Origin of the sequence: Streptomyces sp. NPDC048415, from assembly GCF_040651675.1 — a bacterium.
Taxonomy (GTDB): Bacteria; Actinomycetota; Actinomycetes; order Streptomycetales; family Streptomycetaceae; genus Streptomyces.
In genome coordinates, this window is record NZ_JBEZKJ010000053.1 from 1 (window position 1) to 56,809 (window position 56,809).

The following is a 56,809-nucleotide window of genomic DNA, read 5'->3' on the forward strand; positions in this document are numbered from 1 at the left end:
CCCGGTGCGACGGCCGTCACAGCGGTTCTCGCCCCCTCCGCCCCTGCCCGTCCCGTACCTGAGGGGCTCCGCCCCCCAGACCCCCCGTATCGCGCGTCGCGCTCGTCCTCAAACGCCGGACGGGCTGGAGATTTCCAGTTTGGGGGCGGAGCCCCGCTCACGGGGACGTCGGCTTGCCCGCTGTGTCGAGCCAGGTGTGGAAGAGGGCCGTGAGGTCCTGGCCGGACTCGCGTTCGGCGAGGTGGATGAACTGGGCCGTGGTGCCGTGTCCGTCACGATGGTCGGCGGCCCAGGTCCGCAGGATGCGGAAGAACAGGGGATCACCGACCGCGGTACGCAACTTGTGCAGGGCCATGGCACCGCGCGCGTACACGGGCGTGTCGAAGATATGCGCACCGCTCCCGGGATCGGCGGGCGGAAACGCCCACAGATCACTGCTCGCGGGACTCGCGTACAGCGAGTCGAAGGTCTTCTGCGCGCTCTTGCCCCCGTGCTGCTCGGCATAGAGCCACTCGGCGTACGTCGCGAAGCCTTCGTTGAGCCAGATGTCCTTCCATCCGGTGAGGGAGACGGAGTCTCCGAACCACTGGTGAGCGCTTTCGTGAACGAGGGTGCTCAGATCGGGCGCGGAATCGTAGACGGGCCGTGTCTGGGTCTCCAGCGCGTATCCGACCTGCGGCGCCCGGTCGACGATGGCCCCGGCGGCCCGGAAGGGGTAGGGACCGAAGACCTTGCTCTCCCAGGCCAGCACGGAAGGCAGCTTCTTGAGGACGGGCGCGGCGGCGGCCGCCTCGCGGGGGTCGACGGCGTTGTACACCTTGACCCCGTCCGGGGTGGTGTACCGCTCGACCTTGAACTTTCCGACGGTGGCCGTGGCCAGGTAGGCCGCCATCGGTTCGGACTGCCGCCAGCGGAACGTGGTGCGGCCGTGGGCGGTCCTCTGCCCGCGGAAGACACCGTTCGCGACGGCGGTGCGCCCCTTGGGGACGGTGAGCGTGAAGTCGTACGACGCTTTGTCCTTGGGGTGGCTGTTGGCGGGGAACCACGTCATGGCGCCCTGGGGCTCACCGGCCACGAACGCCCCGTCGTCGGTGGGAATCCAGCCGTCCAGGGAGCCGTCGGGGTCGGTGACCGGTTTGGGCGTGCCGGAGTAGGTGACGGTGACGCGGAACTCCTGGTCGGCGCACAGCGGGTGCCGTGGGGTGACGACGAGTTCCTGGCCGTCGCGGCTGAAGGCCGCCTTCGCGTGGTCAACAGTGATGCCCGTGACCTTCAACCCTTTGAAGTCGAGGTCGAAGCGGGTCAGCCGTTGCGTGGCCCGGGCGGTGATGACGGCCTTGCCGTCGAGGTGGCGGCGCTGCGGGTCGTAGCCGAGGGTCAGGTCGTAGTGGTGGACGTTGTAACCGCCGTTGCCCGCGAGGGGGAAGTACGGGTCTCCGGCGCCGGAGGAGCCGACGGTCCCGGCGGCCGCCGGTCCGGCCGCGACGAGCAGGGCCGCGACGGCTACGGGGACTGTCGCGACCACGGCTTGTCGACGAAGCCCAGTTGTGCGTCTTGCGGCCTGCATTGGGCGTGGCGTCACTCTCACTCCTCCGGGTCGACGATGATCACTCGCGCTCAGCCTATGAGTCTCCTGGGCGGCGAACCCCCTCAGTCAGGTCAAGTTACGCCGGGGCGTCGCGCATGCGTACCGGCGAGACCTCGCCGGCGAGTTCCGGGAAGTTTCAGCGGTTTCCGGCGTCCCGTTCCGCGTCCCGGGCGGCCGGGCCCACCGCACGGTGGTCCGCCTGGCTCGCGATGCCGCCGACCATGCGCACGCTGAACGCGCCGGTGACCACCACCTCCGGACGGTGGCGGCGCATCGCGCGCACGATGTCCCGGCGGAGCGAGAGCCCGTACTCGATGACGCCGTCGCGGTGTCCGAGGAACTCGACGGTGTCGACGCCGACTTGGAGGGCTCCGGCTCGCTCCTCCGCCTCACGCAGCGCCGGGCCCGGTCCGGGTGCAGGCCGTCGATGTCGGCTTCTCCCCGGGTCGCCGGCAGATAGCTGACCTGCTTGCCCTGTGCCGTCCACCGGGCTACGGCGTCCCGTACTCGCCGCATGATGGCGTGCGGCACATCGCCGCGGACAGAGGCGCGCCCCCACGTTCGTGCGCCGGCCCATGGGCTCCCCAAGGGCTCTGCACCCAAAGCTCTTGGTCGCGAAAGCGATCCCTCTGGTCGAAACCCCGGACATCATGGGGAAGTTCCCCGCATCGGCAGAGGAGATCCACGTGACCGCCATCTCGCACGCCTGGCCTCATCCACCGGTCAACATAGGGCTCGTCGGCGCGGGGCCCTGGGCGCGGGCCGTGCACGCGCGCGTGCTCGCCGCCGGGCCCGAGACCCGGTTGACGTCGGTGTGGGCGCGCCGCCCGGAGGCCGCACGCGAAACGGCCGCGCCGTACGGTGCCGGCGTCGCCGGGACCTTCGAGGAACTGCTCGACGGCTGTGACGCGGTCGCCTTCGCGGTTCCGCCCGCCGTACAGGCCGACTTCGCGCGGCGGGCCGCGAAGGCGGGCAAGGCCCTGCTTCTGGAGAAGCCGATCGCACTCGATCTGCCGTCGGCACAGCGCCTCGTGGACGCCGTCGACACCGCCGGCGTCGTCTCCCAGCTCGTCCTGACGAACCGATACCACCCCGTCACCCGGCAGTTCCTGAAGACCGCCCAGGGCCTCGACGTCGTAGGTGCGCGGTCCTGCTGTCTGAGCGATGCCTTTCTCGGCGGCGAGTTCGCGACCACCTGGCGCCTCGAACACGGCGCTCTTCTGGACATCGGGCCGCACATCCTCGATCTGCTGGACGCGGCCCTGGGCCCCATCGTCCGGGTGCGCGGCGCCGGGAATCCCCGCCGGTGGTTCGAGCTGACCTGCGAGCACGCGAGCGGGGCCGTGAGCCAGGCGTCGCTGTCGGGGTCGGTCGACGTCGAGCGCGGCATGACGCGGATCGAGTTGTTCGGCCGGCATCCACAGCTCGTCTTCGACAGCGCCGCACTCGACCACGAGGAGTCCTGGCCGGTGCTGCGCCGGGAGTTCGCCATGGCCGTACGAACGGGGAAGTCCGGTGAGCTCGACGCCCACCGCGGGCTGCGGCTCCAGAGCCTGATGGCCCAGGCCTTGGAGAGCTAGGCACGGCCCGCGACGGGCCGCCGAGCGACGCCGTTCAGGCGAAAGGGCCGACAACCGAGCGTGCGCACGGGGCGGTGTGTCGACAACACTGCTGTGAGACTGCCGCTGATCCCTCCCATGCTCGCCACGTCCGGCACCCTGCCGCCCGCCGGGCAGGACATGCGCTGGGCGTACGAGACGAAGCACGACGGTCAACGTGTTGTGGTCTATCTGCCCGGGGACGGAAGCGTGCTGCTGCGAGCCCGGTCCGGGGAGGACATCACCGCCGCGTATCCGGAACTGCGTGCACTGGGCGGCGCCCTCGGCACGACCCCCGCGGTCCTGGACGGTGAGGTACTGGTCCTGGACGAACAAGGTCGGGGCGACTTCCAGCTGCTGCAGTCACGGATGGGCCTCGCCCAGTCTCCGGGCAAGGCCGCTCGCCGTGCGGTGGAGGCTCCCGCGCACATCGTCCTGTTCGACGTCATGTATCTGGAGGGCGATCTGACGGGCCTGCGCTACGCCCGGCGGCGGCGCGAGTTGGAGGGGCTCGCCCTCGGCGGCCCGTTCTGGTCGACGCCGACCGCGCTCGTCGGCCACGGTGAGCTGGCCCTGCGGGCGACGCGGGAGAGCGGCCTTGAGGGGCTGGTCTGCAAGCGGCTGGACTCCGTGTACGAGGCCGGGGTGCGCTCACGCGCCTGGATCAAGATCCGCAACATGAGAACGGTGGACGTCATTGTCGGCGGCTGGCTGTCCGGCAAGGGGCGCCTGTCGGGGCTGCCCGGCGCCGTTCTCGTGGGCCAGCGGGAGGCGGGACGGCTGCGCTACGTGGGGAGCGTGGGGGCCGGCTGGAGCGAGGCAGAGCGGGCGGAACTGGCCCGGCTGCTGCATGCCGCCGAGACCGACAGCTGTCCCTTCGACAGCGTTCCGCGGGTGCCCGGAGCGCACTGGGTGGTGCCTCGGCTGGTCGGCGAGGTCCGCTACAGCACCCGTACCCGGGCGGGACTGCTGCGACAGCCGTCGTGGCTGCGCCTGCGCACCGACCTCGCTCCCGAGGACTCCGCGGCCGATCTTCCCTAGGGGCATGGCTCAGGGCATGGCTGCCCGTGGACGGCCATGCCCTGCGCGTCCTGGTCAGGTCCTGCCGGGACCGCCGCTTCCGAAGGACCCGCTGGATCCGGGGACCCAGCGCTTTCGATGCTGGTCGTCGGCGTGCTTGCTCCCCGCGGAGTGGATGTTGTACGGCATCAGCCGCTCGCTCTCGTCCACGGCGTGCGGAACCTCGTCGGGTTCCCTCATCTCCCGGATTTCGTGCACGGCGCCCGTGTCGGGCAGCTTCGGATGGTCCTCGGGAGCGGGCGGGCCCGACTCCTGATCGCGCACCTTGATGCCCAGCCGGACGGCCCAGACGAGCGCGCCGGCGATGAAGATGCCACCGACGAAGGCAGCGACCGCGTTCAGCGTCGAACTCGCTGCGATCATTTCATAGCTCGCGGTGTTCATTTTGCTCGCGTACCCCCAATACCAGGGGAGACTTGCGTGGTGCTCCGTCAGCGACGGCCCTTTAAGTGTATTCCGGTTCCGCGTTTCCGCTTCTTACCGGACGGTGGGCCACCGCTGCGAACATCGTCACGGACATGTGCAGGGCACCTCGCTCGGCGGCCTCCGTGAGCTCCGCGTACAGGCGGTCGCGCCGATCCTCCGTGGTCAGTCCGCGGCGCACGGCCGACCCGCCCAGCATGCGGATCAGGGGCCAGGCGACCGACGCGTGGTCCTGAAGCAGGGCCTGCGATCCCCGGTCGTCGATCACCAGACCAGCGGCCGACAGGCGGCCCACCAGCTTGCGTCCGGAGTAGGGGTCGGCTGCCGCGGACAGCGCTCCGGACATGAGGGCCGCGACGGTCTCCGGGTCGCCGGGGTGCAGGATCGTGGTCGCCCAGTCGGTGTCCAGCAGGGCGACCCGCCCGCCGGGGCGCAGCACGCGCGCGATCTCGGCGACTGCCTTGTCGGGTTCGACGAGGTGCTGGAGCACCCGTTCGCACCACACCACGTCGACCGAGGCGTCGGGCACGGGCAAGGTGAGCGCGTCGCCGTCCACGAAGCGGGCCCGGCTGCCGGTGTCGGCCGCCCGCTGTTCGGCCACGCTACGCAGCCCGGGGTTCGGCTCGATGCCGAGTGCCTCACCTCCGGGAGCCACGGCGGCCGCCAGGTGCCGGGTCTGCGATCCGGTGCCGGCGCCGATGTCGACCGCCCGCTCGCCGGGCCGCACGGCCAGCGCCGCATGCGCCCAGGCGCGCAGCCGTCGTACGCCGTCATTGGTGTCCTGCGCGTCCAGGGCGCCCACCAGCCTCTCGACGTTCGAGGCGGCGATGTTCCGCGCGTGGAATTGTGAAGTAGGTCGCGTGTCCCCCATGCCGGTCACTCTAGGACCACCGGGCTCGGCTCCGTCGTCAGATGGTGTAACGCCTCAGGGCCGGTGTCGCGGCGGCCAGGCCGAGGACGGCGGCGATCACCAGCAGGCCGCCGCCCGCGACGGCGGCGCGTGCCCCGAGGACCGAGCCGATCGTGCCGTGCAGGACGTCGGCGAGGCGCGGGCCGCCCACGACGACGACGGTGAACACGCCCTGCATCCTGCCGCGCATCTCGTCGGTGGCGGCGGACAGCAGGATCGCGCCGCGGAAGACCATGGAGACCATGTCGGCGACTCCGGCCGCGGCGAGGAAGGCGACCGCCACCCACAGGCTGGTGCTGAGCCCGAAGCCCGTGATGGCCGCTCCCCATGCCGCGACCGCGGCGATGACCATCAGGCCGTGTCTGCGGGCCCGGGAGAAGGTTCCCGACAACAGCCCGCCGATCACCGCGCCGATGGGGATCGCCGCGAACAGCAGACCGAGGGCGAGCCCTTCGCCATAGGGCGCGTAGGTCTGCGCGGCGAGTTGCGGGAACAGGGCGCGCGGCATGCCGAAGACCATGGCGATGATGTCGGCGAGGAAGGACAGCAGCAGCACCTTGTGCACCGAGATGTAGCGGAAACCGGCGGCGACCTCACGCCAGCCCGCCCGCTTGGCGGCCGACTCCGTCAGGGGTGGCAGCGCGGGAAGCCGGAACACTGCCCATACGGTGACGCACAGGGCGAGCGCGTCGATGAGGTAGAGGTCGGGCAGGCCGATGACGGGAATGAGGGCGCCGGCGAGCAGGGGTCCGGCGACCAGTCCGGTCTGCATGACGGTCGAGCCGAGGGCGTTGGCCGCGGGGAGTTCGTCCGCGGGCACCAGCCGGGCGATGGAGGCGTTGCGGGCGGGGGAGTTCAGCCCGAAGAACGCCTGCTGGAGGGCTAGCAGCGCCATCAGGGCGAGCACCGAGTCGAGTCCGGTGACGGCCTGTATCCAGAACAGCAGCGAGGTGACGGCTATGCCGCTGTTGGTGATGAGGAGCAGCTTGCGCCGGTCCATGCTGTCGGCGATCGCACCGCCCCACAGCGCGAAGACGACGAGGGGCAGCAGGCCGGCGAGGCTGGCGTAGCCGACCCAGGCCGAGGAGCCGGTGATGTCGTAGATCTGCTTGGGTACGGCGACGGCGGTGAGCTGGCTGCCCACCGCCGTGACGATGGTCGAGGACCACAGCCGGCGGTAGGCGGGGCGGCGCAGCGGCCGGGTGTCCATCGTCCAGCGGCGCCATCCACGCCGGTCCGGGGGCGGCGTCGCGGAATTCCCGTCCGCCACAGGGCCGCTGTCCGTACCGCTCTCACTCGTATCCACGCTCGTCCTGGTTGCTCGATACATCTTTCGGTTCAGGGATCACTATGGCCGAGCCGTGGCGACGCGCCTCCCCCGGGGACCCGGCTTGTGCGTGCGCCGTACGACGACTCAGGCGCCGGAGATCAGCGTGGCGCCCATGGTGATCATGGTCGCGGCCACCAGGCCGTCCAGCACGCGCCAGGACGAGGGCCTGGCCAGGAAGCGGCTGAGCAGCCGGGCACCGAAGCCGAGGGCGGCGAACCAGAAGAGGCTTGCCAGGGCCGCGCCGAGTCCGAAGGTCCAGCGCAGTGGGCCGCGGTCGGCCGCGATCGAGCCGAGCAGGAACACGGTGTCGAGATAGACATGCGGGTTGAGCCAGGTCAGGGCCAGGCAGGTGAGCACGGCGCGCCGCACCGAGCCCGCCGGCTCGGTCGCCGCTCGCAGGGCCGAGGGCCTCAGCACTCGGCGGCCGGCGAGGAAGCCGTACACGAGGAGGAATCCGCCGCCGAGCAGCCCGACCGCGGTGAGCGCCGCCGGCCAGGCCCCGACCGCCGCGCCCACACCGCCGACCCCGAGGGCGATGAGCGCCGCGTCGGACAGGGCGCAGATGCCCACCACAGCCAGGACCGCGTCCCGGCGGATGCCCTGGCGCAGCACGAACGCGTTCTGGGCGCCGATGGCGACGATGAGGGAGAGGCCGGTGCCGAATCCGGCGGCCATAGCGGTCAGGGCGTCTGTCATGCCTCGACGCTAGGAGGGTGATCGTCAGGAGTACAGCTAAAGATTCTTACGTATCATTAGTACTTGTGATGACGGAACTCCCGCTCGACCAGGTGCGCACCCTGCTCGCGGTGGTCGACGAGGGCACCTTCGACGCGGCTGCAGCCGCGCTGCATGTGACGCCGTCGGCGGTCAGCCAGCGCGTCAAGTCACTCGAACAGCGCACCGGCCGGGTTCTGCTGATGCGCACGAAGCCGGTGCGGCCGACGGAGTCCGGTGAGGTCGTGGTGCGTTTCGCGCGCCAGCTGGCGCGGCTGGAGCGCGACGCGCACGCCGAGCTGGGCATGACCGGCTCCGGGGAGCCGACGCGCCTGTCGATTGCGGTGAACTCCGACTCGCTGGCCACCTGGTTCCTCCTCGCGCTCACCCGCGTACCGGAGGAGTTGCGGCTCTGCTTCGAGCTGCGCCGCGAGGACCAGGACCACACGGCGGCGCTGCTGCGCGAAGGGCTGGTCATGGCGGCCGTGACCTCGTCACCGGACGCGGTCACGGGCTGCTCCGTGCGCGCCCTCGGCCGGATGCGCTACCTGGCGGTCGCGAGCCCCGGTTTCACCGAGCGGTGGCTCGGCGGCGCGCCGCTGCGTGACCTCATCGGCGGCGTGCCTCTGGTCGTCTTCGACCGCAATGACGCTCTCCAGGACGACTTCGTCCGCGTCCTCGGCGGTGCAGGCGGCGCGAGCCCCCGGCGGCACTTCATGCCCACGTCGGAGGGGTTCGTGGACGCCGTCGTGGCCGGTATGGGCTGGGGCATGGTGCCCCAGGTGCAGGCCGAACCCCTGCTGCGCGCCGGGCGGTTGGTCCATCTCGCGGCGGACCGGATCGTCGACGTGCCGCTGTTCTGGCAGCAGTGGAAACTCGACTCCCCCGCGCTCGCGGCGGTGGCCGACGCCGTGGCCGCCGTCGCCGCGGAGACTCTCGCCACCGGGTCGCGTTCCTGAATCACCGGCTCCCGGGCGGCTCCTGAACGCCGTAGGACCGGGTATCTTCGCGCTGGGCATGGCGGAGCGCTGTCGCGGGTACGCGGCGCGCGTGACGCCGTGCTCCGAGGGCGTCGAGGTGCGGCCAGGGGCCTGAAAGGCGCATTCTTGCTGTGTTACCCCCCTGGCGGCGGGCGGACGAGGGCAGACGAATGACTGGGAGCGCCGAGCGTGAGGACCAGGCGCTGGAAAGCCTGGCCGCCCTGCTCAATGGGGCCGTGGCGGACGCGATCCGCGCTGCGCGCGGCTTCGCGGGCGGCGTCTATCTGCGCTCGGGCACGCCCGGAGTGCTGAGGCTGGCCGTTCTCGCGGGATTGCCGGGAGGGCTGTTCCGCGCCTGGTGGCGCATGCATGTGGACCGGCGGTTCCCCGCCGCCGACGCCCATCGGCTCGGCGTGGAGGTGCTGCTCGCCGACGCCACGGAGACGATGCGCCGCTACCCGCAGCTCGCGGCCGGTCTGCCGTTCCAGTTCGGTTCGCTGTACGTGCCCGTCGTGGGCGGCACCACGTCCTATGGCGTCCTGACAGTGCTGCGACCCGCGGCCTCGGACGAGACCGCGGTACTACCGGACCGAGAACGGATGACGGCGGTGGCCGACGACCTCGGTGCCGCACTGGCGGAACTGGACAAGGACGGCGGACGCGTCCGCTGGGACGGCGAACCGATGTGTGTACGGCCACCGGTCGACGGTCCTTCCGCGCGAAGCGGCGGGGGGTTCACCTGGGATCCGGCCGACGGCACGGTCACGGTGGACGACGCCCTGTGGGCGCTGCTCGGCATCCGTCGCGAGGGCTTCGCCGGGACTCCGGAGGCGCTCGCCCACGCGGTGGCCCACGACCATCCGGACCTGCTGCTGTCCGCGCTGCGCGAGTCGGCGGCCGGGCATCCGCCGACCCATCCGCTGCCGGTGCGGACCGCGGACGGAGCGCTGCGTCTGCTGCAGGTGTGGACCTCGGCCGCGGCGCCCGTCCCGCCGTACCGCGTCAGCGGCGTGGTCGTCGATCCCGGCCCGGAGTCGGCGCTGGACGGAGCGGCCGATCTGCTCCCGGAGGGGGTGTTCGCGATCGACCGGCTCGGGCTGATCACCTACGCCAACCCGCGCGCCGCCGAGCTGCTCGGCAGGCCTCGGACGGAGCTGCTCGGGCGGCCACTGTGGCAGGCGGTCCCGTGGCTCGACCGGCCCGCCTACGAGGATCATCTGCGCGGGGCGCTGCTGGCGCCGGATCCAGTGCACTTCCAGGTCAGACGTCCGGGCGGGAACGGCAGCGAGACGACGCCGGGGCGCACGGGAGGCGCCTGGCTGACGCTCTCCGTCTATCCCGGTCCCGGCAGCCTCACCTGCAAGCTGGTGCCGATGGGAGGGGTCTCGGACTCCGCGCAGGCCGCCGCGTTCGACGTGAGGTCGGCGACGGCCGGAATGGGGGATGCGGAGGAGCCCGGGACCGGTGTCCCGATGACGGCGCCGCTGTACCGGCCGCTCGTCCTCGCGATCGCGCTGACCGAGGCGGTGACGGCCCGCCAGGTGTCCGAGATGGTGATGCGAGAGCTGCTGCCCGCGTTCGGCGGCCGGCGCCTCGCCATCTATCTGCTCCAGGACCGGCGCCTGTATCTGGCCTGGGAGACCGGCTTCCCGCAGGGGTTCCTCGCCCCGTTCGACGGGGTCGGTCTGGACGCCAAGCTGCCCGGGGTCGAGGCGCTCACCAGTGGCCGTCCGCTCTTCTTCGAGTCGATGCAGCAGCTGGCGGCCGCCTATCCCGGCATCGCGCTGGACGCGAAGGAAGGAAGCCGGGCGTTCCTGCCGCTGATCGCCTCGGGACGCCCGGTCGGTTCCTGCATCCTCGGCTTCGACCGTCCCCGCAGCTTCAGCACCGAGGAACGTACGGTGCTGACGGCGCTCGCCGGACTGATCGCACAGGCCCTGGAGCGTGCCCGGCGCTACGACAACGAGGCGGCCCTCGCCCGCGGGCTCCAGGAGGCCCTGCTGCCGCACCGCCTGTCGGCGCATCCCCTGGTGAAGACCGCCGGACGGTATCTGCCGGGCACGTTGGGCATGGACGTGGGCGGTGACTGGTACGACGTCGTCGAGGCCGGTGACGGACTCGCTCTGGTCATCGGCGATGTGCAGGGGCACGGCGTCCAGGCGGCGGCCACCATGGGCCAGCTGCGCAGCGCGGTACGGGCGTTCGCGCTCAGCGACCGTTCCCCGGACGAGGTGATGAGCGGCACCAACCGGCTGCTCATCGACCTCGATCCAGGGCAGTTCGCCAGCTGCTGCTACGTCCGCCTCGATCCGGTCACCGGCGTCGCCCGAGCCGCACGGGCCGGGCACCCGCAGCCCCTGCTGCGCCATCCCGACGGCCGCACCGAGGTCCTGGACCTGCCCGGCGGAGTGGTGCTCGGCGTCGATCCGCAGGCCCGCTACCCGGTCACGGAGCTGGTGCTGGAACCCGACGCCGTGCTGGCCCTGTACACGGACGGCCTGGTCGAGCGGCCCGGCACCGACATCGACGAGGGCGTCGAAGTCCTCCGCGCGACCCTGTCCCGCGCCGGCACCCCGCACGGCAAGCCCGGCAGCCCCTCCCTGTCCCGTGCGGCCGACCTGCTCACCGCGGAGGCCCGGCAGGCCGCCGAGCGCCCCGACGACATCGCGCTCCTGCTCACCACTCGCCGGTCCCCGGGCGACGGCGGCCAGGATGATTCCGCCCTCGGACCGCCTCAGTGGGCCGTGTCCAGGCGGCCTCGCTGATCCGGTGTCAGTTCCAGCTCGACCGCGGCCAGATTCTCCTCCAGTTGCGCCACCGAGGACGCCCCGGCCAGCGGAATCACCGGAAGCTCCCCGCCGATCTGCCAGGCCAGCACCACCTGGTTGAGGCTCGCCCCCGTCTCCTTCGCCACCTCCCGCAGCACGGCGAGCCGGGCCGGCGTTCCCGGGTGGTCGTAGTCGGACGCCAGCGGCTTGTCCTGCCGTACGTACGCTCCGGTCAGCAGCGGCGAGTAGGCGACCAGGGTCAGGGCGGGCTCGGCCCGCAGATAGCTGAGCAGTTCCCCCGTCGCCGCCCCGAGGCCGCCTTCCGGGAAGAGCCCGCTGGGCACGTCGGCTCGGGGCCGCAGCAGGCTGTGGTGGTACTGGAGGACCTCGTACCCTGGCAGTCCGGCCGCCGTGGCGAGAGCGCGGGCCCGTTCCACCCGCCAGATGGCGTGGTTGCTCACTCCGAGCAGGCCGACGCTGCCCTCCGCGACGAGCTCGCCGAACGCCTCCACGGTCTCCTGCGGTGCCACCGTGCGGTCCTCGATGTGCGCGTAGAGCAGATCGATCTTCTCCACACCGAGGCGGTCCCGGCTGCGCTCGGACGCCTCACGGATCACCTTGGCGGACAGCCCTTCCGGGTTGTCGATGTAGTCGGTGCCGGGGGCCAGCGGCCGGGCGCCCAGCTTGGTGGCGATGACGATCTCGTCGCCGATGCCGCGGCTGCGCCGCCAGCGTCCGAGCAGGGCCTCGCTCTGTCCGCCCTGGCCGCCGTCGGTCCAGAAGGCGTAGTTGTCGGACGTGTCGATGAAGTTCCCGCCTGCCTCGACATAGCGGTCGAGCACGGCGAAGGAGGTCTTCTCGTCGGTTCGCGAGCCGAACAGCATCGCGCCGAGCGCGAGGACGCTCACCTCACGGCGGGTTTTGGAGTCGGTGCCTATCGTGCGGTACTTCATGGGGTCCTCCCGGTCGGACCCGGGATCCCCGGGCCTGAACAGGAGTCTGGAACTTGAAGAGCACTTCAAGTCAAGCCCTCTTGAACGGGCCTTCCAGAGCGGCCCATTGCAGCAGCATGATGGTCTTCGCGTCGGCGATCTCCCCGCTGCGGATCATGTCCAGGGCGCTGCGGAAGGGCAGTTCGACGATCTCGATGTCCTCGCCCTCCTCGTCGAGTCCTCCGCCCTCGTGGGTCCGCGTGGCGGGACCGTACGAGGCGGCGTAGAAGCTCACCCGCTCGGTGACCGAGCCCGGGCTCATATAGACGTCGAAGACATGATGGACCGCGCCGACGGTGTGCCCGGTCTCCTCGATGACCTCGCGGCGCACGGCGACCTCGGGATGCTCGTCCTCGTCGTCGAGGAGTCCGCCCGGTGTCTCGGTGAGCACGCCGTCGGGATGGCCGTTGACGTAGGCGGGGTAACGGAACTGCCTGGTCAGCAGGACGGTCTCGCGCTCGGCGTCGTAGAGCAGGAGGGTGGCGCCGTTGCCGCGGTCGTGCGTCTCGCGTTCCTGTGTGCTCCAGGTGCCGTCGGCGTGCTGGAAGTCGAAGGTGGTCGTGCGCTCCACGTACCAGTGGCAGGACAGGAGTCTCACATCGCGGACCTTGACCCGGGGGTTGCCGGTCAGGTCGCGCCCCACGCGGTCGAGCCCGGTGCGGCCCCGGCGGTCCGGGGTGTCGATGCCCGCGGTCATCGTGCGCGGGCCGGCAGGCAGCGGGAGAAGTCGTTCATGTCCCCTGTCTACCATCCCGCACGAACATCGAGGCCACAGCGGGGCTTCGGCCGTCTAGGCTCACCGCATGGAACAGACGGAGATCATCCTGCGCGCCATCGGCGTGCTCACCGAGACCAACGCGATGGTGCGCAGGATCGCCCAGGATGAGGACGCCGAGGTCGAGTCGACCGAGAACCAGCTGGGCGCGCTCGTCACAGAGGTGTTCCCCAGGGTCGAGGTGCCCGGTGACGCCGGACCCGCGGAGGCCGGGCAGGCCGTCGCGGACGCCTACCTGCCCGCCACCATCTCTCTGGTGGGCGCCTTCGCGTTCCTCTTCTCCGAGCTCGCCGATCTCCACGATTCCGGACGGACCGACGTCACGACCGCCGATCTGCTGCAGGATCTCGCCCTACGGATGTCCAGGGCCGACAACTCATAGCCGACCACTCCTGGAGGTCCCTTCACTTCTTCTGCTCGACGCGCACCCAGTCGATCTCGGCCCGCACTCCCCCGGCGGCGACCTGGTCGACGCTCGACTGGGGAAGCCCCCAGTACGGCGTGGTGACCTTGTTCCAGCCCGCCGGATAGGCGCCGCCCAGGGCGAGATTGAGGATGACGTACTGGTCGTGGTCGAAGACCCATTGGCCGCGGGTGGATTCCAGTTTGTTGCGTGTCGTCTCCTGGACCAGAGCGTCATCCATGAAGAAGCGCACGGCCGTCGGTGTCCACTCCACGGCGTAGGTGTGCCACTGATCGGCACGGCCTCCCGCCGGGTAGGTCTGGCGGGCACCGATATTGCCGTCAGCCGAGTAGCCGGGGCCGTGCAGAGCCGTGCTGGTCCAGTCCGCGTAGCCGATGTTCTCCATGATGTCGGTCTCGCCGGAGGCGGGCCAGGAGACCGAGGGGTCGTCGACGTTGCTGCCGAGCAGCCAGAACGCGGGCCAGAATCCGTCCCCGACCGGCAGCTTCATCCGGGCGCTGACCCGTCCGTAGCTGAAGTCGAACTTGGTGTGGGTGTCGACGCGCCCTGAGGTGAAGTCGTAGGTCCCGCCGCCCGCCTGGGTGCAGCCCTTGCAGTACTTGGCCTTCAGGACGAGGCTGCCGTTCTGCGTGCTGACGTTGTCGGTGGAGTCGACGTAAGCCTGGGACTCCCCATTGACCGGGCCCATCTCCTGGCCAGTTCTGACGACACGCCACTTCGAGCGGTCGAGGCTCGCGGCGGTGAAGTCGTCGAAGAACGTCGTCTGATACGTCCCCGACTGATCGGCGGGCAGCGCCGGGTACGCCGCGGCTGCGCTGCCTCCCGTACCCCAGACCTGGAACTCATAGAGGGAGTAGCCGAATTGGGCCGTCGCGGGTGCGGGGTTGTAGAAGGACCGGCGTTCCTTGCCGAGCATCCGCACATAGCGCCCGGTCGTGGGCTGCGCGAGGGTGACGGTGTCGTGGCGGCCCACCGCGTCCGCGGGGGATTTCACGTCGGCGCGGCGGGCGGCGACCTCGGCGGCGGACGGCTGATAGACGGTGCGCCAGGTCGTGTTGTCGTCGGAGACCTGGAGTTGGTAGTCGACGGCGTACGCCGCCTCCCAGTACAGGTCTACGGTGTCGATGGTCGATCTCGCGCCCAGGTCGACGGAGATCCAACGGTCGGCGTTCCAGTCGCTCGACCAGCGGGTCGTGTCGCTTTTGAGGTCGGTGGGCCACCCGCCGTCGGTGGCGAACGCGGGTGAATTGCCCGCGTGCTGGTACAGGTTGGAGTAGGCCGGGTGGTTCAGGGCGAGGTTCGAGCGGGTCGTCGAGGCGGGGGCGGGTTCGCCGCCGTAGACCTTGAAGGCGTACAGCGAGTAGCCGTACGGCGTGGCTCGTTCGATGCCGCGCAGCCGCACATAGCGGCCGGTGACTTCCTGCGGGTAGGTGTGGGCGGTGACCGATCCTCCGGATCCGGCGGTCTCGGTGAAGAAGGGCGTCCAGTCGGTGCCGTTCTTGGACACCTCCAGGACGTATCGCTTGCCGTAGGCGGCCTCCCAGTCCAGGACGACCCGGTCGATGCGTAGCGAGGTGCCGAGGTCGACGCGTATCCAGGCGTCGTCGGCGAACTGGCTCGACCAGCGTGTCGAGGCATTGCCGTCGAAGGCGAGGCCCGGCGTGGTGCCGGCGTTCTCGCTTCCAGAGGCGGTGACGGCGCCGGGGTTCGCCGTATAGGCGGTCGCGGCCCGGTCGGTGTCCCAGGTCGCGTCGGCGGCGGCCGCGACGTGGTCCGGCACGGGGGCCGCGAAGGTGGGTCCGGCCGGCAGCAGCGCAAAGGCGGACAGGGTGGCGAGGGCGATCATCAACGTGCGGGGCGTACGGGATGGCATGCGGCTCTCCTAGGGGAGGTTGGGGGTGCCGGGGCCGTGCTGACGTACGGGGTGCAGAGGCGCTGATGTACGGGGTGCGGAGGTACGGGGTGCGGGGTGCGGACGTGCGGGTTCGGTGGCGCGGGTTCGGTGGCGCGGTGACGTGAGGTGCTCCGGCGTCGGCGTGCCCGGTTCCGGCGGTGTGCTGCCCGGCGGGTGGGCCGAGTACGTACGGTGCTCGCAGCGCGGCTAGCGGGCCGGGGTCGACCGGCGCGCGATCACGCGGGTGGGAAGGACGACGGGGGCGAGCGGCGACTCCTCGCCCGCCAGGCGGGCCAGAAGCATGCGGGCGGCCGTCTCCCCCATCTCCCGCATGGGCTGGCGGACGGTGCTCAGGGACGGCTCGGTGTGCCGGGCTACCGGGATGTCGTCGAAGCCGATGACCGCGACGTCGTCCGGCACCCGGATCCCGGCCTCCCGCAGGGCAGCCAGGACGCCCACCGCGGCGAGGTCGTTGTGCGCGAAGACCGCGTCGAACTCCCGCCCGTCGGCGAGCAGTCGACGCACCACCTCCCGCCCGTCGGTCTCGGTGAAATCGCCCTCGACGACCAGCTCGAGCGCCACGCCGTGCTCGGCGCAGACGGCGCGGAATCCCGCGAGCCGGTCGCGTACACAGCCGAACCGCGAGGGCCCGGTGAGCACCAGCGGCCTGCGCCGGCCGGCGGCCAGGAGGTGGCGGGCCGCGGCCGCGCCGCCCTCGGTGTTGGCGGCCGTGACGGACGGGAACTCCGGGTGGTGTCCCCGGTCGTCGACCAGGACGACGGGCAGGCCTTCGCGGTGCAGCGCGGTCAACATGTCGAGGGTGTTCTCGGGCTCCACGACGAGCAGCCCGTCGAACGCGCGCGCCGACACCTGGCCGGTGAAGCGTGCGACGGACTCGGCGCCCCGGTTGCAGGTGAACAGCAGCAGACCGAAGTCGGCGGCTTCCACCGTGTCGACGACGCCCTGCAGTACCTCGCCCATCCATGGCCAGGTCAGCGAGGGCACCAGCATGCCCACCGTCCGGCTGCTGCCACGGGCCAGCCCGACGGCACCCGAACTGGGTACAAAGCCCATACGGTCGATGACCTCGCGGACCCGGGCGGCCGTCGACGCGTCGACCTCTCCACGGGTGTTCAGCACCCGCGACACGGTCGTCTTGCTCACGCCGGCCGCCTGGGCCACATCGGCGATGGTCACGGCCACAACTGCCTCCCGGCACACGGGGATCGCGGCTTCGCGCCGCAACCGGTACCGGTACCGGAACCGGTTCCGGCGCTGGGCGGGGAGTCAACCGGACTGCTTTGGTGCCGTCAATACTTCACACCGAGATTACCGGGATCCGCCGCCAACACCGGCCCAGCCTTCGGGACTTGAACGCGAGGGCAGCCTCGCTCAGGAGTGCGGAACCACCGCCACCGGACAGGGCGCGTGGTGCATCACCGCATGGGCCACCGAACCGATGCGCGGGCCCACCACCGACCGCTGGGCCCGGCGGCCGACGACCATCAGCTGGGCACGGTCGGCCAACGACAGCAGTACCTGCCCGGCGCTGCCCATCTCGACGTGCTGGGTGACGGGCACACCGGGGTACCGCTCGAGCCATGGCCGGAGCGCCTCGGCGAGCGCCTTCTTCTCGTACGGCTCCAGGCCTCCGGCCTCGTCCAGCAGCTTCAGCGAGCCCGGGCTGTAGGCGAACACCGGCGGCAGACTCCACGCCCGTACGACGCGCACCGCGGCGCCGCGTGCCGTCGCGGTCTCGAACGCGAACCGGAGGTCGGCCGCGCTGTCGTCCGGACCGCCCTGCTGGCCCACGACGATCTCCCGGCCCCCCGCTTCGGCCTCTGCGCGGTCATCGGCGCGTACCAGCACGACCGGGCAGGGCGCCTCGGCGATCACCTGCTGTCCGACGGAACCGAGCAGGAAGCCGACGATCGTGCCGTGTCCCCGCGATCCGAGAACCAACGTCCCGCTCTCCGCCACCGCGGCGAGCAGCGAGTCGACGGCGGCGCCGTCCAAGATCTCGGCGGTGACCGGCAGACCGGTGTGCCGGTCCGCGACCGTGCGGGCCGCGTCCTGCACCAAGCCACGTGCCCAGCCTGCCTGTTCGTCCCGGTCACCGCCGCCGATCAGTTCGTGGGGCGCCCACTGCCAGGCGTACACCACACGCAGGGGCAGCCCGCGGCGGACGGCCTCCCGGGCCGCCCAGGCCAGTGCGGCCCGGCTCTCGGGGGATCCGTCCACGCCCACGGTGATCGAGTCGGTCATGCGCCTGCCTCTCCGTCCCCGGCTCGCCTGTCCCGCCGGTCCCTCGCCCCTGTCGACCGGACCAGTGTCCGGCACCGTCGCCCTCGACCCGCGCAGCGCCCGGCGCGGTTACGCCGACTCGCGCACCACGAGTTCCGGATCGAAGATGACCGAGGTGGGCTCGGTGCGTGCGCCCCGGATGTGCTCGTCGAGGAGCCGGGCCATCACCGACGCCATCTCCTCGACGGGCTGCCGCACCGTGGTCAGCGTGGGACGGCCGGCTGTCGCCGCGCTGGAGTCGTCGAAGCCGACGATCGCGACGTCGTCCGGCACCCGCCTGCCCCGCTCCCGCAGCACTTGGCATGCCCCCCGGGCCATCAGGTCGTTCGCCGCGAACACCCCGTCCACGTCCGGGTGGTCGGCGAGCAGCCCGGACATCGCGGCCATACCGCTGTCGAGCGTGAAACCGCCCTCGGCGACCGGCACGTACGGGTGCCCCCGGCGCGCCATCGTGTCGCGGAACCCGGCGAGGCGGTCCTGGCTCGCGGACACACCCAGCGGCCCGGTGACGGTGACGATCCGCCGGCATCCCCGGTCCAACAGATGCTCGGCAGCCATGCGTGCGCCGTCCCGGTGTGCCAGGTCGACATAGCTGAGCGACACCGGCCGTGACGGGCGGGCGAACAGCACGGCGGGCACACCGGCGTCGGCGAGCAGGGCGGGCAGCGGATCATCGGCGTGGGTGGAGACGACGAGCGCGCCGTCCGCGCTGCCCTGCCGCAGATCGTTCAGCGCCTGCTGCCGGGTCTGCACGGAATCGGCGAACATCAGCAGCGGATGCATCGAGCGGGGACGCAGGTATCCCACCACACCGGTGACGACCCGGCCGAAGAACGGGTCCGCCAACACCCTTGCCGTGAAGGCGTTCTGCTCCTCCTCGTCCACATCGCCCGCGCCGGAGACGATCAGCGCGACCGTCTCCGTCCGCCGGGTCACCAGTGATCTGGCAGCCCGGTTGGGCGCGTATCCGGTCCGCTCGATGGCCCGGCGCACTATCTCCCGCAGGGCGGGATCGACGCTGCGGACGCCGTTGATGACCCGGGACACGGTGGCACGCGAGACGCCGGCCTCCCGCGCGACGTCCTCCAGCGTGGGGGCCTGTCTGCTCATGCCCCGCACCCTAACGGGCCAGCGCTCCAAGGGCATAGAGCGCTCTCCCGCCACGGACCTTCGACGCCTGCCGAAAGAGCCGAAAGTGGCGGGCACAGGGACCGTCGCTCGCTTGTGAGCACCTTTTGAACGCAATCCGGGGCGGTCGCTCGGGCTGGGCTGCCCCCAGACATCCACGAACTACCCCAAAACAGCCGCCAGTTGGCAGTTCAGTGGGCAACAAAATACGGGACTCCTGTGACAACTCTTGACGCTGTGTTCACGCGGATGAAGCATGCATCGGCAAGAGAGCGCTCCCCGCACCTCCCACCGTTCACTTCCTGAACCAGGAGAGTCGCCCCCATGCCTCGTATCCCCACAGATGGCCCGGACTTGGGCCGGTCCCCACTGGCCAGACGGTCCGTTCTCGGAGCGGTGGCCGCCACCGCCGCAGCGCCCGCACTGCTCGGCCTGTCCTCACCGGCATCCGCCGCACCCGTCAAGAAGCCGCAAGCCCTGCCCGGTGGCGGCGATCTCGGCCCGAACGTCATCGTCTTCGACCCCTCGACCCCAGGCATCCAGGCCAAACTGGACGAGGTCTTCCGACAGCAGGAGTCGGCCCAGTTCGGCACGGGCCGCTACGCGCTGCTGTTCAAACCGGGCACCTACAACGGGCTCAACGCCCAACTCGGCTTCTACACCTCGATCGCGGGTCTCGGTCTGTCTCCGGACGACACGACGATCAACGGTGATGTGACCGTGGACGCCGGCTGGTTCAACGGCAACGCGACCCAGAACTTCTGGCGTTCGGCGGAGAACCTAGCCCTCAACCCCGTCAACGGCACCAACCGGTGGGCGGTCGCCCAGGCCGCCCCCTTCCGCCGGATGCACGTCAAGGGCGGCCTCAACCTCTCCCCCACCGGCTACGGCTGGGCCAGCGGCGGCTACATCGCCGACAGCCGTATCGAGGGCTCGGTCGGACCGTACTCGCAGCAGCAGTGGTACACCCGCGACAGCTCGGTGGGCGGCTGGCTCAACGCCGTCTGGAACATGGTGTTCTCCGGCGTCCAGGGCGCACCCGCGCAGTCCTTCCCCAACCCGCCCTACACCACCCTCGACACCACTCCGGTGTCCCGAGAGAAGCCGTTCCTGTACCTGAGCGGCAGCGAGTACCGGGTCTTCCTGCCCGAGAAGCGCACCAACGCGCGCGGCACCACCTGGGGCAGCGGGACGCCGCGCGGCTCGTCCCTGCCGCTCAGCCAGTTCTACGTGGCCAAGCCCGGTGTCACCGCCGCCACCCTGAACGCCGCGCTCACCCAGGGCCTCCACCTGCTGCTCACACCTGGGATCTACCACCTCGACCAGCCGATCCAGGTCAACCGGGCGGGCACCGTGGTCCTTGGCCTCGGCTACGCCACCCTGATCCCGGACAACGGCGTCACCGCGCTCAGGACGGCCGACGTCGACGGCGTCCGGCTGGCCGGATTCCTGATCGACGCCGGCTCGGTCAACTCCTCCACCCTGCTGGAGGTCGGACCCACCGGGGCCTCGGCGAATCACTCCGCCAACCCGACCACCGTGCAGGACGTCTTCATCCGCATCGGCGGCGCGGGCGCCGGCAAGGCCACCACCAGCATGGTGATCAACAGCCGCAACACCATCATCGACCACACCTGGGTCTGGCGCGCCGACCACGGCACCGGCGTCGGCTGGGAGACCAACCGGGCCGACTACGGCATCCGCGTCAACGGCGACGACGTCCTGGCCACCGGTCTGTTCGTCGAGCACTTCAACAAGTACGACGTCCAGTGGTACGGCCAGCGCGGCCGCACCATCTTCTTCCAGAACGAGAAGGCGTACGACGCGCCGAACCAGGCCGCCATCCAGAACGGCACCGTCAAGGGGTACGCGGCCTACAAGGTCGCCGACTCCGTGACCACGCACGAGGGATGGGGCCTGGGCAGCTACTGCTACTACAACGTCGATCCGACGATCGTCCAGCACAACGGATTCGCCGCGCCGAACACCCCGGGCGTGAAGTTCCACGACCTGCTGGTCGTCTCGCTGGGCGGCCAAGGTCAGTACGAACACGTCATCAACGAGACGGGAGCACCGACTTCGGGAACCTCGACGGTACCGTCCACCGTGGTCTCGTACCCCTGACCGCCCCGCGCGGAGCCTGCCGTCAGCAGGACGTCAGGCTCCCGAGGTCCACCGCGTCGGCCATCGCCTGCATCCCCTTGTCGTTGGGGTGCAGGTGATCGCCGCCGTCGAAGAACGGAAGGATCAGCTGTGGGTCGTACGGATTCCTCGTGATCTTGTCGAAATCGGTCACGGCGTCGAGCGCGCCGCTGTTCCTGATCCAGTCGTTGACGCCCTGGCGCACGGCCTCGGAGGCGGCGTCGTACTCGTACCACCCCTTGAACGGCATGACGGTCGCGCCGACGACACACTTGCCCGCCGCGTGCGCCCGGTCGATGATCCGCTGATAGCCGGCGATCATGTCGTCCACCGTGACGCCCGTGTGGGCCTTGATGTCGTTGATGCCTTCGAAGAGGAACACCGTGCTGACCCCGGGCTGCGAGAGCACATCGCGCTGCAGTCTGTTCAGCGCTGCCTCGCCGGCGCCGTCCGCGAGCACCTTGTTGCCGGAGATCCCCTCGTTCGCCACACCCTTCACGGTGAGGCCGGACGCGGCCTGGAGTCGCCGGGAGAGATAGTCGGGCCAGCGGCGGTTCTCGTCCGTGGTCGAGGCCCATCCGTCGGTGATGGAGTCGCCGAGGGTCACCACTGAGCCGACCGCCGCGGATGTCTCCACGTCGACGGCGTCCAGCCAGTACCAGGAGCCCATGGGATCAGTCCAGTTGGCCGCGCCCTCCTCGGCGGCGTGGTTGCCCGCGGTCGCGTAGTTGGTCTGCATGGCCATGCCGTGACCGGTCGTCGGCCCCTGGGCGCCCGTCACGTACAGGCTGATGACCAGATTGCTCTGGGCGGCCAGCTTCCCGGGCAGCGGATCGCTGAGCACGGTCTCGCCGGCCGGGACGGTGACGGAGGCGGTCCCGCCGAAGGACAGCTGACGGTTGGAGCCGTGGACCAGTTCCGCGCCCTGTTTCTGCAGCCCGGCGTACGCGCTCGCGAAGGTCACCGGGTGGTCGCCGAAGGCGTTGGACAGCCGGATCCGCATGTTCGTACCGCCGACGCTGGTGCGGACGATGAGCCGGTAGCTGCGGTCGGCGGGTCCGGCACCCTGCCGGTCGGCGCTGGCACCCCAGGTGACCACGGAGTGCTTGGACTGCGCCTGCGACGTCCCTTGTGTCTGCGCGTGCGCCGCCGAGGTGGCGGTCAGCGGTGCGCAGACGGCCATGATCAGCGCGGAGACGACCCCCACCGCGCGGCGCACGTACCGGGCGGCGCTCATCCGAGGTCCCGCAGCGTGACGGACTCACCGGGCTTGAGGCTGATCTTGCGTGCGGCGCCGCCCGCGACGACGGTCGTGTCGCGGCCGCCGACGCTCGTCAGGGTCGCCCGAGTGACCTTGCCGTTCTTCCAGCCGATATCGGCGACGAAGCCGCCTCGGACGCCCACGCCGGACACCGAGCCGGATGCCGCCCAGGCGGCGGGCAGCGCGGGCAGCAGCTCGACGTGTCCGGGGCGGGAGTAGACCAGCATCTCGATGATCGCGGCTGGGGTGCCGAAGTTCGCGTCGATCTGGAAGATGCCGCGGCCCGTCTCCACCTCGTAGATGTCGAAGAGGTTCATCGCGCTGCCGTTGCTGCCGTTGGACGACGGCTTCAGGTTGTTGACGATCAGCTGGTAGGCCTTCTCCGCGTTCTTCAGCCTCGCCCAGCACAGGCTGCGCCAGGCGTTGGCCCAGCCGAAGCTGTTCATGCCGCGCGCGGTGAGCAGGGCCGTCGCACCCTCGACAATGTCCTTCGGGGTGGAGTCGTCCGGACGGATCCGGTCGCCGGGGAAGAGGCCGATGAGCGGGGAGAGGTGGCGGTGCGTGGTCTCGCCGAGGTTGTCCGGCGACATCCACTCCTCCAGCCAGCCGGTCTTGGGGCTGACCACGGGCAGGTACAGGCGCCCCCGCAGACCGTCGACGGTCCTGCTGTAGGCGGCGTCCCTCGCGAGCACCTCGGTCGCGGTATGGAAGTTGCCGAAGAGGTTCCAGACCAGTTCCTGGGCGTAGGTGATGCCCTTGGCGTCGAGCGGGCCCTGCTCGGGCGACCAGTCGCTGTCGGCGATCAGGACCTCGCGCGAGGCCCCGGACGCGTCGGTGACGGTCGTGGTGATGAGGCGCGCCTCCCAGAACTCCACGGCGCCCTTGATGAGGGGGTAGATCTTCTTGAGGTACGCGCGGTCCTGGGTGTACTCGTAGTGCTCGAAGAGGCTCTGGCAGAGCCAGGCGTTGCCCGCCGGGTGCCACCACCAGCCGCCCCCGCCGTAGGGGTTGGTGGAGATGGCCACGGTCCAGCCGGCGATCCTGCCGCTGGAATTGCGGTACCTGTTGGACGAGTCGTTGAACAGCCGGTGGGTTACGTCGGTCCAGGACGGCAGCTGCGCGAGGCAGTAGTCCGTGAGGGCGTCGAAGCAGTCGGACAGCCCCGCCCGGTCGGCCATCCAGTAGTTCATCTGGATGTTGATGTCGGTGTGGTAGTCGGCCATCCAGTCCGGGTCGTTCCCGTCCAGCCACGGCCCCTGCAGGCCCATCGGCAGGCTGCCCCGCGATCCGGAGATCATGAGATAGCGGCCGAACTGGAGGTAGGCGGCCTCGAGTTCCGGGTCGGGGACGTCGTCACGGTGGCGCGCCCGCACCCGCTCCCAGGTGTCCAGTTCGCGCTGCGCGGCCGACGACGGGCCGAGATTGACGTCCAGTTGCCCGAACACGGCCCGGAAGTCGGCGACATGCGTGTGCAGCAGGGTGCTCGCCGAGTGGCCGGCCGCGTCCAGGACCTTGGTCCTGGCGAGGCGCTCCGGGTTCACGGCAGGGTCGCGGAACTCGGCGGCCGCGTCGGGCGCGTAGTTGGTGCCGCCACTGACGACGACGGTGAGGTCCTTGCAGCCGCTGAAGGAGATCGACGTACCGTCGACCCGGACCCTGCCGGTGCTGCTGTACGCGGTGACGGCGGCGCCGTACTTCAGGCCATTGGCGAAGGAGGCGCCGAACGACGCGTAGCGCCCGGAGCTGTTGGCGGTGGTGGACTCGCCGTGGGTGCCGGCGAGGGAGACGGTGCCGGTGTAGGAGCCGCCGCCCTGCTGGGAGAAGTACAGGACGATGGCGTCGTCGGGGCGGCTGGCGAAGATCTGCCGCCGGTAGGTGACGCCGGAGATGTCGTAGGAGGTGCTGACCAGGCCCTGCGCCAGGTCGAGGGTGCGGCGGTAGTTGTTGACGTTGCCCAGGTCGTGGTCGGGGAGGGCGACGGTGAGCTTGGCCAGCAGGGTGAGGGAGCCGAAGTCGTCGCGGCCGTAGGGGAACTGGCCGTCGCTCTGCAGCTTGTCGTTGAGACCGCCGGTCCACAGGGTGGCGTCGGTGATCATCAGAAGCTCGCTGGAGGGGTCGTTGCTCGCGAGCGCCCCGAGGCGCCCGTTCCCGATCGGCAGTCCCTGCTCGATCATCGAGTGGGAGGAGCCGGGAGCCTGCCACCACAGCTGGTTCTTCGCGGCGTCGGCCGCGGACAGCATGGGCGACTCGGTGGGGCGCAGGGGGGCCGCCGAGGCGGTGAAGGCGGGCAGAGCGCCGAGTGCGGTGGCCGCACCGGCAGCGGCGGCGAGAGCGAGGAAGCCTCTGCGGCTGGGCGTGTTGTCGCGTGATGCGTTGTGCTGGTTGTCCACGGTCGTGCACTCCATATCCGGGGAACGGCGCGTGCGGGAACGACGGTCCCCCGCGGGGCCCGGGTGTGTCAGGTCACCGGGCCCCGCGGGAAGCGGGTCAGACGGACTGCGGGACGACGATGCTGTCGATGTCGGGTGCGTATCCGCTGCCGCTGTCGAAGGTGATGGTGTTGGAGCCCGCCTTCAGTGCCAGCTGGACGCTGACGGTCTCGGCCGTGCTCCAGTCGCCCGTGGAGGGGAACTTCAGGCTGCTGCCGTTACCGCTGTTGGAAGAGACGGTCACCGAGCGGGGGTCGCCGCTGACGTAGGCGACCTTGACGGTGTAGATCCCGTCCTTCTTCACCGTGACGTCGTTGATCCGCAGCTTGCCGCCGGAGTAGAGGTTGCCGACCTTCTTGCCGCCGGAGCAGGCGTCGCATCCGGCGACGGAGGCGTTGCCCGACAGGGTGTTGGCCGCGGCCTCGGCCTCGTAGCTCGTGGTCGTCAGCGTGCTGCCCCCGGGATTGACGGTGAACAGCCGCGAGCCGTGCGCGGGCAGTGCCTCGGTGATCTTGTTCTTGTAGGTCCCGAGGTTCGCCTTGTTCCACAGGTCGCGCACGGTGGCGTTGCCGGTGAATCCGAAGGACGCCCAGTCGGCGCTGACGGAGGCCGGGGCGTCGCCGAGGTTGAACAGGGCGACGGTGTAGCTGCCGTCGGCGTTCTTGGTACCCCAGACCTGCTGGTCGCCCACGGGGGTGATCGGACGCGCGACGGGCGAGTCGTTCTGGTCGACGGCGATGACTTCCTTGTTGGTCAGCAGAGAGACGCCGTAGCTGTCCAGCTTGGTGAGGTCGTCACCAGTGAACAGCGGCGACTTGTTGATGGCCCACAGGGTCATGTAACTCTGCCGCTCGGCCTTGGTGAGGCCGTCCATCTCGCCGTTGCCGACGTCGATGGCGTCGAGGTCGTTCCAGCCGCCGGGGCCTGCCTTGTTGCTCCACGCCGGGGCGTCGTCCCACCGGTCGTTGACCGAGTTCTCCCAGGTGACAAGGGTGTTGCAGTAGCACTCGACGTCGGTGTCGATGCGCCAGCCGTTGGAGTACTTCTTCCAGTCGGCGGCGTGGCCGATGTCGAGGGACCAGGAGAGTTCGAGGTGGATCGGGCGGCCGGCGGTGGCGATGGCCTTGTTCCAGGCGGCGACGTCGGCGACGTTGTTGTAGTTGTCACCGGACTTGAACGAGCCCGGGCCCACCCCGTCCAGCTTGAGGAAGTCGTAGCCCCAGTCGGCGAACTGCTGTGCCTGCGAGTCGATGTACTTCTGCGCACAGGGCTTGTCGAAGTCCAGCTTGTAGGCGTTGTCCCAGCCGTTGGTGGTGCGCAGGTCCGAGTAGACGATGTCGGCGGTGGTGCAGTCGGGGGCGTTCCAGATCGGCGTCTTGCCGTCGCCGTACGCCCCCTTCTCCAGACCGACGGGCAGGTATATGCCGGCCTTCAGGCCCTTGGAGTGGATGTGGTCGGCGACCGACTTCATGCCGTGGGGGAAGCGGACCGGGTCGGGCGTCTGCCGGCCGTACTGGTCGAAGCCGGTCTTCCAGCTCTTGTCCATCCACCAGCCGGCATCGATGTTCACATGGTCGTAGCCGTACTTCTTGAGCTTGGACGCGAGGGCGTCCGTCTGCTTCAGGACGTTCGCCTCGGTGAGGTAGCTGTAGTCGCCGTCCGGGTTGAGGCCGGGGTACTTGGACGACTGCATGCTCCAACTCGACCAGCCCATGTACGGCTTGGCGGCGGTCGGAGCGGCGGCGGGGGTGGTCGTGCTGTCGGCCTGGGCGGCCGGGACGGCCGTCGCGACGCCCGCGGTGAGGGCGAGGACCACCATGGCTCTCAGGGCGCGGGTGGGCATGACGGAGTACGAGGATGACCGCATGGGTCGGACCTCCTGGGACGGTGTCAGCGGGGGCGGTTGGTGCAGGGCGGCTCAAGCCCCTGCGTTCGGCTCAGCCCTTGCCAGAGCCGATGGTGAGTCCGCTGATGAACTGGCGCTGGAGCGCGAAGTACACCAGCAGCGTGGGGATCGCGGTCATCAAGGCACCGGCCGCGATGAGGTTGGGATTGGTGAAGTACGCACCCTGGAGGTTGGCCAGGGCCGAGGTGATGGGGCGCTTGTCGCCGCTCTCGATCAGCGCGAGCGGCCAGAAGAAGTCGTTGTAGATCCAGATCGATTCGAGCGTCGCGAGGGCAGCGAACGCGGGGCGGCACAGCGGCAGGATGATCTGGAAGAACTGCCGCCAGACGGGGGCGCCGTCGACGAGCGCCGCCTCGGAGATCTCCTTCGGGATCGTCTTCATGTAGTTGCTGAGGACGAAGGTGCAAAAGCCCGACTGGTAGGCGATGTGGATCGCGATGATGCCCCAGGCGGAGTTGTAGAGGAGGAGCGAGTCGCTCATCCACTGCGGCAGCGGGATGAGGAGGTAGAGCCGGTACAGAGGGGTGATGAGGACCTGCGCCGGGAGCAGGTTGCCCGCGGTGAACAGCATCAGCAGGACGATGTTCCAGCGGAAGTCGAACCGGGATACGAAGAAGGCGACGGCCGCCGAGAACAGCAGCGTGCCGAGCACCGACGGGACGGTGATGAGGACGGAGTTCCAGAAGAAGTGCGGCATCCCGGACTGGTTCCAGGCGTCCGTGAAGTTGCCGAGGCTCAGGCTGTGCGGCCAGGAGAGATAGCCGTGCTGTGCCGTGTCCGAGTAGGGGCGCAGCGAGGTGTACATGGCCCACAGGAGCGGGACGAGCCAGAGCAGGGCTATGCCGCCGAGCATCAGATGGCGGCCGGTCTGGCGGCGGGGTGCCGTGGGGGGCTGCCCCTTCTCGGGCTGGCGGAGCCGGGAGGCCGGTCGCGTGACGGTCGTGGTCACTGGTCCTCCTTGCGGAACGTCTGGACGAGGAAGGTCCCGATGGCGGCAAGGGAGACCAGCAGCAGGACGACCGCTAGGGCGGAGCCGTAACCGATGTGACTGGACTCGCCGATGATGTTGTCGGTGATGAGGAGCGACAGCAGCTCCATGCCGGGCTTGCTGCCGACGCCGCCCCCGAGGACGTACACGATGTCGAAGGCCCGCAAGGACTCCATGACCGTGACGACGAGGATGATGATGTTGACCGGTTTCAGCGCCGGGAAGACCACCCGCAGGAAGGTCTGGCGGCCGTTCGCTCCGTCCAGCGCGGCGGCTTCCTTCAGCGCTGGGTCGAAACCTTTCAGACCGGCCAGGTAGAGGATCATGATGTAGCCGGTGTGGCGCCACCCCGAAGCGACGAGTACGGCCCACAGGTTGAGGTCGGGGTTGCCGAGCCAGTCGATGTGGTGTCCCGAACCGACCGCGCTCAGAAGGCCGTTGAGGAGGCCGGTGTCGGGGTTGTAGATGATCTCCCAGATGAAGCCGACGACGGCCAGGGAGAGCACCATCGGCAGGAAGATCGCGGTCTGGTAGATCCTCGTGAAGCGGATCTTCCGGTCGAGCTGGTAGGCGAGGAAGATGCCGAACGGGGTGGGCAGCAGGGCCGTGAACAACAGCCAGATCACGTTGTGCCGCACCGCGGGCCAGAACGGCGGGTAGTTGGTGAAGATCTGCTGGTAGTTGTCGAGGCCGATCCAGTGGATGTCGGCCAGGTCGATGCCGTCCCAGGTGGTGAAGGACAGGCCCAGGGAGGCCAGTGCGGGCAGCCACACGAAGAAGAGCAGGGCGGCGAGCGGGATGCCGATGAGGACGGTGAGGAAGATCCGGTCGCCGGGGCCGAGACGGCGGGGGCGGGTGCGCGAGGGGGCGGAGGCCATGTCCGGTGCCGGTCAGGCCGTGAAGAAACGTGAACGCTGGGACTCGATCTTCTTCAGCGTGCCGGAGCCGTCGTCGGGGTGGCCGAGCCACTGGGTCAGGCCGGGCAGGACGACGGTGGAGATGAAACCGGGGTCGCTGTCGCGGTCGGCGAACTGGCTGATGTGCTTCGCGGAGGCGATGAGTTGGGCCGACTTCTTCTGCAGGGCGTTGTACGAGCCGGTGCCGGCCTGTTCGTTGACGGCGAGGTTGCTCGGGTCCACGCCCATGTACAGCTCTTCGGCGTGGGCGCCGCCGAGGAATTTCAGGAGCTTCTTGGCGCCGTCCTCGTTCTTGGGCCGTCGGCTGAGCATGAAGCCGTCGGTGGGGGCCTCGACGGCGTCCTGGCCGTGGGTGGCGTCGATCTCGGGGAAGGAGAAGAAGTCGATGTCGGCGCGGATCTTCTCGTCGGTGATCTGCTGGCCGAGGAAGAGGCCGATGACGGCCATGCCGGACTTCTTGTCGAGCAGGGACTGTGCGGCGTCCTGCCAGGAGCGGCCGCCCGCGCTCGGCTGGTAGTACGGGGTCAGCTCACGCCACAGGTCGAGGATCGCGACGGTGCGCTTGTCGGTCCAGGAGACCTTGCCGCGCATCAGGGACATGTGGAAGTCGTAGCCGTTGGCCCGCAGGTTGAGGTAGTCGAAGGCGCCGAGGATGCTCCAGCTGTCGCCGCCGCCGTAGCCGGAGGCGATGGGAGCGAGCCCGTCCTTCTTCATCTGCTTGGCGAGAGCGATGAACTCGCTCCACTTCTGCGGGACTTGGTAGCCGCGCTCCTTGAAGAGGCTCTTGCGGTAGAAGACGGCCCACGGGTAGTTGTACAGCGGCACGAAGTAGTACTTGCCGTCCTCGCCGCGGGCGAGCTGCTTGGTCGCGTCGCTGAAGCCGGCGCCTATCGCGTCCCACACGTCGTCGAGGGGGCTGCACAGCTTCTTCTTGGCGAAGTACTGCATGCGGTAGCCGGCGAACCAGGTGAACACGTCGTCCGGGGTGCCCTGCAGATAGGTGGAGATGCCCTTCTGGAAGGTGTCGTGGTCGACGGTGTTCGTCTTGACCTTCAGCCCGCTGTCCTTGGCGAATGCCTCAGTAACGGAGGCGTAGGCCTTCTTGGGGGTGGCGTCGGCGCCGTTGGACCCGAAGGTGACGGTCTTCGGGTCGGCACCCGCTCCCCCGCCGCAGGCGCTCAGGACGGGCACGCCCAAGGCGGCCGCCCCGAGTCCGAACAGCCCACCGACCACTCCGCGCCGACCGGGACCCTGCGCAGCCAGGTGATGGCGGCTCTGCTGCGTCATCGTTACTCCTCGTGCGTGCTAGTACGTGTCTGATCTGATGAAAGACTGAATTGCGGTGGCCGCGGCTCCCCGCGCCCACTCCTCGAAGGGCAGCGGGCGGGTCTGCACATCGCACCGCGCGGCCGATCCGAAGGCGGCCGCCGTGAACGCGTCGCGGATCTGCTCGGCGAACAGGTCGTAGGCGGCCAGGCCCTCGCCGGAGATGATCACCCGCTCGGGACCGAACAGGTTGGCGACGGTCGCGATGCCCCGGCCGATCGCCTCCCCCGCCCGCGCGTACACCTCCCGCGCTCCGGGGTCGCCCTCGTGGGCCAGGTCCAACGCCTCGGCGGCATCGACCACTTGGACGCCGGTCACCTCCCGGACCCGGCCGACGATCGCCGAGTCCGCGGCGATCGCCTCGACACAGCCTCGGTTGCCGCAGTGGCACAGGGGGCCGGCCGGGTCGATGGCGACGTGCCCGATCTCGCCGGCCACGCCGTGCGCCCCCGACACGACCTGCCCGTGCACCACGAGACCGCAGCCGATGCCCGCGCCGACGGTCACCACGGCGAAGTCGGTCAGACCCACACCCGCGCCGAACCACTGCTCGGCCACGGTCAGTGCCCGGACGTCGTTGTCGACGGTGACCGGCAACCCGGTGGTCATCCCGGCCAGCTCGGCGAGCGGAACGTCGCGCCACTCCAGGAACGGCGAGTAGCGCACCACTCCGGCCGCGCGGTCCACGTCGCCGGACACCGCGATCCCCACGCCCTGGACCTGGACACCGAAACCGTCGGCCTCGGCCAGCAACTCCTGTACGAGCGCCGCGGTCGAGGCCAGCACCGACTTGGGGTCCCGGGTGGTGAGGGGCACGTGCCGGGCGACCCTGATGCGGCAGCACAAGTCGGCGAGCACGGCGATCAGTTCGTCGCCCGTCATCTTGACGCCGATGAACAGCGCCCGCCCGCCGTCGACCCGCACCGGGTTGGCGGGCCGGCCGAGCGACGGCTGCCGCGCGTCCTCGTCGACGTCCTCCACGAGGTATCCGGACTCGATCAGAGGCCGCACCGCCTTGGTGACCGCCGCCGCCGACAGCCGCGTCCGTCCGGCAATCTCCGAGCGGGTGAGCGGGCCGTGCGACAGCACGGTGGTGAAGATCTGGGAAGCGGCCGGCGTATGGGCCGGGAACGCCTCGGTACGAGAGGTCGAGCGCATGGCCGGAACCTAAGTCTCTTATTTTCCGCTGTCAATGAAAGAAGCAGGATTATCTTGAGGACCGCCTTTGATGGACCCCTGGCCTGCAAATGACAGATTCACTCGGGGTGTTGACACGTGATCCAAGGTCAGGGTTGGCTTTCGAGCGTCTCGTGGCACCACTGGAACGTGAGGACCCCTGTCGATGATCTCCTTCGCCCCGGACACCGGGGTCTGGCTGCTGACCACACCCCACACGTCGTACGCACTGCGCATCGACGCGACCGGGGCGCCCTGTCACCTCGCCTGGGGCGCCCGTCTGACGCTCGCCGAAGCCGAGGAACTCGCCGTGCCGCGCGCTCCGGAGACCAGCAGCTTCGAGGGCAGACCCCCCGTCGGGGAGGAACTTCCCGTCGACGGCGGGACGCGCTACGGGCCGCCGTCGCTGCAAGTCCGCTTCGCGGACGGCTCCCGCGCCTTCGAATGGCAGCCGTCCGGCCACCGCGTCCACGAGGGCGAGCTGGTGCTGGAGTTCCGTGACCGCCGCTACCCCCTGCATGTGGCGCTCCACTACCGCGTCCACGGCGACACGGACGTCATCGAACGCTGGACGACGGTCCGCAACGCCGGCGACGAGCCCGTCACCCTGCTGCGCGCCGACTCGGCCGCGTGGACCCTGCCCCCGCTCCGGGACTACCGTCTCAGCCACGTCACCGGACAGTGGTCCGCCGAGAGCCAACTACGCCGCGACCAACTCCCGTACGGCGAGACCGTGTTGACGAGCCGGCGTGGCATCACCAGCCATCACGCGAACCCGTGGCTGATGCTCGACGCGGGCGAGGCCACGGAGGACCACGGCAGGGTGTGGAGCGCCGCCCTCGCATGGAGCGGGAGTTGGCGGATCACCGTACAGCGCACGCCGGACGGGCGGGCCGGACTCACCGGAGGCGTGGGCCACGACGGGACGACCGTGCCCCTGTCACCGGGTGAGGAGTTCACCACTCCCCGGTTCGCGGGCCTGTGCACCGACGGCGGCTTCGGCGCGGCCAGCCGTGCCTGGCACGCGTACACCCTGGGTCATGTCCTGCCGCATCCGCACGAGGTCGCGCCGGTGCTGTACAACTCCTGGGAGGCGACGGGCTTCGACGTCGACGAGGTGGGGCAGAAGGCGCTCGCCGAGCGGGCGGCGGAGCTCGGAGTCGAGCTGTACGTCGTCGACGACGGCTGGTTCGGAGCGCGCCGCAGCGACCGGGCCGGACTCGGCGACTGGACACCCGCCCCCGACCGCTTCCCCGACGGCCTGGGTCCGCTGGTCGAGACGGTGCACCGGCTGGGCATGGGCTTCGGTCTGTGGGTGGAGCCCGAGATGGTGAACCCGGACAGCGACCTCTACCGCCGGCACCCCGACTGGGTGCTGCACTTCCCCGGCCGCCCCGGCTCCGAACTGCGCAACCAGCTCGTCCTCAACTTCGCCCGCGACGACGTCGCCGACTGGGCCTACGGCTGGCTGACCCGGCTGGTCGGCGAGCACGGCATCGACTTCCTCAAGTGGGACATGAACCGGGCGTTCAGCGAGGCCGGATGGCCCGGCGAGCGAGACGGCGCCGACCGCCTCGGACCGAAGTACGTGCGCAATCTGTACGCCGTCCTCGACCGGCTGCGCGCGGACCACCCGGCGCTGCGGATCGAGTCGTGCAGTGGCGGGGGTGGCCGCGTCGACCTGGGCATACTGTCCCGTACGGACCAGGCGTGGGCGTCGGACAACACCGATGCCGCCGACCGCATGGGGATCCAGCACGGCTACGGCCAGCTCTACCCGGCGCGCACGATGGGCTCGTGGGTCACGGACGTGCCGAACCAGCTCACCGGCCGGACCGTTCCACTGCGCTTCCGCTTCCATGTGGCGATGGCCGGAGCACTCGGCATCGGGGGCGATCTCACCCGCTGGTCCGAGGAGGAACTGCGCGAGGGCGCAGCCCTGGTGGCCGAGTACAAGAAGGTGCGCCATCTGGTCCAGCACGGCAGGCTGGACCGCCTGTCGCCGCCGTCCGAGGATGGCGTCTCGGTGGTGCAGTACACCGCCGCGGACGCCTCTCAGACGCTGCTGCTCGTCTGGCGGCGCGTCCCCCGCCACGGCGCCCCGCGGCTGCCGGTCCGGCTGCGCGGCCTCACCCCCACGGCCCGCTACCGCGACGCACGCACCGGCGCCCTGCACCACACGACCGTGCTCGCCGAGTACGGGCTCGAGATCGACCTTCCGCACGGCGACTGGTCGAGCACGGCCGTGCATCTGGTGCGTGAACCGGACGCCTGAGCTTCAACGGCCGTGCCTGCACGTCGTCGTACGAGACGCGACACGGCCTCGGGCCAGGAGGACCGGGTGGGTGCCCACCACCTGACGCCCGGTCGCCAGTCCGAGGACCGGAGCGGTCAGCGGGGCGAGGACACCGCCGGACGCGAGCGTTACGCCCAGCTGCCGCAGCCGCCGTGGCACGGTCTTGGGCCCGGTGAACGAGAGTGCGGCGAGCGAGGTGGCGGTCGAAGCCGGCGCTCGGCACGGTGCTGCGGGCGGTGGCCGTCGCCGTCACGGTCACGATGGACGGGGCGGCGAGTACGCGGGCCGGCGGGCGCACCGTCCGCACGCTCGTTCCGGCCCCACGCCTGTGCCCAGGGGTTCCGGCCGCGCCCATGTCCCCACGCGCCGCACGCCGGGGCGGCGGCGAGTACGCGGGCCGGCAGGCGCACCGTCCGCACGCTCATTCCGGTCCCACGCATGTGCCCACGGGTTCCGGCCGCGCCCATGTCCCCACGCTCCGCCGGCCGGGGCGGCGCGGCGAGCCGGGGCGTTCCCTCCGGCGCCCGGCTCGTGGCCCTCAGTAGCGCTGCGCCTTGGTCAGCCGAGGCGTCAGCTTGGGCGCGGCGGGCTCCCTGCTGATGGCGACGGGCTGGGCCCGCTGCCCCGGATCGAGGTTCTCCGCCCCTACGTACCTGGTGTCCACGACCTTGCCGTCGGAGTCCTTGAAGTCGATCTGTACGGCGTACGACGCCTTGTGGTCTGTCTTGTTGGTGATGGCGACGATCACGGCGAGCAGCCCACCGGTCTCCGCCCTGGGCAGGCCGGTCACGGCGACGTCGGACATCGCGTTGCCGCTGCCCTGCACGTTCTTCAGTTCCTTCTCCGCGGCCGCGGAAGCGCGTGCCGTCTCGGCCGAGACCGACGCCTCGAACGCCGAGGCCGCGGCGGAGGCTGAGGAGGCCGCCGCCGACGCCGAAGCGCGGGCGGAGTCGATGGCCGAGGAGGCGGCCGAGGCCAGCGCGGACGGCGCCGTCCCGGTGAAGGACGACGCGTTCGGCGCGGTGGGGCGGGGGCTGAAGGAGGAGGCGCCGCTGCCGCTGCCGCACGAGACGAGTACGCAGCCGGACACGGACGTGCCCAGAAGGACCGCGATCCGTCGTGATCCGCCGCGGCCGTGCGACGTGCGTCTGCTCATCGGGCTCGTCCTCTTCCTGCCGTACGGGACTCCCTCATGCTCCGCGCCGGACTCGGCGCCCGCGAACGACGGGGGCCCATTGGGGTGGCAGCGGGCTCAGGGTCCGTGCCCGCCGCCCTCCCCCTCGAGCCAGGTCTCCGAGATCGCCAGGGCCGCCGCCATGATGCTCAGCTGCGGATTGACCTCGGGGCAGCCGGGCAGGACGGAGCCGTCCGCGACGAGGACTCCGTGGGCGCCGCGGAGTCTGCCCTCGGGGTCGGTGGGGGCCCGCTGCGGATCGGCGCCCGCTGCGGCCGTGCCTGTGGGGTGGAACGCCGAGAGGTGCAGGTCGCGGGCGCTCACTCCCGTGAGCAGCTCGTCGAGTTCGTCGAGCGAGCGGGCGCGCGGCGCGGTCGGGACGCCGGTGAGGACCTCCTCGGCGCCCGCGGCGAAGAGCAGACGGCCCATGGCGCGCACGGCCGTCATCAGCCGATCGCCGTCGCGGGGGTCGAGGTCGTAGCGCACGAGGGTACGGTCCCGGCCCTGGACCCGGCCGGATGGCCGGTCGGCGATCATGGCACCGAGGGTCGCGAGGTGTTCGCTGTCCTCCAGTTCACGCCGCAGCTCGCGTCCCAGGCCGGGGAGGACGAGACTTCCCATGCCGGGCGGGCTCGCGGTGGCCTCGATGAGAACGCCGCGGGAGTGCAGTTCCTCGATTCCGACGCTCTGCAGCACACCCCGCCAGGCGGTGACCGGCTCGGCGAAGCGCCCCGCGACGCTCGTGGCCGGGTGCACGCTGAGGTTGCGGCCCAGCCGTGGATGGCCGCCCAGGCCTGAGCGGCGCAGCAGGGGCGGTGTCTGGAGCGCTCCGGCCGCCGTCACGACGAGGGGGCTCAGGATCTCCAGTTCGCTGCCGTCGGGCCTGCGTGCCTGCACTCCGGCGGCGCGCGGTGCCCCGGGTCCGTCGTGGTCCAACAGGATGCGGCGGACCCGTACGCCCGTAACGATGCGGGCGCCCGCGGCGCAGGCGTCGGGCAGCACGGACAGCTGCACGCTCTGCTTGGCACCGGTGGGGCAGCCGACCACACACTGGCACGAGCCCTTGCAGCCGGGCGCGTTGCGCCGCAGCGGCCCGGCCCGCCAGCCGAGCCGCCGCGCCCCCGAGAGGGCGAGCAGCCCGTTGTTGCCCAGGACGTCGAGAGGCTGGGTGGCGACGCGCAGGGTGCGCTCGATTTCGTCGAGCCGGGGCCCGAAGCTCTCGGCGAGCCCGAATCCGTACTCCTGGCTCCAGCGGGTCAGCACATGGTCGGGAGTTCGGTAGCAGGTACCGGAGTTGACCACGGTGGTGCCGCCGACCGCACGGCCGACCGGCAGCAGAAGCGGCGGGTTGCCCACGGCCACTGTGGCGCCGCCGTCCCGGTACAGCTCGGCGAAACGGTCGAGCGGCGCCCGGCGTCCGAAGGAGGCCGTCGAGTGGTGCTCGCCCTCCTCAAGGACCACGACGCCCAGTCCGGCGCGCGCGAAGGTCCGGGCGGCCACCGCGCCGCCCGCGCCGGATCCGACGACGACCACGTCGGCCGTGGAGCGTGTCGGCCACTCCTGGGCCGCGGTGCAGTCCAGGGGCGGATCCTCGGGTGCCGTGGCGGGAACGGACGCGGCCGGCATCCGCTCGGTGCCCGCGGCCAACAGCACGGGAATCTTGAGGACGTCGAGCAAGGGGGCGAGCCGGGGTCGTGCGGCCAGCGAGCCGAGCAGGCTCTCGCGTTCGTCGGGGCACAGCGCCGCCAGTCGCCTGCCGGTGCGCAGCACCGCATACGTCTCCAGAGCCGCGACGGCGGTGTGCACCCCGACCCGAGCGACCCGCGGCAGCGCGTCAAGCACGGCGTCAAGCCGATGCGGGACACGGGCGGCCCAGCCCTCATCACCCGCGTCAGCGAGCAGCGCCGCAACCAGCCCCTCGCCGCTCACCGGACACCCACCTCGGGCCACAACAGCACGACGAACACCACGTCGACCCGACACCGGACACCGGCGGCCCAGCCCTCAACACCCGCGTCGGCGAGCAGCGCGGCAACCAGTCCCCCGCCGCTCACCGGTCGCCCGCCTCGGGCCACAACAGCACGACAAACACCACGTCGACCCGACACCGGACACCGGACACCGGCGGACCAGCCCTCAACACCCGTGTCAGCGAGCAGTGCCGCAACCAGTCCCCCGCCGCTCACCGGTCGCCCGTCTCTGCGTGCGCGGTGCCGTCCAGGACCCAGGAGGCCTCCGGGCGCCAGTGGCCCCACCAGCGCTCCAGCACGATGCGGGCGTCGGCGGACTCGCTGTTGCGGCACACCGCGCGGGCTCCGTCCGGGTCGCGGTACTCCAGGGTGAGGGTCCGTGCGGCGGGCTGCTCGACCTCGACGCGGATGCGGCGCAGCGCCGTCCGTCCGGTCACCGTCCACTCGGGCAGCCCGAACCGGGCCCGGAATCGTCCTACGCCCAGTAGACCGATCGCCGACCGCTCCGCCCGCCGGGGCCAGATCCGGCCGCGATGGCGCAGCCGCAGGAAGACCAGCGGAGGCAGCCGCCGCAGTCCCGGCCGGGTGGACACGGCGGCGACGATCTCCAGGACGTCGTCGTCACCGAGATCGGCGTGCAGCCAGGCCCACCGGTGCGCGTTGCCGTGCCCGTAGAGGCGGGCCGAGGCACCGGGGGCGCCGCGCAGCGTCAAGGTCCGTTCCCCGTACGAGAATTCGCCCTCGTACGTGGCGCGCGCGGCCGGAAGCATCTGGGCGGCCGGCAGCAGCGGCCGACGCCAGGACCAGCGGGGGAAGGTGAACAGCGGGGGTCCTTGAGGGCGTTCGGTGAGTTTCCAGTGGAAGTCACCGGCGCTTCCCGTCAGTTGGCCGGACGCGAAGGCCACGCCGCCTCCCGCGAATCCGTCCGGCGGCCGGGGCCAGCGGACGGGTCCGAAGCGTGCGTGCCGTATCTCGCCCTCGCGAGGGAACGCCGCCACCCATCCGTGGGCCAGCGGCTCGGAACCGTCGGTGGGCGCGGTCAGTTCATGGTGCAGCCAGATGCCGGTGCCGCTCGTCGGATCGGTGAGCGTGGTGTACCAGACCTCGGTGCGTCCCGGTGTGCCGTTCCAGCGTGGTGCGAGGTATCCGGCGTGGCTCTCGAGGCGCGGGAAATGGAAGCTGAGGAGGAACGGCGCGAGGCCGGTCGCGAGCGGGAAGCGCAGAACCCCTTCGCCCACCGGCGCATCGCCCTCGTACAGCGTGAACGGCAGGACGGTCATCGACTCGACGGGGCGGCTCGGAGTCACCGACTTCCAGCCGTCCAGGGTGAGGGCGCGCCCGTCGGCGGTGAAGGCGAGCCGGTAGCGGATGCGCCGTCGGGCGAGGGGTGACACCTCCAACTCGCCCTCGACACCGGGGTCGTCGGCAAATCCGGCGATCCGCACGCGGCCGGTCAGGCGCGCCCGGGTCGTCCGGTGCGGGAGCAGTATCCGGTCGGCGTCGGCGCGGAGGTCGAGGCGTATGCGCCGCTGACGTGTCTCGCCGTCGAGCCGGACCGTACCGAGCATCGTCTCCTTGAACACCGTGCCCCTCATACAAGGCCGTCCAGCATGATGCGCTCGGTGGCCCGCAGGTAGGTGTCGGCGGCCGTGTGCGCCTGCCGGGCGTCGCCGGCCGTCACCGCGTCCACCACCGGGGCCAGGCGTTCGTGGGCCGCCAGGGGGTCGGTGAAGGGGCCCTTGAGCAGGGAGCGGACGGGCAGGTAGGCGTTGAAGAGGGTGTTCGTCAGCAGGACGTAGACCCGGTTGCCGGTCGCGCGGGCGAGGGCGCGGTGCACCTCGACGTCGGCCAGCTGCACCGCGTCGGCGCCGTCGGCCTCCCGTACGGCTGCCAGCAGCGCTCGGAGTTCGGCCCGCTGCGTACGGGTGGCCCTCGCGGCGGCCCGCTCGGCGATCAACGCGCCGATGCCGCGCCGCACTTCGAACACCTCGTGGACCCACTTCGCGTCATGCCGCACGAGCATGGGCAGCAGGTCCGCCCCGCCGAGCCGTGCGTAGTCGCGTACCCGGGTTCCCACGCCGTGCCGCGTTTCCAGCAGGCCGGCCTGGACGAGTCGGCCGAAGGCGTGCTTGAGCGTGGTGCGGGTGACTCCGTAGCCGTCGGCGAGCTGGCGCTCGGGAGGGAGGTAACTCCCCGCCGGATGGCGGCCGTTGAGGATGTCGGTGCGCAACCGGTCTTCCAGGACGTCCACGATGGTCTCGCGGGGCAGTGCCTCCACGGTTCCTCCTCCGGCGAGTGGATGAGTGGCTCATCCACTGAACCAGTACGGGCTTCTCACGGTCAACCCCTCTTCCCGGAAGGGTCGTTGACACGTGACCGATTTCAGAAGCCACCCGTCACCGACGTGAGCGCGAGCCACTCCTGGTCCGGGATGCCGAGAAGCTCTTCGATGCGTTCGGCATCCGGCAGCGGCCCGTGGTTCCCCCGTCACCCAGAGCGCCGAGATGGCGGTGATGTGACCCAGTCGCAGCGCCCGCACCACGTCCAGGCCGCGCAGCGGACCGGCCAGGAACCCCGCCGCGAAGGCGTCACCCGCGCCGACCGGTTCCACCACGGTCGTCCGCAGCGCCGGAACGGTGCACACGCCCTCGTCGCTGAACGCGCTCGCGGCGTACGCGTTGTCCTTGACGACGAGGACGCGCGGGCACCCGAGCAACTCCCGTACGTCCGCCGCCTTCAGGTCCTGACCCCACAGCCGCTGCGCCTCGTCGAGCCCGACGAACACGATGTCCGCCCGGTCGGCGAGATCGCGCGACACCGTGGCGGCCGAGACGTCGGGCCACAGCGCGGGACGGTGGCTGACGTCGAAGCTCACGGTGAGCGGACCGTAGAGCGCCCGTGTCACGAGCCGCGCGCAGGACGGCGAGCGCGCCGGGATGATCCCCGTGAAGTGCGGACTCGGCGCCGGCGACCGACACCCACAGAGCGTCCGCTCCCTCAAGGGACTGGGCGGCTCGGGCGCCAGCGCCGCCCTGCTCCCGCCGACGCACACGACCCGCCCGGTGGGCGGACGCCATCCATACGTCACACCGGCTCCCTCACCGCGGCGAGGAAGGAGCGAGCGCGCTCGCGCAGCGCGCTGAGGCTTCCCCCGTCGTCGGCGTCGCCGATGAGCGGCGAGCCGACCCCCTGTTGCGTCGGCGGCGACGGTCAATCAGGCGGGAAACAAGGGAAATTGGACCGGACCAACCTTGTATGAATCGTTGACATGTACGCCACTCGGCGCAATTCTGAGAGCGCTCTCAGGAAAACCGGACGCCAGCCGTCCGCAGGAGTCCACCTCGCTGAACCCCCACGTCAAGGAGGAAGAGAGTGCCCAGAAAACGCAGATGGCGTGCCTTGGCGGCAGCCGCGGCCACGCTCACCGCGGCGCTGTTGACGTTCGGAACCCCGCCCCGGGCCGAGGCCGCCGTTCCGGCGACCATCCCGTTGAAGTTCACCAACAACTCCGGGCGCAGCGACCCGGTCTACATCTATGACCTGGGCACGCTGCTGTCGACGGGCCAGCAGGGCTGGGCCGACGCGAACGGCACCTTCCACGCCTGGCCCGCGGGTGGCAATCCGCCGACGCCGGCACCCGACGCGTCGATCGCGGGACCGGCGAACGGTCAGTCGAAGACGATCCGGATCCCCAAGTTCTCCGGAAGGATCTACTTCTCCTACGGCCAGAAGCTCGACTTCCGCCTCACGACCGGCGGCCTGGTGCAGCCGGCCGTGCAGAATCCGAGCGACCCCAACCGCAACATCCTCTTCAACTGGTCCGAGTACACACTCAACGACTCCGGTCTATGGATCAACAGCACACAGGTCGACATGTTCTCGGCCCCGTACGCCGTCGGGGTGCAGCTCGCCGACGGCAGCACGAAGAACACCGGCCATCTCAAGCCGGGCGGCTACAACGGGTTCTTCAACGCGTTGCGGGGTCAGCCGGGCGGCTGGGCCAACCTGATCCAGACCCGGTCGGACGGCACCGTCCTGCGGGCCCTCTCCCCGGGGCACGGCATCGAGGCGGGCGCGTTGCCGAGCACGGTCATGGACGACTACGTCAACCGCGTGTGGCAGAAGTACAGTTCGTCGACGCTGACGGTGACGCCGTTCGCCGATCAGCCGAACACTAAGTACTACGGCCGTGTCTCCGGTGGCGTCATGAACTTCACCAACAGTGCCGGCGCGGTCGTCACCAGCTTCCAGAAGCCCGACTCCGACAGCATCTTCGGCTGCTACAAACGGCTCGACGCACCCAATGATCTGGTACGCGGCCCCATTTCCCGCACCCTGTGCGCGGGCTTCAACCGCTCCACGCTCCTGGTCAACCCCAACCAGCCGGACACCAGCTCCACGAACTTCTACCAGGACACGGTGACCAACCACTACGCCCGCAAGATCCACGCGCAGATGGCCGACGGCAAGGCCTACGCGTTCGCGTTCGACGACGTCGGGAACTACGAGTCGCTCGTCCACGACGGCAATCCGCAACAGGCCTACGTCACGCTGGATCCGTTCAGCTGACGGGTCCCGGGTGGCCGGAGCCGGCGCGGGTCTCCGGTCACCCGATCATGCCGTGTCGTCAGGGTCGCGGCAGAGGACGGGGACCCGCTGGACGAGGTTGTTCGCGAAGCCGCCCCGGTTCCACGGCTGCTCCAGCGGCTGAGTGTGCCCCTCGGCGTCGGTGGCCCGCGCGCTGAGCACATGGTGGCCGGGCGTGGCCGCCCAGTCGAACCGCCACGGGCGCCAGGCCCAGCGGTGGCCGCTTCCCCGGTCGAGGTCCGCCGCGTACCAGGAACGCCCCTCGTCCCAGCTGACCTCGACACCCGTCACCTGCGCACGCCCCGACCAGGCCCGGCCCTCCAGCGCCACGACACCGGGACTGACCACCCGGGTGCGGGACATGAAGTCGGGGAAGCCGGGCGGGATCAGCAGGGCGCGCGGAGCGATCCGGGTGACCGGCTCGCCCCCGTCGCCCGCGTACTGCCGCAGCCGGTAGGCCACGGCCTGCTGGAATCCCGTGAACGGCGTGTCCGTCACCGTGATGTCGCGCAGCCACTTCACATGAGCCATGCCGTACCAGCCGGGCACCACCAGCCGCAGCGGATATCCGTGCTGCGGCGGCAGTGGGGCGCCGTTCATCGCGTAGGCCACGAGGACCTCGGGGTCGTCGCCCAAGGCCACGACCAGGGGCAGCGCACGCTGGTAGTCCTGCTCGACGCCGCGCTCCACGCCGTGATCGGCGCCGGTGAACACCACCTCCACCGCGCCGGGTTCGACCCCGGCCTCGGCGAGCAGCACCCGCAGCGGCACGCCGGTCCACTCCGCCGTACCGACGGCCTCCACCAGCCACGGCTGGCTCACCGGCCGGGGCGTCAGCAGAGCCCGCCCGTTGCCCGCGCACTCCAGGGTCACTCGCTGGGTCAGCGCGGGGTATGTCTTCAGTTCGTCCACCCCGAGCCGCAGTCGCCGCCGCACCCGTCCGCCGAGAACGAGCCGCCAGGTGTCCTCTTCCGCGTACGGGATGTCGTAGTGGGTCAGCACATAGTGCAGACCCGGCGGTGTGACGTCGTAGCGCAGGGCCTCCAGCGGTATCCCGTGATTGCGAGCGGCGAGGGCCAGCTCCTCCTGGCTGATGCCCTCGTCCGGGCCGGCCAGCCGCGCGGGTGCGCTCACATCATCCAGGCGATGCCCCATGCCCGCATTGTCCGCCTGCCCGGCGAGGGGGCGCCAGACGGACAGTGGGGGCCCTATACGGACAGCGGGCGGATGCTGCGGTCCACCAGGTCGTGCCAGCCGGATTCCAGGCGCTGCAGGGACATGCCGCGCTGCCGGGTCAGATGGTGGACCAGGGCGGGTTCCAGGTATCCCATCAGGGTCTGGGCGAGGAGTTCGGTGTCCGCGGGCGGGCCGACCTGGCGCAGCAGCATGCAGACGTGCATGAAGCGGACGCGGTACGGCGCCGCGTTGAAGCGGCGGGAGGCGTCGGGCTCGGCGGCGAGGTAGAGGTCGAGTTGCTCGGAGGTCTCACGCAGGGCCCGACATCCGAATGCGTGCAGCCGCTCCACCGGTGACGCGCCCGGCCCGAGCGGGGCGGGACCGCTCATGAAGGCGGTCTGGAACCGCTGCTCGGTGTGGTCGAGCAGCGCCATCAGCAGCCCGGTGCGGTCGCCGAATCGCCGGAAGACGGTGCCCTTGCCCACCGATGCCGCGGCGGCCACGGCCTCCATCGTCACCTTGGCCACGCCGTGCTCCTCCACCAGGCGGGCGGCGGCCTCCAGCAGGCGCGCACGGTTGCGTGCGGCGTCGGCGCGCAGCTGCGGGACCTCGCCGGGAGAGGTGAGCTCCATCAGGACGGGTTCGTCGGATCGTTCCTGTCGCTTGGGGAACGGCGGGAGTGGGGTGGACATGAAGCCAGCGTAACCGCTCACCAGGACAACTGGACTGTGGTCCGGTTCGGTGATAGACATTTAAGCGGACCTCGGTCCGCTTTTGTTGCGGCAATGTTTCAGCTTCGGGAGATCATCCATGTCCGTACATATCCTCGCGCTCGTCGGCAGCCTGCGCGCCGGCTCCCACAACCGCCAGCTCGCCGAGGCGGCCGTCAAGCTCGCTCCCGAGGGAGCGGAGGTCGAGCTGTTCGAGGGCCTGGCCGACATCCCCTTCTACAACGAGGACATCGACGTCGAGGGCAACCTGCCCGCCGCCGCCGGCCGCCTGCGTGAGGCCGCCGGTCGCGCCGACGCCTTCCTGCTCTTCTCGCCGGAGTACAACGGCACGATCCCGGCCGTGCTGAAGAACGCCATCGACTGGCTGTCGCGCCCCTTCGGCGCCGGCGCCTTCGGCGGCAAGCCGGTCGCCGTGATCGGCACCGCGTATGGTCAGTTCGGCGGCGTCTGGGCGCAGGACGAGGCCCGCAAGGCCGTGGGCATCGCCGGCGGCACCGTCCTGGAGGACGTGAAGCTCTCCATCCCCGGCTCCGTGGTCCGCTTCGCCGAGACGCACCCCGTCGACGACGCCGAGGTCGCCGCCCAGCTCACCGAGGTCGTCCACCTCCTGCACAGCAAGGCCGGCGCGGTCGACGCCGCCTGACAACCCCCGTGAGGGCCGGCCCGGTTCACCCGGACCGGCCCTTTCGCATGTCACAGGATCGCTGCCGTATGTCTCAGGTCGCCACGATCTTGGCGGAACGAAATCCTCCGGGACAAGATGCCCGCATGAAGGGTGATCTCTTTTCCAGTGACCACATGGTGCAGCCCGCCGTCGCGCCGGGCATGACCATCCAGAACGCCAAGTCCATCAAGTACGCCGTCAGCGGCGAGATGCTCGCGCGGCAGGGCGCGATGATCGCCTACCGGGGCAATCTGCAGTTCGAGCGCAAGGGCCAGGGCGTGGGCGGCATGCTCAAGCGGGCGGTCACCGGTGAGGGACTGCCGCTGATGACCGTCCGCGGGCAGGGCGAGGCCTGGTTCGCGCATGAGGCGCAGAACTGTTTCATCGTCGGCATCGAGCCGGGCGACGTGTTCACCGTCAACGGCCGCAACGTCCTGTGCTTCGACGCCACGTTGTCGTACGAGATAAAGACCGTGAAGGGCGCGGGCATCACCGGCGGCGGCCTCTTCAACAGCGTGTTCACCGACCACGGCAGTCTGGGCCTGATCTGCGAGGGCAACCCGCTGGTCATCCCGGTCTCGCAGCAGCAGCCGGTCTACGTCGACACGGACGCCGTCGTCGGCTGGACCGCCCATCTGCACACCTCGCTGCACCGGTCCCAGTCGATCGGCTCGATGATCCGGGGCGGCTCCGGCGAGGCCGTGCAGTTGAAGCTGGAGGGCGAGGGGTACGTCGTCGTCCGCCCCAGTGAGGTGACGCCGCAGAAGACACAGCAGCACTGAGTCCGCAAGCGAGGAAGGGTGCCCCGCCGCATGGCGGGGCACCCTTCCTCGTGTGATTCGTCAGTGCCCCGCGGCGGGGGTATTGGCGGTGGTGACGTTGACGGCGGCCCAGGCCTTGTCCACCGTCTTGTACTCGGTGCTGCTCGCCCCGTACAGGTCGGCGGCGGCCTTGAGGGTGGCCTTCCGGGCGTCATGGAAGTCGGTCGTGGAGACCATGTAGCGGGTGAGCGCCCGGTAGAAGATCGCGGTGGCCTTGGCGCGACCGATGCCCGTCACCCGCGAACCGTCGTACGTCGGCGAGTCGTACGTCACGCCGCCGATCGTCTTGCGGCCGCTGCCCTCGGCGAGCAGGTAGTACGCGTGCGAGGAGACGCCGGAGCCCGCGTGGACCTCGGTGTCGTAGACCTCGGGCGCCCAGTAGTCGACCGTGCCTTCGAGCTTGTCGAGGGAGGGGTGGTCGAGGCGGCGCAGGAACTTCTGCGCGAGACCCAGCTTCTCTCCGATGAGGAAGTTCGGCGGGTTCTTCGGGTTGTTCGCCGAGAACTCGACGTTCGAGCCGAAGATGTCGGCGAGGGACTCGTTGAGGGCCCCCGGCTCGCCGTACTGGTTGCCGTCCTGGTCCACCCGGGTGGGCTCGAGGGCGGCGGTGGCGTCGACGACGCCGTGGGTCAGCTCGTGTCCCGTGACGTCAAGGACGACCAGTGGCTTCTTGAACAGGTCGCCGTCACCGTCGCCGTACAGCATGCAGCCGCACGTCGAGTCCCAGAAGGCGTTGCCGACCTTGTTGCCGAAGTGGACCATCCCGCGGGCGCCGGCGCTGTTGTTCTTGATGCCCTTGCGACCGAAGGTCTTCTTGTAGAAGTCCAGGGTCTGGGTGATGCCGTACTGGGCGTCGACCGCGGCGGTGGTGCGGCTGGAGGTGGTGCCGGTGCCCCACTTGTTGTCGCCGTCGGTGAACTTCTTGCCGCGCGAGAACGCCTCCAGCTCCTGGCCCCTGGCGTCCCGGGTCTCGGTGTTCCACCGGCTGGGGTCCTTGAGGAGGAAGCTGGTGCGCGCGGTCTGTGTGGTGGTCAGCGCCACCTTGCCGTCGAAAAGGGAGGCGCCGCTGCCGGTGGCGGTGGCCGGGTAGTGGCCGGCGCCCGTCGCGCCGGTCAGACCGGACAGCGCGGTGGCCGAGGCCGTCTCGGGGTTCGCTCGCTCGCCCCGCTTGCGCAGCGTGTCCTCGAGGGACGGCGATATGAACTCGTCGCTGTCGGGGGTGTTGCTGCGGATCTTGCCGCTTCCGGCGTCCACGACGACGGTGCGGGAGCCGCCCGCCTTCGTGGTGTCGCTGTCGGTCACACGCACCTGGTAGGCGAGGGCGGCGGCGCCGTCGCGGGCGTCCACGACGAGTTCGGCGCCGCCCGCGTCACCCTTGGCAACCATCGCGGCCTTCTGCTCGGCCTGCTGGGGCGTCAGCTTCGCCTCGATGCTGGCGGGCTTGACCACGTGGTCGGCGGCCCGGGTCACGCCGAGGTAGCCGGACTGCCTGCTGAGGTGGACGACCAGGTCGCCGCCGAGGACCGGGAGGCCCTGGTGGGTGCGGACGAAGCGGACGTGCTGCTTGCCGTCCGGGTCCGTCATGACGTCCTTGGCCCGCAGGGTGTCGCCCTGGGTGACACCGGTCGCCGAGGCGTGGGCGAAGGCCGCGGCCCTGGCGGCGTCCACCGGCGAGGAGGCCGAAGCCGCCGCGCGGGCGGGCGAGTCGGGCGCGGCCGCGAAGGCGGGGCCCGCCGGGAGCGTGGCGGCCGTCGTCACCGCGACGGCGATCGCCACGCGGCGTATGTGGGGTCTACGCACTGAGTTCCTTAGCACAGGGGCGGCCGGGATCGCCAACCGCCTTGGGACACGGCGCTGTTGGGCACCGCGGGGGCTGGTCGGGCCCCAGGTCGACACCCTCACCGATTCACCATGTACATGTAAAGGAGAAAGATCCCTTTTATGGATTTCCAGGCGATCTCTTTACAAATGTTCATGTCGCGGTGATCGGCTGGCGGCCAACTCTGCGTCGACCGGACAGATGTGAAGGGGAATGAGGCGGTTGCCTGAGAGGAGCCACTGCCACGTACATGTGACCGATGTCGCAGCGCCTCCGGGCCCGGAGCGGGCGGGACCGGAGGCGCGCGGGTGTCAGATCGCGCGACGGGCCAGGGAGGACAGCAGGGTGCGCAGCTCCGCGGCGGGGCCCGGGGCGAGCGACACGCTCGCCAGGAGAGCGTGTGCCGAGCCGAGATGACGGCGCGCCTCCCGCAGGGCGGCCGTGCGTCCGCCGGCCCGTTCGACGAGGGCCGCCGCGTGGCACAGGCCGCGGTCGTCGAGGGCCGTCGGTGAGGTGAGGAGTTCGGCGAGCGCGGAGCTGCCGGGTGCGTTCAGGGCGATCAGCACCGGCAGGGTCTTCTTTCCCTGGCGCAGGTCGCTGTGGACCGGTTTGCCCATGACGAGCGGATCACCCCACATCCCCAGAAGGTCGTCGGCGATCTGGAACGCCACACCGAGATGGCGCCCGGCGCGGTCCAGGGCGGTCGCCGTTTCCCGCGGCGCTCCCGCCAGTTGGGCGCCCAGTGCCGGCGCGCAGCCGAGCAGGGCGCCGGTCTTGCGCTCGGCCATCACCTCGTACTCCCCCACACCGACCGCCTCGGGCCCGGTCCAGGGACGCTCGGCGAACAGCAGGTCGTCCGCCTGGCCGCGGACCAGGTCGCTGAGGGCGGTGGTGAGCTGTCGTACGGCCGCGGCGGCATGAGGAGTCGCGCCGAGGGTTTCCACGGCCAGCGCGAAGAGCGCGTCACCCGCGAGGACGGCGGGGCCGGTGCCGTACGCCTTCCACACGGCGGGGCGGCCCCGGCGCAGCGCGTCGCCGTCCATGATGTCGTCGTGGAGCAGCGAGAAGGTGTGCACGAGTTCCACCGCGACCGCGCCCGGCACACCCGCCCCGGCGGGGCCGCCGGCCGCTTCCGCGCCCAGCACGGCCAGCGCCTGCCGTACGCCCTTGCCCTGGCTGCGGATGGCGGGGGCGCCGCCCACCTCGCAGAGACCCAGGGCGTATCCGGCCATCTCAGCCACCCAGGGGTGCAGCCCGCCGATCGCCTCCGCCAGCGCCGGGGCGACCAGTGCACGGCAGCGGCTCAGGATGCGCGGGGTGGTGGGCGGCGACTGCAGGGCCGTGGAGGTCATCGCACGGCCTCCGCGCCCTCGGACTCCGCTGCCAAGCCGAGTTCCGTGCGCGCCCGTTCGACCATCTCGCGGCCGTGCCGCAGGCCGATGCCTTCCAACGCCCTTTCCAGTTCATCCAGTTCGGCGGCCGTCTCGGCGCGGTCGCGGCCCAGGCGGGCCAGTGACTTGACGAGGCCGAGTCGCGACAGGGCCCGCCCGCGCGGTTCGCTCATCGCCTCGAACTCCGCGAGCGCCTGCGCGTAGATGTCCCGCGCCCGCTCGTAACGCCCGGCGCGATAGAGGACGTTGCCGCGCATCTTGTGGTTGTAGGCGAGCGCGCCGGACAACTTCATCGCGCGGCAGGACACCTCCGCCTCGCTCAGCAGGTCCAGCGCACGGCCCACGTCCCCGTCGCGTACGGAGACGATGTCCGCGAGGCCGCGCAGGGCCCAGGCGTGCCCACGCCTGTCCTCGGCGCGGGCCGCTATACCGGCGGCCTCCTCGAACATGGCGTACGCGGTGTCATAGGCACCGGTGTTGCGGTGTATCTGCGCGATTCCCTCCAGGGCCCACACGGTGTGGCGGGCCTCGCCGCGCTTGCGGGCCTCGGCCAGCAGCTGTTCGTGCAGGGCGGTCACCGCCGCGTAGTCGCCCTGGATGCGGCCGGTCTCCGCCATCCCGGCGAGGGAGTAGCCGCGCACCACGACGTCCCCGGCGTGCTCGCCGAGTTCGGCGGCAAGCCGCAGCAGCCGCCACGCCAGCGGGAACGCGCCACGCTGCCGGGCCAGTGTGCCGCCGCTCCACAGCGCCCAGGCCATCGCCCCGGTGTCGTCGGCCTCGCGGGCGGTGCGGAAACTCGTCTTCCACGCCCGGTCGGCGTCGGCCACCTGCCCCAGCCGGCGGTGCGCCTCAGCGACCGCGAGACCCGAGCGAGCCGCCTCGGCCCGCTCCCCCGAGCGCTCGGCGGCGCGCAGTCGCTCGGTGCCGGCCGCGAGTACGTCGGTCAGCGAGGAGTTCACGGACAGGGTGGTCAAAGCGCCCTGGTACTCCGGGGCGAAGGCCTTGCCGTACATGAATGCCTTTCCGTCTGCCACCGGTCAGCCGCGTTCGCGTGCGGCCGGTCCTGATGGCTCTTTATGGCTCTTGTGGGGCGGCAGCATGCGACGACACCGCTATACGCTCGACGTATACATGAGATGTATACGCGAAGCGTATAGTGCGTCGGATTTCCACCCGGGAATCTCTGTCTCCCACCAGGTCGACGCACCGCCCACCGTTGCCGATCAAGACGACGAGGGCGCCCGCAAGGTTGCCTGCCGTGCCGCGGAAGCCCCAAACGCGTTGTCACGACGTCCGAACGAGCCCCAGGATGAAGGGAAGTTGACCTCTCCGACCGGAAGGCAGGCGCAGATGCCCGCAGGCCCGATGCACGCCGACGAGGCGCGGATCGACGTCTCGCTCGTACGACGCCTGCTGGCCGCCCAGTGCCCGGAATGGGCCGAACTGCCGCTGAAGCGCGTCGAGTCGGCCGGCACCGTCAATGCCGTCTACCGACTCGGCGACGACATGGCCGTACGCCTTCCGCGCATCGCGGCGGGCGCCGGTGATGTGCTCAAGGAGCGGGACTGGTTGCCGCGGCTCGCCCCGCTGCTGCCGTTCCCCATCCCCGAGGTTCTCGCCGTCGGCGTGCCCGGCAAGGGATACCCGTGGCCCTGGGCCGTACTTCGCTGGCTCGACGGCCAACTTCCCGTCCCCGGCGAGCTCACCGACGCGCGGGCGCTGGCCGCCGACCTCGGTCAGTTCGTTTCCGCACTGCGGCGGGCCAACCTGGCCGACGGGCCGCCCGCCTATCGTGGCGGGCCACTGGCGACCGTGGACACCGCGACGCGCTCCGCGATCGGCCAACTCCACGGCACGATCGACACATCGGCGGCGACCGCGGCCTGGGAGGCGGCGCTCGCGGCACCGTTGTGGACCGGCCCACCCGTGTGGCTCCACTCCGACCTGATGCCGATGAACCTGCTCACCCACCGGGGCCGGATCGGTGCCGTCCTCGACTTCGCCACCGTCGGCACCGGCGACCCCGCCTGCGACCTCATCCCCGCCTGGAACCTCCTGCCCGCCGGGGCGAGGCCCGTCTTCCGGCGCGCCGTGGGCGCGGACGACGCGACCTGGGCACGCGGCCGCGGCTGGGCCCTGTCCATGGCTCTGACCCAACTCGCCTACTACCGCGTGACGAATCCGGTCATCGCGGCCAACGCGGAGCATGTGATCCGCGAGGTCCTCGCCGACCGTTAGGTCGCTTCTTGCGGATCATCGGGAGGTGCGGCCCCCGAAGCCCGCGGCTCCGGCTCCGGCTTCGGCTCCGGCTCCGGCTCCGGCTCCGGCTCCGGTACGACCTAGGACTCCACAAGGGCCTGAGTGCCGAGCACGCCGAGGAGTGCCAGGCGTTCGGCGTTCTCCGTGCCGGGCTCGGCCGTGTAGATCATGATGCGCAGGTCGCTGCCCGCGACGCTGAGCACGTCACAGTCCAGCGTCACGGGGCCCAGCCGCGGATGGTCGACGGTCTTGCGTGACGCCTCGTGCCTGCCCACGGCTCCGGAATCCCACAGCTCGGCGAACCGGTCGCTGTTCGCGTGCAGTTCGGCGATCAGGTGCCGTAGCCGCTGGTCCGCCGGATACCGGCTCGCGGTCGCGCGCAGGTCGGCGACCAGCGCCGTCTCCAACGCGCGCCCGGACTCCGGTGTGTGGCGGACACGGCTGTCCTGGCCGACGAAGTTGCGCCACACCCCGTTGCGCTCGTTTCCGCGCCATCCGGACGGATCGCCCATCAACGCCGCGTACAGCGGATTGGCCAGCAGCAGCGTCCAGGCCGCGTCGTAGACCGCGACGGGTGTCCCGGTCAGCCGGTCAAGCAGCCGGTGCACGCTCGGCGTGATGTGCGCGGGCACCATGCCCCGTCCCGGAGGTACGAGCCCGGCGGCATGGAACAGATGCTCGCGCTCGACTCCCGACAGCCGCAGCGCCCGGCTCAGAGCCTCGACCACCTGCTCCGACGGGTTGGCGGCCCGGCCCTGTTCGAGGCGGGTGATGTAGTCGACGGAGATTCCGGCCAGCAGGGCCAACTCCTCGCGGCGCAGCCCGGCCGCACGACGGTGGCCACCGGCGGGCAGCCCGGCCGCTTCCGGCGGGACCCGGTCGCGCCAACGCCGCACCGTCTGCCCGAACTCCGTGGTCGCCATGGCACTACTGTGCACCGGCCCGCGCGGACATGCCTGGTACTGAGAGTCCCAGGAAGACGGGACTCCTGGCGAGGTGAAGCTTGGCGAACGAGCCGGCCGTGAAGCATCATGGAACACATATTCGATTACGGGGGTACGCTGGTCGTATGGCCATGCACCTCCAGGGCTCGCTCTTCGACCAGACCGACGAGCTCCACCTCAGTCCGCTGAACGGGATGCGCCGGACCGTGCTGGGCGACGGGGCCTGGATCGACCTGCTGCCCGGGTGGCTCGGCGGGGCCGACGCGCTCTTCACACGGCTCGCGGCCGACGTGCCGTGGCGGGCGGAGCGGCGCCAGATGTACGAGCACGTGGTGGACGTACCGCGGCTGCTCGCCTACTACCGCGCGGGCGACCCGCTGCCGCATCCGATCCTCGACGAGGCACGCGACGCGCTGTCCGCGCACTACTCCGCCGAACTGGGCGAACCGTTCACGACGGCCGGACTCTGCTATTACCGGGACGGCCGCGACAGCGTGGCCTGGCACGGGGACCGGATCGGCAGGGGCGCGCGCGAGGACACCATGGTGGCCATCCTGTCCGTGGGCACCCCGCGCGATCTGCTGCTGCGGCCGCGCCGTGGCGGGGACACCGTGCGGCGCCCCCTGGGACACGGGGACCTGATCGTGATGGGCGGTTCCTGTCAGCGCACCTGGGAGCACGCCATCCCCAAGACGGCGCGGGCGGCGGGGCCGCGGATCAGCATCCAGTTCAGGCCGAACGGGGTGAACTGACTCCGGCCGCACAGAGGCAGGCGGTGGTGGCCTGTATGAGCTGCTCCAGCAGCGGGCGCGGGACGGAGAGGGGTGCGCGACGGGCGCCCGGGGCCGTCGATCGCACGCTCCTCACGGCGTGAGGTGGGCCTGCACCGCCGGGGCGTACCGCTCGACGATGTCCTCGATCGGCGTGGCGCGCAGGTGGGTGCCGCGGGCGATGCCGTACATCACTCCGAGGCCGAGCAGGATGCTGACGGCGAGTTCGGCGCGCAGGCCCGCGTCGGGTCCGGTGAGCCGCTCGGCGAGGCGGTCGCTGACCTGGGTCCGGAAGTTGGCGCGCAGTATGTCGCCCTGTTCGCCCTGGAGCGGGGCGAACACGATCCGCAGGACAGGATCCGCGCCACGCTGGGTCTGGCCTTCGAGCAGATGGCTGACCATGTGCCGGCCGAGGTCCGCCAGCGGCGCGTCCAGCAGGGCGTCGGCGTCGGAGTCGAAGGACATGACGCGGGCGAACAGCGCGTCCTTGTTGCCGAAGTACTTGAGGATCAGCGGCGCGCTCACCCCCGCCCGCTCGGCGACCGCCTTGAGCGTGATGTCCGCGTGCGCGTGCCGGGCCAGCAGATAACGGGCCGCGCGCAGGATCGCCGCCTTGGTCGCCTCGGCGTCGCGGCGCGGCGCGGGGGTGGCGGACGCCGTGAGACCGGGGTGCGGGGTGGTCACGGTGCTCATGCTCCTTCGAGTGCCTCGTCGCGGGGTGCTCCGGTACGGCGGCCGATGCGTGGGGTGTCGCCGGGCGACCTGGGTATGGACAGGGCGGCGGCGCAGGCCACCAGTGCGACCGTACCCGCCATGGCGAAGGCCAGCAGATAGCCGTGCAGCGTGGGCACCGGGGCGCCCCCGATGAGGCTGGTGTGGTGGACGAGCACGGCGGCGACGGCGGCGCTGCACACGGCCTGCCCGACGGTCCGCATCAGGACGTTGACGCCGTTGGCGGACGCGGTCTGCCCGGCGGGCACGGCGCGCAGAATCAGGGTGGGCAGGGCGGAGTAGGCGAAGGTGGTGCCGGTCGCGCAGACCGTGGCGCCCAGGATGATCAGCCACAGGTCACGGCTGTCCATGATGCGTATCACATAGCCGAAGGCGATGATCGCCGTGCCGAGGGCCAGCGTCGTGCGGGGGCCGCGGGCCGCCGAGATGCGCGCCGAGACCGGTGAGAGCAGCAGCATGGTCACTCCGCCGGGCAGCAGGCACAGGCCGGTCGCCACGATGGACAGCCCGAGCCCGTAGCCGGTCGCCTCGGGCGCCTGCACCAGCTGCGACGTCACCAGGGAGTTGCCGTAGAAGGCGAATCCGGTCAGGAGCGCGGCGATGTGCGGCAGGGCGACGCGCGGGCGCGCGGCCAGCTTCAGGTCGACCAGCGGCCGTTCGGCGCGCAGTTGCTGCCGCCACCACAGGGCGAGGATGAGGACGCAGGCGATGAACAGACTCAGGATCCGGGGGCTGGCCCAGCCCCATGTGCCGCCCTGGGACACCGCCAGGAGCAGGCAGACGAGTCCCGCGGCCAGCCCCAGCGCACCCGGCGTGTCGAAGCGGCCCGGCTCGCGGACGGGCGACTCGCGCACCGCCCACCAGGCCAGCGTCAGCCCGAGGGCACCCAGCGCGGTCGTCGCCCAGAACATGACGTGCCAGTTGGCGTACTGCACGATCAGCGCGGCGAGCGGCAGACCGAGGGCGGCGCCGATTCCCACCGTGGAGCTCATCAGCGCGACCGCGGAACCGGTGCGCTCCGGTGGCAGTTCGTCGCGCAGGATGCTGATCGACAGAGGTACGACGGCGGCCGCCGCGCCCTGCAGCGCCCGCGCCGCGATGAGCAAGCCGATGTCCGACGTGAGGGCGCACAGCAGGGAGCCCAACGTCATCAGTCCGAGGGCCGCGAGCAGCACGCGCCGCTTGCCGTACATGTCTCCGGCGCGGCCCAGCACAGGGGTCAGAACCGCTCCCGACAGCAGTGTCGCCGTCACCATCCAGGAGACCGCGCTCGCCGAGGCGCCCGTCAGCCGTGGCAGGTACGGCAGCAACGGGACCACCACCGTCTGCATGACGGCCATGAGTATCCCGCCGAAGGCCAGGACGGGGACCGCCAGTCGGTCACGCAGGGCCGCCATGCGCACTCCAGGAAGTCGGCACAAAGAATAGGGTGAATTGCTATTCACCATACCGGTGAATCGCCATTCACCCAATGCCGGCCCGGAGTGGCTACCGGTGGGAGCGGGCCTGCACCGTGCGGGCCACCCGTGGACCGAGCCAGCGCTTGAACCGGCGCAGCGCCTCCAGCTGCCCGGCGGCGCGGTCGATCCGGTAGTACAGCTGCGGCGGGATGTGCGGAAGCAGCGGTGAGTGCCGCTGGCCGAGCAGGGCGAACATCTGCGCCGGTGGGAGGCGGATGTAGCGCGGCAGGTTCTCGTACCACTGGGCGCTGTGCCGGGCCGCGCTCTGGACGGGCAGCAGCGCGGCCTTGCGTTCCTGTTCGTACTGGGCGAGGGCGGACTCCAGGTCCGCGTGCTCGCGCAGCGCTCCGGCCAGGGAGATGGCGTCCTCCAGGGCGAGGGTGGTGCCGGCGCCGATCGAGTAGTGGGTGGTGTGGGCGGCGTCGCCGAGCAGGACGAGGTTGTCGCGGTGCCAGGTCCGGTTGGTCAGGGTGCGGAAGGTGAGCCACTGCGCGCTGCCGTCGGCCTGCGCCCGGCCGATCAGTCCGTGTCCGTCCAGCACGTCGGCGAAGAGCTTCTCCAGCAACGCGAGACCGTCGGCCTCGCTCCCCCGGTCGAGCCCAAGGCCCCTCCACGTCTCGGGGGAGCACTCGACGACGCAGGTGCTGTGGTCCTCGCTGAACGCGTAGGTGTAGCACCAGATCCAGCCGTGGTCACTCTCCACGAAGCAGAAGGTGAAGGAGTCGAAGACCTTGGTGGTGCCGAGCCAGATGTAGAGGTTGCGCCCGAGAGTGATGTCACTGCCGAAGTGGTCGGCGTGGCGCTCGCGCAGCGCGCTGTTGACTCCGTCCCCGGCGACGACGAGGTCGGCCTCGGGCAGCAGGTCGGCCGCGATCTCGTGCTCGAACTCGACGCGCACTCCGAGCGAACGGGCCCGGTCCAAGAGGAGGTCGAGCAGCCGGCGGCGACCGATGCCGAACCCCTCGTCGCCGTGGTGCACCGTCGTTCGGTCACCCACGTGGGCGACCCCATCGCTCCAGCGGACCGAGTTCTCGCCGACGGCGAGCGCGGACTCGGGGTCGCCCTCGCGCAGCTTGTCGAGCAGAGCCGCCCAGTAGGTCACTCCCCAGCCGTAGGTCGACCCGGCCGGGTTCCGCTCGTGGACGGCGATCTCATGGGACGGGTCCTGGCGCTTCATCAGGATCGAGAAGTACAGGCTTGCGGGTCCGCCACCGACGCACGCGATCTTCACGCGCACTCCCCTATGTTGCATAAAGCGGTCAATTAATCACAAAGAGTAGCAGGAGTGATCACCCGACGAAGTTCACGTCAGATCGCCCGCGTGAGCCGTGCCACTCGCCGCGGGTCGTCCCCGCAAGATCATCTCGACAAGCCGTCGCAACGGGAGGATTTCCGCCTTCCGGTGGGTCGCGACCACCCCTGACAACAAGATCATCTTCGTTCAATCCTGCACGACATTTACTTAATTGTCCGGATCGCAGCCAACCGACATTCGGCGATTTCTGCCCTTCTCAGATGAACCGATAGGCATACGGGGACATCAACTCACCTGTTCCCAGGAGATCTCCGCATGCCCGAACTCACTCGTCGCCGTGCCCTCGGGGCCGCGGCCGCCCTCGCCGCCGCAGCCGGATCCCAGGCTGTCGCCGCATCCTCGGTCTCGGCCGCCGAACATCACCACGGCGGCCCCGAATCGTTCGACGAGGTCTACCGGGGCCGTCGCATAGAGGGTCGCCCCGTCAGCGGGAGCGGCCACCATCACGGCGCCGGATACGCCGTGTTCGTCGACGGCGTCGAGTTGCACGTGATGCAGAACGCCGACGGCAGCTGGATCAGCGTCGTCAGCCACTACGACCCCTTGCCCACCCCGCGCGCCGCCGCCCGCGCCGCGGTCGTGGAGCTGCAAGGGGCGCCGTTGGTTCCCCTCAACGCCAGCTGACCAACCCCGCAAGCAGATCGTGGAGTCCCGCACATGACCATACGTAAGAATCAGGCGAGTCTGACCGCCGACGAGAAGCGGCGCTTCGTCGACGCGCTCGTGCAGCTCAAGCGCAGTGGCCGCTACGACGCCTTCGTCACGACGCACAACGCCTTCATCATGGGGGACACGGACAACGGCGAGCGCACGGGCCACCGTTCACCGTCGTTCCTGCCCTGGCACCGCAGATTCCTCCTCGAGTTCGAGCAGGCACTGCAGTCCGTGGACTCCTCCGTCGCGCTGCCGTACTGGGACTGGAGCACCGACCGCACGGCGCGCGCGTCCCTGTGGGCGCCCGACTTCCTCGGCGGTACCGGACGCAGCCTGGACGGCCGGGTGATGGACGGCCCGTTCGCGGCCTCGACGGGCAACTGGCCGATCAACGTGCGGGTGGACAGCCGTACGTATCTGCGCAGATCGCTCGGCGACGGCACCCGGGAGCTGCCGACCCGGGCCGAGGTGGAGTCCGTGCTCGCCATGGCCACGTACGACATGGCGCCGTGGAACAGCGCCTCGGACGGCTTCCGCAACCACCTCGAGGGGTGGCGTGGCGTCAATCTGCACAACCGGGTCCACGTCTGGGTGGGCGGTCAGATGGCCACCGGCGTCTCGCCCAACGACCCGGTCTTCTGGCTGCACCACGCCTACATAGACAAGCTGTGGGCCAACTGGCAGCGCCGCCACCCCGACTCCGGCTATCTGCCGCTCGCCGATACCCCCGACGTCGTCGACCTGGGCGAGACGATGAAGCCGTGGAACGACGTGCGCCCGTCCGACCTGCTGGATCACACCGCTCACTACACCTTCGACACCGCCTGATCACGACGGCTCCGAGCCGGCGTACCGGGCCCGCGTCCGCAGCATGATGCGCCGGACAGACCCTAGGCGTTGCTCGTTTCGGCCGTCCGGCACTCGGGGTGCCCCCAGCCCTGGGCGTTCTTGGTGATGGGCTCGCCCGCCGCGTAGGAGCGGCCGCACAGGCAT

The 56,809-nt window shown here is 70.6% G+C and carries 49 protein-coding genes and 1 pseudogene (1 of these 50 cut by a window edge); 14 read left to right on the forward strand and 36 right to left on the reverse strand.

Features of this window, described 5'->3' with window-relative positions; translation table 11 throughout:
• Window positions 1–157: 157 nt before the first annotated feature.
• The gene (locus tag AB0D27_RS28785; protein WP_362514784.1) at window positions 158–1,567 is read right to left on the reverse strand and encodes a M1 family metallopeptidase; all 1,410 of its coding nucleotides are present in this window, start codon (window positions 1,565–1,567) and stop codon (window positions 158–160) included.
• A 157-nt stretch (window positions 1,568–1,724) separates the two neighbouring features.
• On the reverse strand, window positions 1,725–2,075 hold the full coding sequence (locus AB0D27_RS28790) for a PIG-L family deacetylase (protein WP_362514651.1): 351 nt from the start codon (window positions 2,073–2,075) through the stop codon (window positions 1,725–1,727).
• A 199-nt stretch (window positions 2,076–2,274) separates the two neighbouring features.
• Between AB0D27_RS28790 and AB0D27_RS28795 the strand changes: the two genes are divergently transcribed.
• Both AB0D27_RS28795 and AB0D27_RS28800 read left to right on the forward strand, forming a co-directional pair.
• A complete protein-coding gene (locus AB0D27_RS28795; RefSeq protein WP_362514654.1) occupies window positions 2,275–3,168 on the forward strand; it encodes a Gfo/Idh/MocA family oxidoreductase in 894 nt (297 codons plus the stop codon).
• A gap of 117 nt (window positions 3,169–3,285) precedes the next feature.
• A complete protein-coding gene (locus tag AB0D27_RS28800; protein ID WP_362514656.1) occupies window positions 3,286–4,227 on the forward strand; it encodes an ATP-dependent DNA ligase in 942 nt (313 codons plus the stop codon).
• Window positions 4,228–4,281: 54 nt separating this feature from the next.
• Here the strand turns inward: AB0D27_RS28800 and AB0D27_RS28805 are convergent, their stop codons facing one another.
• The 4 genes from AB0D27_RS28805 to AB0D27_RS28820 all read right to left on the reverse strand — a co-directional run bounded on the left by AB0D27_RS28805 (window position 4,282) and on the right by AB0D27_RS28820 (window position 7,625).
• The gene (locus AB0D27_RS28805) at window positions 4,282–4,650 is read right to left on the reverse strand and encodes a DUF6479 family protein (protein WP_362514659.1); all 369 of its coding nucleotides are present in this window, start codon (window positions 4,648–4,650) and stop codon (window positions 4,282–4,284) included.
• A gap of 61 nt (window positions 4,651–4,711) precedes the next feature.
• Window positions 4,712–5,560, reverse strand: coding sequence for a methyltransferase domain-containing protein (locus AB0D27_RS28810; protein WP_362514662.1), 849 nt, complete (start codon window positions 5,558–5,560; stop codon window positions 4,712–4,714).
• Between the two features lie 37 nt (window positions 5,561–5,597).
• Window positions 5,598–6,905: an MFS transporter gene (locus AB0D27_RS28815; protein ID WP_362514664.1), complete on the reverse strand. Its 1,308-nt coding sequence runs from the start codon at window positions 6,903–6,905 to the stop codon at window positions 5,598–5,600.
• A gap of 108 nt (window positions 6,906–7,013) precedes the next feature.
• Window positions 7,014–7,625, reverse strand: coding sequence for a LysE family transporter (locus AB0D27_RS28820; RefSeq protein ID WP_362514667.1), 612 nt, complete (start codon window positions 7,623–7,625; stop codon window positions 7,014–7,016).
• 65 nt (window positions 7,626–7,690) lie between these two features.
• On the opposite strand from AB0D27_RS28820, the gene AB0D27_RS28825 reads away from it, so the two are divergent.
• Together AB0D27_RS28825 and AB0D27_RS28830 are read left to right on the forward strand one after the other, a co-directional pair.
• Entirely contained in the window at window positions 7,691–8,602 is a 912-nt protein-coding gene (locus tag AB0D27_RS28825) for a LysR family transcriptional regulator ArgP (RefSeq protein WP_362514670.1), read from the forward strand.
• A 191-nt stretch (window positions 8,603–8,793) separates the two neighbouring features.
• Window positions 8,794–11,388, forward strand: coding sequence for a SpoIIE family protein phosphatase (locus AB0D27_RS28830; RefSeq protein ID WP_362514672.1), 2,595 nt, complete (start codon window positions 8,794–8,796; stop codon window positions 11,386–11,388).
• On the opposite strand, the gene AB0D27_RS28835 is transcribed toward AB0D27_RS28830, so the two are convergent.
• Window positions 11,358–12,344: an aldo/keto reductase gene (locus tag AB0D27_RS28835; RefSeq protein WP_362514675.1), complete on the reverse strand. Its 987-nt coding sequence runs from the start codon at window positions 12,342–12,344 to the stop codon at window positions 11,358–11,360. The two genes, AB0D27_RS28830 and AB0D27_RS28835, sit on opposite strands and share 31 nt — an antisense overlap.
• Window positions 12,345–12,414: 70 nt before the next feature.
• On the reverse strand, window positions 12,415–13,080 hold the full coding sequence (locus AB0D27_RS28840; protein ID WP_362514678.1) for an NUDIX domain-containing protein: 666 nt from the start codon (window positions 13,078–13,080) through the stop codon (window positions 12,415–12,417).
• A 106-nt stretch (window positions 13,081–13,186) separates the two neighbouring features.
• Here AB0D27_RS28840 and AB0D27_RS28845 point away from each other — a divergent pair, with 106 nt between their 5' ends.
• Window positions 13,187–13,540 carry a hypothetical protein gene (locus tag AB0D27_RS28845; RefSeq protein WP_362514680.1) on the forward strand — a complete coding sequence of 118 codons (354 nt, stop codon included), beginning with the start codon at window positions 13,187–13,189 and terminating at the stop codon, window positions 13,538–13,540.
• Window positions 13,541–13,562: 22 nt separating this feature from the next.
• On the opposite strand, the gene AB0D27_RS28850 is transcribed toward AB0D27_RS28845, so the two are convergent.
• The 4 genes from AB0D27_RS28850 to AB0D27_RS28865 all read right to left on the reverse strand — a co-directional run bounded on the left by AB0D27_RS28850 (window position 13,563) and on the right by AB0D27_RS28865 (window position 18,890).
• Window positions 13,563–15,455 carry a discoidin domain-containing protein gene (locus tag AB0D27_RS28850; RefSeq protein WP_362514683.1) on the reverse strand — a complete coding sequence of 631 codons (1,893 nt, stop codon included), beginning with the start codon at window positions 15,453–15,455 and terminating at the stop codon, window positions 13,563–13,565.
• A 228-nt stretch (window positions 15,456–15,683) separates the two neighbouring features.
• Window positions 15,684–16,679, reverse strand: a complete 996-nt coding sequence (locus AB0D27_RS28855) for a LacI family DNA-binding transcriptional regulator (RefSeq protein ID WP_362514686.1) — start codon at window positions 16,677–16,679, stop codon at window positions 15,684–15,686.
• A gap of 189 nt (window positions 16,680–16,868) precedes the next feature.
• On the reverse strand, window positions 16,869–17,741 hold the full coding sequence (locus AB0D27_RS28860) for a universal stress protein (RefSeq protein WP_362514689.1): 873 nt from the start codon (window positions 17,739–17,741) through the stop codon (window positions 16,869–16,871).
• A gap of 108 nt (window positions 17,742–17,849) precedes the next feature.
• Window positions 17,850–18,890: a LacI family DNA-binding transcriptional regulator gene (locus AB0D27_RS28865; RefSeq protein ID WP_362514692.1), complete on the reverse strand. Its 1,041-nt coding sequence runs from the start codon at window positions 18,888–18,890 to the stop codon at window positions 17,850–17,852.
• A gap of 342 nt (window positions 18,891–19,232) precedes the next feature.
• Here AB0D27_RS28865 and AB0D27_RS28870 point away from each other — a divergent pair, with 342 nt between their 5' ends.
• A complete protein-coding gene (locus tag AB0D27_RS28870; RefSeq protein WP_362514695.1) occupies window positions 19,233–21,032 on the forward strand; it encodes a coagulation factor 5/8 type domain-containing protein in 1,800 nt (599 codons plus the stop codon).
• Between the two features lie 22 nt (window positions 21,033–21,054).
• Here the strand turns inward: AB0D27_RS28870 and AB0D27_RS28875 are convergent, their stop codons facing one another.
• The 7 genes from AB0D27_RS28875 to AB0D27_RS28905 form a co-directional block, all read right to left on the reverse strand.
• Window positions 21,055–22,287: an SGNH/GDSL hydrolase family protein gene (locus AB0D27_RS28875; protein WP_362514698.1), complete on the reverse strand. Its 1,233-nt coding sequence runs from the start codon at window positions 22,285–22,287 to the stop codon at window positions 21,055–21,057.
• Entirely contained in the window at window positions 22,284–24,701 is a 2,418-nt protein-coding gene (locus AB0D27_RS28880; RefSeq protein ID WP_362514701.1) for a glycoside hydrolase N-terminal domain-containing protein, read from the reverse strand. Before AB0D27_RS28880 ends, AB0D27_RS28875 begins: the two co-directional genes overlap by 4 nt.
• Window positions 24,702–24,798: 97 nt before the next feature.
• Window positions 24,799–26,607 (reverse strand): carbohydrate-binding protein, encoded by a 1,809-nt coding sequence (locus AB0D27_RS28885; protein WP_362514704.1) that lies wholly within the window; start codon window positions 26,605–26,607, stop codon window positions 24,799–24,801.
• Window positions 26,608–26,677: 70 nt separating this feature from the next.
• On the reverse strand, window positions 26,678–27,595 hold the full coding sequence (locus AB0D27_RS28890; RefSeq protein ID WP_362514707.1) for a carbohydrate ABC transporter permease: 918 nt from the start codon (window positions 27,593–27,595) through the stop codon (window positions 26,678–26,680).
• A complete protein-coding gene (locus AB0D27_RS28895) occupies window positions 27,592–28,512 on the reverse strand; it encodes a sugar ABC transporter permease (RefSeq protein ID WP_362514710.1) in 921 nt (306 codons plus the stop codon). The genes AB0D27_RS28890 and AB0D27_RS28895 overlap by 4 nt, the downstream gene beginning before the upstream one ends.
• Window positions 28,513–28,524: 12 nt before the next feature.
• Window positions 28,525–29,838, reverse strand: coding sequence for an ABC transporter substrate-binding protein (locus AB0D27_RS28900; protein ID WP_362514713.1), 1,314 nt, complete (start codon window positions 29,836–29,838; stop codon window positions 28,525–28,527).
• An 18-nt stretch (window positions 29,839–29,856) separates the two neighbouring features.
• The gene (locus AB0D27_RS28905) at window positions 29,857–31,035 is read right to left on the reverse strand and encodes an ROK family transcriptional regulator (RefSeq protein WP_362514716.1); all 1,179 of its coding nucleotides are present in this window, start codon (window positions 31,033–31,035) and stop codon (window positions 29,857–29,859) included.
• Between the two features lie 178 nt (window positions 31,036–31,213).
• On the opposite strand from AB0D27_RS28905, the gene AB0D27_RS28910 reads away from it, so the two are divergent.
• Window positions 31,214–33,328: an alpha-galactosidase gene (locus tag AB0D27_RS28910; RefSeq protein ID WP_362514786.1), complete on the forward strand. Its 2,115-nt coding sequence runs from the start codon at window positions 31,214–31,216 to the stop codon at window positions 33,326–33,328.
• A 559-nt stretch (window positions 33,329–33,887) separates the two neighbouring features.
• On the opposite strand, the gene AB0D27_RS28915 is transcribed toward AB0D27_RS28910, so the two are convergent.
• From AB0D27_RS28915 to AB0D27_RS28945, 7 genes and pseudogenes are all read right to left on the reverse strand, one after another.
• Window positions 33,888–34,505 carry a hypothetical protein gene (locus tag AB0D27_RS28915; RefSeq protein WP_362514719.1) on the reverse strand — a complete coding sequence of 206 codons (618 nt, stop codon included), beginning with the start codon at window positions 34,503–34,505 and terminating at the stop codon, window positions 33,888–33,890.
• 96 nt (window positions 34,506–34,601) lie between these two features.
• Window positions 34,602–36,452, reverse strand: a complete 1,851-nt coding sequence (locus AB0D27_RS28920) for a GMC family oxidoreductase (RefSeq protein ID WP_362514722.1) — start codon at window positions 36,450–36,452, stop codon at window positions 34,602–34,604.
• Complete coding sequence (locus AB0D27_RS28925) at window positions 36,449–36,577, reverse strand: hypothetical protein (RefSeq protein WP_362514725.1); 129 nt, start codon at window positions 36,575–36,577, stop codon at window positions 36,449–36,451. Before AB0D27_RS28925 ends, AB0D27_RS28920 begins: the two co-directional genes overlap by 4 nt.
• A gap of 128 nt (window positions 36,578–36,705) precedes the next feature.
• Complete coding sequence (locus AB0D27_RS28930; protein ID WP_362514728.1) at window positions 36,706–38,088, reverse strand: hypothetical protein; 1,383 nt, start codon at window positions 38,086–38,088, stop codon at window positions 36,706–36,708.
• A complete protein-coding gene (locus tag AB0D27_RS28935) occupies window positions 38,085–38,771 on the reverse strand; it encodes a GntR family transcriptional regulator (protein WP_362514731.1) in 687 nt (228 codons plus the stop codon). The genes AB0D27_RS28930 and AB0D27_RS28935 overlap by 4 nt, the downstream gene beginning before the upstream one ends.
• A 30-nt stretch (window positions 38,772–38,801) precedes the next feature.
• Entirely contained in the window at window positions 38,802–39,368 is a 567-nt protein-coding gene (locus AB0D27_RS28940) for a PfkB family carbohydrate kinase (protein ID WP_362514733.1), read from the reverse strand.
• Window positions 39,369–39,577: 209 nt separating this feature from the next.
• A pseudogene (locus AB0D27_RS28945) lies at window positions 39,578–39,682 on the reverse strand (aldolase); the annotation flags it as partial.
• A gap of 243 nt (window positions 39,683–39,925) precedes the next feature.
• On the opposite strand from AB0D27_RS28945, the gene AB0D27_RS28950 reads away from it, so the two are divergent.
• Window positions 39,926–41,062, forward strand: a complete 1,137-nt coding sequence (locus tag AB0D27_RS28950) for a glycoside hydrolase family 64 protein (protein WP_362514789.1) — start codon at window positions 39,926–39,928, stop codon at window positions 41,060–41,062.
• 45 nt (window positions 41,063–41,107) lie between these two features.
• Here the strand turns inward: AB0D27_RS28950 and AB0D27_RS28955 are convergent, their stop codons facing one another.
• Together AB0D27_RS28955 and AB0D27_RS28960 are read right to left on the reverse strand one after the other, a co-directional pair.
• Window positions 41,108–42,235 carry a sulfite oxidase gene (locus tag AB0D27_RS28955; RefSeq protein ID WP_362514736.1) on the reverse strand — a complete coding sequence of 376 codons (1,128 nt, stop codon included), beginning with the start codon at window positions 42,233–42,235 and terminating at the stop codon, window positions 41,108–41,110.
• 53 nt (window positions 42,236–42,288) lie between these two features.
• Entirely contained in the window at window positions 42,289–42,948 is a 660-nt protein-coding gene (locus AB0D27_RS28960; RefSeq protein ID WP_362514738.1) for a helix-turn-helix domain-containing protein, read from the reverse strand.
• 118 nt (window positions 42,949–43,066) lie between these two features.
• On the opposite strand from AB0D27_RS28960, the gene AB0D27_RS28965 reads away from it, so the two are divergent.
• Both AB0D27_RS28965 and AB0D27_RS28970 read left to right on the forward strand, forming a co-directional pair.
• A complete protein-coding gene (locus AB0D27_RS28965) occupies window positions 43,067–43,630 on the forward strand; it encodes an NAD(P)H-dependent oxidoreductase (protein ID WP_362514741.1) in 564 nt (187 codons plus the stop codon).
• A gap of 125 nt (window positions 43,631–43,755) precedes the next feature.
• Window positions 43,756–44,433: an AIM24 family protein gene (locus tag AB0D27_RS28970; protein ID WP_362514744.1), complete on the forward strand. Its 678-nt coding sequence runs from the start codon at window positions 43,756–43,758 to the stop codon at window positions 44,431–44,433.
• A gap of 60 nt (window positions 44,434–44,493) precedes the next feature.
• On the opposite strand, the gene AB0D27_RS28975 is transcribed toward AB0D27_RS28970, so the two are convergent.
• The 3 genes from AB0D27_RS28975 to AB0D27_RS28985 all read right to left on the reverse strand — a co-directional run bounded on the left by AB0D27_RS28975 (window position 44,494) and on the right by AB0D27_RS28985 (window position 48,695).
• Window positions 44,494–46,272 carry a M4 family metallopeptidase gene (locus AB0D27_RS28975; protein WP_362514747.1) on the reverse strand — a complete coding sequence of 593 codons (1,779 nt, stop codon included), beginning with the start codon at window positions 46,270–46,272 and terminating at the stop codon, window positions 44,494–44,496.
• A gap of 330 nt (window positions 46,273–46,602) precedes the next feature.
• Window positions 46,603–47,643, reverse strand: a complete 1,041-nt coding sequence (locus tag AB0D27_RS28980) for a polyprenyl synthetase family protein (RefSeq protein ID WP_362514750.1) — start codon at window positions 47,641–47,643, stop codon at window positions 46,603–46,605.
• Window positions 47,640–48,695 (reverse strand): tetratricopeptide repeat protein, encoded by a 1,056-nt coding sequence (locus tag AB0D27_RS28985; protein WP_362514752.1) that lies wholly within the window; start codon window positions 48,693–48,695, stop codon window positions 47,640–47,642. Before AB0D27_RS28985 ends, AB0D27_RS28980 begins: the two co-directional genes overlap by 4 nt.
• Before the next feature lie 337 nt (window positions 48,696–49,032).
• Here AB0D27_RS28985 and AB0D27_RS28990 point away from each other — a divergent pair, with 337 nt between their 5' ends.
• Window positions 49,033–49,920 carry an aminoglycoside phosphotransferase family protein gene (locus AB0D27_RS28990; RefSeq protein WP_362514755.1) on the forward strand — a complete coding sequence of 296 codons (888 nt, stop codon included), beginning with the start codon at window positions 49,033–49,035 and terminating at the stop codon, window positions 49,918–49,920.
• 101 nt (window positions 49,921–50,021) lie between these two features.
• Here AB0D27_RS28990 and AB0D27_RS28995 read toward each other — a convergent pair whose 3' ends face one another.
• On the reverse strand, window positions 50,022–50,864 hold the full coding sequence (locus AB0D27_RS28995; protein ID WP_362514758.1) for a helix-turn-helix transcriptional regulator: 843 nt from the start codon (window positions 50,862–50,864) through the stop codon (window positions 50,022–50,024).
• Between the two features lie 146 nt (window positions 50,865–51,010).
• Between AB0D27_RS28995 and AB0D27_RS29000 the strand changes: the two genes are divergently transcribed.
• The gene (locus tag AB0D27_RS29000; protein ID WP_362514761.1) at window positions 51,011–51,637 is read left to right on the forward strand and encodes an alpha-ketoglutarate-dependent dioxygenase AlkB; all 627 of its coding nucleotides are present in this window, start codon (window positions 51,011–51,013) and stop codon (window positions 51,635–51,637) included.
• 111 nt (window positions 51,638–51,748) lie between these two features.
• Here AB0D27_RS29000 and AB0D27_RS29005 read toward each other — a convergent pair whose 3' ends face one another.
• The 3 genes from AB0D27_RS29005 to AB0D27_RS29015 all read right to left on the reverse strand — a co-directional run bounded on the left by AB0D27_RS29005 (window position 51,749) and on the right by AB0D27_RS29015 (window position 55,078).
• The gene (locus AB0D27_RS29005) at window positions 51,749–52,348 is read right to left on the reverse strand and encodes a TetR family transcriptional regulator (RefSeq protein WP_362514764.1); all 600 of its coding nucleotides are present in this window, start codon (window positions 52,346–52,348) and stop codon (window positions 51,749–51,751) included.
• Entirely contained in the window at window positions 52,345–53,784 is a 1,440-nt protein-coding gene (locus tag AB0D27_RS29010; RefSeq protein ID WP_362514766.1) for an MFS transporter, read from the reverse strand. The genes AB0D27_RS29005 and AB0D27_RS29010 overlap by 4 nt, the downstream gene beginning before the upstream one ends.
• Window positions 53,785–53,875: 91 nt before the next feature.
• Window positions 53,876–55,078 carry an FAD-dependent monooxygenase gene (locus AB0D27_RS29015; RefSeq protein ID WP_362514769.1) on the reverse strand — a complete coding sequence of 401 codons (1,203 nt, stop codon included), beginning with the start codon at window positions 55,076–55,078 and terminating at the stop codon, window positions 53,876–53,878.
• A 339-nt stretch (window positions 55,079–55,417) separates the two neighbouring features.
• Between AB0D27_RS29015 and AB0D27_RS29020 the strand changes: the two genes are divergently transcribed.
• Window positions 55,418–55,786, forward strand: a complete 369-nt coding sequence (locus AB0D27_RS29020) for a tyrosinase cofactor (RefSeq protein ID WP_362514772.1) — start codon at window positions 55,418–55,420, stop codon at window positions 55,784–55,786.
• A 33-nt stretch (window positions 55,787–55,819) separates the two neighbouring features.
• Window positions 55,820–56,644, forward strand: coding sequence for a tyrosinase family protein (locus AB0D27_RS29025; protein WP_362514775.1), 825 nt, complete (start codon window positions 55,820–55,822; stop codon window positions 56,642–56,644).
• A gap of 62 nt (window positions 56,645–56,706) precedes the next feature.
• Here the strand turns inward: AB0D27_RS29025 and AB0D27_RS29030 are convergent, their stop codons facing one another.
• Window positions 56,707–56,809 carry the 3' end of a ribonuclease H gene (locus AB0D27_RS29030; protein ID WP_362514778.1) on the reverse strand. It continues 608 nt past the right edge of the window, so only the last 103 of its 711 coding nucleotides appear in the window; the start codon falls outside the window, past its right edge — the gene reads right to left on this strand; its stop codon occupies window positions 56,707–56,709.

Bases quoted from the DNA above. Each gene is read 5' to 3' on its own strand.
- AB0D27_RS28785 (WP_362514784.1), bottom strand. From the start codon at position 1,567: ATGCAGGCCGCAAGACGCACAACTGGGCTTCGTCGACAAGCCGTGGTC.
- AB0D27_RS28800 (WP_362514656.1), top strand. From the start codon at position 3,286: ATGCTCGCCACGTCCGGCACCCTGCCGCCCGCCGGGCAGGACATGCGC.
- AB0D27_RS28805 (WP_362514659.1), bottom strand. From the start codon at position 4,650: ATGAACACCGCGAGCTATGAAATGATCGCAGCGAGTTCGACGCTGAAC.
- AB0D27_RS28810 (WP_362514662.1), bottom strand. From the start codon at position 5,560: ATGGGGGACACGCGACCTACTTCACAATTCCACGCGCGGAACATCGCC.
- AB0D27_RS28820 (WP_362514667.1), bottom strand. From the start codon at position 7,625: ATGACAGACGCCCTGACCGCTATGGCCGCCGGATTCGGCACCGGCCTC.
- AB0D27_RS28830 (WP_362514672.1), top strand. From the start codon at position 8,794: ATGACTGGGAGCGCCGAGCGTGAGGACCAGGCGCTGGAAAGCCTGGCC.
- AB0D27_RS28835 (WP_362514675.1), bottom strand. From the start codon at position 12,344: ATGAAGTACCGCACGATAGGCACCGACTCCAAAACCCGCCGTGAGGTG.
- AB0D27_RS28840 (WP_362514678.1), bottom strand. From the start codon at position 13,080: ATGACCGCGGGCATCGACACCCCGGACCGCCGGGGCCGCACCGGGCTC.
- AB0D27_RS28845 (WP_362514680.1), top strand. From the start codon at position 13,187: ATGGAACAGACGGAGATCATCCTGCGCGCCATCGGCGTGCTCACCGAG.
- AB0D27_RS28850 (WP_362514683.1), bottom strand. From the start codon at position 15,455: ATGCCATCCCGTACGCCCCGCACGTTGATGATCGCCCTCGCCACCCTG.
- AB0D27_RS28860 (WP_362514689.1), bottom strand. From the start codon at position 17,741: ATGACCGACTCGATCACCGTGGGCGTGGACGGATCCCCCGAGAGCCGG.
- AB0D27_RS28865 (WP_362514692.1), bottom strand. From the start codon at position 18,890: ATGAGCAGACAGGCCCCCACGCTGGAGGACGTCGCGCGGGAGGCCGGC.
- AB0D27_RS28870 (WP_362514695.1), top strand. From the start codon at position 19,233: ATGCCTCGTATCCCCACAGATGGCCCGGACTTGGGCCGGTCCCCACTG.
- AB0D27_RS28875 (WP_362514698.1), bottom strand. From the start codon at position 22,287: ATGAGCGCCGCCCGGTACGTGCGCCGCGCGGTGGGGGTCGTCTCCGCG.
- AB0D27_RS28885 (WP_362514704.1), bottom strand. From the start codon at position 26,607: ATGCGGTCATCCTCGTACTCCGTCATGCCCACCCGCGCCCTGAGAGCC.
- AB0D27_RS28895 (WP_362514710.1), bottom strand. From the start codon at position 28,512: ATGGCCTCCGCCCCCTCGCGCACCCGCCCCCGCCGTCTCGGCCCCGGC.
- AB0D27_RS28900 (WP_362514713.1), bottom strand. From the start codon at position 29,838: ATGACGCAGCAGAGCCGCCATCACCTGGCTGCGCAGGGTCCCGGTCGG.
- AB0D27_RS28905 (WP_362514716.1), bottom strand. From the start codon at position 31,035: ATGCGCTCGACCTCTCGTACCGAGGCGTTCCCGGCCCATACGCCGGCC.
- AB0D27_RS28915 (WP_362514719.1), bottom strand. From the start codon at position 34,505: ATGAGCAGACGCACGTCGCACGGCCGCGGCGGATCACGACGGATCGCG.
- AB0D27_RS28930 (WP_362514728.1), bottom strand. From the start codon at position 38,088: ATGAGGGGCACGGTGTTCAAGGAGACGATGCTCGGTACGGTCCGGCTC.
- AB0D27_RS28955 (WP_362514736.1), bottom strand. From the start codon at position 42,235: ATGGGGCATCGCCTGGATGATGTGAGCGCACCCGCGCGGCTGGCCGGC.
- AB0D27_RS28960 (WP_362514738.1), bottom strand. From the start codon at position 42,948: ATGTCCACCCCACTCCCGCCGTTCCCCAAGCGACAGGAACGATCCGAC.
- AB0D27_RS28965 (WP_362514741.1), top strand. From the start codon at position 43,067: ATGTCCGTACATATCCTCGCGCTCGTCGGCAGCCTGCGCGCCGGCTCC.
- AB0D27_RS28970 (WP_362514744.1), top strand. From the start codon at position 43,756: ATGAAGGGTGATCTCTTTTCCAGTGACCACATGGTGCAGCCCGCCGTC.
- AB0D27_RS28980 (WP_362514750.1), bottom strand. From the start codon at position 47,643: ATGACCTCCACGGCCCTGCAGTCGCCGCCCACCACCCCGCGCATCCTG.
- AB0D27_RS28985 (WP_362514752.1), bottom strand. From the start codon at position 48,695: ATGTACGGCAAGGCCTTCGCCCCGGAGTACCAGGGCGCTTTGACCACC.
- AB0D27_RS28990 (WP_362514755.1), top strand. From the start codon at position 49,033: ATGCCCGCAGGCCCGATGCACGCCGACGAGGCGCGGATCGACGTCTCG.
- AB0D27_RS28995 (WP_362514758.1), bottom strand. From the start codon at position 50,864: ATGGCGACCACGGAGTTCGGGCAGACGGTGCGGCGTTGGCGCGACCGG.
- AB0D27_RS29000 (WP_362514761.1), top strand. From the start codon at position 51,011: ATGGCCATGCACCTCCAGGGCTCGCTCTTCGACCAGACCGACGAGCTC.
- AB0D27_RS29005 (WP_362514764.1), bottom strand. From the start codon at position 52,348: ATGAGCACCGTGACCACCCCGCACCCCGGTCTCACGGCGTCCGCCACC.
- AB0D27_RS29010 (WP_362514766.1), bottom strand. From the start codon at position 53,784: ATGGCGGCCCTGCGTGACCGACTGGCGGTCCCCGTCCTGGCCTTCGGC.
- AB0D27_RS29020 (WP_362514772.1), top strand. From the start codon at position 55,418: ATGCCCGAACTCACTCGTCGCCGTGCCCTCGGGGCCGCGGCCGCCCTC.
- AB0D27_RS29025 (WP_362514775.1), top strand. From the start codon at position 55,820: ATGACCATACGTAAGAATCAGGCGAGTCTGACCGCCGACGAGAAGCGG.